55 protein-coding genes, 1 pseudogene and 1 riboswitch (2 of these 57 only partly in view) are annotated in these 55573 nt (G+C 61.4%); of the genes and pseudogenes, 36 read left to right on the plus strand and 20 right to left on the minus strand.

The features are described from left to right. The 13 genes from FHK92_RS11660 to madM all read left to right on the plus strand — a co-directional run. On the plus strand, positions 1 to 434 hold the 3' end of the coding sequence (locus tag FHK92_RS11660; protein ID WP_181288199.1) for an Hpt domain-containing protein. Its footprint begins 5485 nt before the window's first position; the window shows 434 of its 5919 coding nt (coding positions 5486-5919); its start codon lies beyond the left edge, outside the window; it ends in the stop codon at positions 432 to 434. Further along, the gene (locus FHK92_RS11665; RefSeq protein WP_181288200.1) at positions 427 to 894 is read left to right on the plus strand and encodes a chemotaxis protein CheW; all 468 of its coding nucleotides are present in this window, start codon (positions 427 to 429) and stop codon (positions 892 to 894) included. The genes FHK92_RS11660 and FHK92_RS11665 overlap by 8 nt, the downstream gene beginning before the upstream one ends. A gap of 157 nt (positions 895 to 1051) precedes the next feature. Continuing rightward, positions 1052 to 1681, plus strand: a complete 630-nt coding sequence (locus FHK92_RS11670; protein ID WP_181288201.1) for a nucleotidyltransferase domain-containing protein — start codon at positions 1052 to 1054, stop codon at positions 1679 to 1681. Continuing rightward, positions 1644 to 2069 carry a hypothetical protein gene (locus tag FHK92_RS11675; RefSeq protein ID WP_181288202.1) on the plus strand — a complete coding sequence of 142 codons (426 nt, stop codon included), beginning with the start codon at positions 1644 to 1646 and terminating at the stop codon, positions 2067 to 2069. The genes FHK92_RS11670 and FHK92_RS11675 overlap by 38 nt, the downstream gene beginning before the upstream one ends. A 226-nt stretch (positions 2070 to 2295) precedes the next feature. After that, positions 2296 to 3966, plus strand: coding sequence for a malonate decarboxylase subunit alpha (gene mdcA, locus FHK92_RS11680; RefSeq protein WP_181288203.1), 1671 nt, complete (start codon positions 2296 to 2298; stop codon positions 3964 to 3966). Next, entirely contained in the window at positions 3967 to 4842 is an 876-nt protein-coding gene (locus FHK92_RS11685) for a triphosphoribosyl-dephospho-CoA synthase (RefSeq protein WP_181288204.1), read from the plus strand. Then, the gene (locus tag FHK92_RS11690; protein WP_181288205.1) at positions 4842 to 5141 is read left to right on the plus strand and encodes a malonate decarboxylase subunit delta; all 300 of its coding nucleotides are present in this window, start codon (positions 4842 to 4844) and stop codon (positions 5139 to 5141) included. The genes FHK92_RS11685 and FHK92_RS11690 overlap by 1 nt, the downstream gene beginning before the upstream one ends. Next, positions 5134 to 5985, plus strand: coding sequence for a biotin-independent malonate decarboxylase subunit beta (locus FHK92_RS11695; RefSeq protein WP_181288206.1), 852 nt, complete (start codon positions 5134 to 5136; stop codon positions 5983 to 5985). The genes FHK92_RS11690 and FHK92_RS11695 overlap by 8 nt, the downstream gene beginning before the upstream one ends. Beyond that, on the plus strand, positions 5982 to 6785 hold the full coding sequence (gene mdcE / locus FHK92_RS11700; protein ID WP_181288207.1) for a biotin-independent malonate decarboxylase subunit gamma: 804 nt from the start codon (positions 5982 to 5984) through the stop codon (positions 6783 to 6785). Before FHK92_RS11695 ends, mdcE begins: the two co-directional genes overlap by 4 nt. Next, positions 6779 to 7402, plus strand: a complete 624-nt coding sequence (locus FHK92_RS11705) for a malonate decarboxylase holo-ACP synthase (RefSeq protein ID WP_181288208.1) — start codon at positions 6779 to 6781, stop codon at positions 7400 to 7402. Before mdcE ends, FHK92_RS11705 begins: the two co-directional genes overlap by 7 nt. Beyond that, positions 7399 to 8319, plus strand: a complete 921-nt coding sequence (mdcH, locus tag FHK92_RS11710; RefSeq protein ID WP_181288209.1) for a malonate decarboxylase subunit epsilon — start codon at positions 7399 to 7401, stop codon at positions 8317 to 8319. The genes FHK92_RS11705 and mdcH overlap by 4 nt, the downstream gene beginning before the upstream one ends. A gap of 66 nt (positions 8320 to 8385) precedes the next feature. After that, complete coding sequence (gene madL / locus FHK92_RS11715) at positions 8386 to 8778, plus strand: malonate transporter subunit MadL (RefSeq protein ID WP_030137886.1); 393 nt, start codon at positions 8386 to 8388, stop codon at positions 8776 to 8778. Between the two features lie 5 nt (positions 8779 to 8783). Continuing rightward, positions 8784 to 9548, plus strand: coding sequence for a malonate transporter subunit MadM (madM, locus tag FHK92_RS11720; RefSeq protein ID WP_030137885.1), 765 nt, complete (start codon positions 8784 to 8786; stop codon positions 9546 to 9548). 112 nt (positions 9549 to 9660) lie between these two features. On the opposite strand, the gene FHK92_RS11725 is transcribed toward madM, so the two are convergent. Continuing rightward, complete coding sequence (locus FHK92_RS11725) at positions 9661 to 10575, minus strand: LysR family transcriptional regulator (RefSeq protein ID WP_181288210.1); 915 nt, start codon at positions 10573 to 10575, stop codon at positions 9661 to 9663. Between the two features lie 305 nt (positions 10576 to 10880). On the opposite strand from FHK92_RS11725, the gene trhA reads away from it, so the two are divergent. Further along, entirely contained in the window at positions 10881 to 11498 is a 618-nt protein-coding gene (trhA, locus tag FHK92_RS11730; RefSeq protein WP_181288211.1) for a PAQR family membrane homeostasis protein TrhA, read from the plus strand. Here the strand turns inward: trhA and FHK92_RS11735 are convergent. Beyond that, positions 11486 to 12409: a LysR family transcriptional regulator gene (locus FHK92_RS11735; protein ID WP_181288212.1), complete on the minus strand. Its 924-nt coding sequence runs from the start codon at positions 12407 to 12409 to the stop codon at positions 11486 to 11488. The two genes, trhA and FHK92_RS11735, sit on opposite strands and share 13 nt — an antisense overlap. Positions 12410 to 12514: 105 nt before the next feature. Here FHK92_RS11735 and FHK92_RS11740 point away from each other — a divergent pair, with 105 nt between their 5' ends. Both FHK92_RS11740 and FHK92_RS11745 read left to right on the plus strand, forming a co-directional pair. Then, positions 12515 to 13756: a D-amino acid dehydrogenase gene (locus tag FHK92_RS11740; protein WP_181288213.1), complete on the plus strand. Its 1242-nt coding sequence runs from the start codon at positions 12515 to 12517 to the stop codon at positions 13754 to 13756. Between the two features lie 23 nt (positions 13757 to 13779). Then, positions 13780 to 14682, plus strand: coding sequence for a transporter substrate-binding domain-containing protein (locus FHK92_RS11745; RefSeq protein ID WP_181288214.1), 903 nt, complete (start codon positions 13780 to 13782; stop codon positions 14680 to 14682). Between the two features lie 129 nt (positions 14683 to 14811). Here FHK92_RS11745 and FHK92_RS11750 read toward each other — a convergent pair whose 3' ends face one another. Next, positions 14812 to 15531, minus strand: coding sequence for a 16S rRNA (uracil(1498)-N(3))-methyltransferase (locus tag FHK92_RS11750; protein WP_181288215.1), 720 nt, complete (start codon positions 15529 to 15531; stop codon positions 14812 to 14814). Between the two features lie 228 nt (positions 15532 to 15759). Beyond that, a complete protein-coding gene (locus tag FHK92_RS11755; RefSeq protein ID WP_181288216.1) occupies positions 15760 to 17166 on the minus strand; it encodes an adenosylmethionine--8-amino-7-oxononanoate transaminase in 1407 nt (468 codons plus the stop codon). Between the two features lie 247 nt (positions 17167 to 17413). Between FHK92_RS11755 and FHK92_RS11760 the strand changes: the two genes are divergently transcribed. The 3 genes from FHK92_RS11760 (at position 17414) to FHK92_RS11770 (ending at position 20946) form a co-directional block, all read left to right on the plus strand. Then, the gene (locus tag FHK92_RS11760; RefSeq protein WP_181288217.1) at positions 17414 to 19174 is read left to right on the plus strand and encodes a flavin monoamine oxidase family protein; all 1761 of its coding nucleotides are present in this window, start codon (positions 17414 to 17416) and stop codon (positions 19172 to 19174) included. Positions 19175 to 19765: 591 nt separating this feature from the next. Beyond that, positions 19766 to 20317 (plus strand): cytochrome b, encoded by a 552-nt coding sequence (locus FHK92_RS11765; RefSeq protein WP_181288218.1) that lies wholly within the window; start codon positions 19766 to 19768, stop codon positions 20315 to 20317. A gap of 32 nt (positions 20318 to 20349) precedes the next feature. Next, positions 20350 to 20946 carry a YceI family protein gene (locus FHK92_RS11770; RefSeq protein ID WP_181288219.1) on the plus strand — a complete coding sequence of 199 codons (597 nt, stop codon included), beginning with the start codon at positions 20350 to 20352 and terminating at the stop codon, positions 20944 to 20946. Between the two features lie 247 nt (positions 20947 to 21193). Here FHK92_RS11770 and FHK92_RS11775 read toward each other — a convergent pair whose 3' ends face one another. The 5 genes and pseudogenes from FHK92_RS11775 to ahcY all read right to left on the minus strand — a co-directional run bounded on the left by FHK92_RS11775 (position 21194) and on the right by ahcY (position 27751). Beyond that, positions 21194 to 23053, minus strand: coding sequence for a DEAD/DEAH box helicase (locus FHK92_RS11775; protein WP_181288220.1), 1860 nt, complete (start codon positions 23051 to 23053; stop codon positions 21194 to 21196). Positions 23054 to 23282: 229 nt separating this feature from the next. Beyond that, positions 23283 to 24091: pseudogene (locus FHK92_RS11780) on the minus strand (substrate-binding periplasmic protein); the annotation flags it as partial. 55 nt (positions 24092 to 24146) lie between these two features. Next, positions 24147 to 25229 (minus strand): hypothetical protein, encoded by a 1083-nt coding sequence (locus FHK92_RS11785; RefSeq protein WP_181288222.1) that lies wholly within the window; start codon positions 25227 to 25229, stop codon positions 24147 to 24149. A 75-nt stretch (positions 25230 to 25304) separates the two neighbouring features. Next, complete coding sequence (metF, locus tag FHK92_RS11790) at positions 25305 to 26150, minus strand: methylenetetrahydrofolate reductase [NAD(P)H] (RefSeq protein WP_181288223.1); 846 nt, start codon at positions 26148 to 26150, stop codon at positions 25305 to 25307. A gap of 191 nt (positions 26151 to 26341) precedes the next feature. Then, complete coding sequence (gene ahcY, locus FHK92_RS11795; RefSeq protein WP_181288224.1) at positions 26342 to 27751, minus strand: adenosylhomocysteinase; 1410 nt, start codon at positions 27749 to 27751, stop codon at positions 26342 to 26344. A 23-nt stretch (positions 27752 to 27774) separates the two neighbouring features. Further along, positions 27775 to 27881: riboswitch (S-adenosyl-L-homocysteine riboswitch) on the minus strand. A gap of 189 nt (positions 27882 to 28070) precedes the next feature. On the opposite strand from ahcY, the gene FHK92_RS11800 reads away from it, so the two are divergent. Together FHK92_RS11800 and FHK92_RS11805 are read left to right on the plus strand one after the other, a co-directional pair. Further along, the gene (locus tag FHK92_RS11800; RefSeq protein WP_030137870.1) at positions 28071 to 28472 is read left to right on the plus strand and encodes an acyl-CoA thioesterase; all 402 of its coding nucleotides are present in this window, start codon (positions 28071 to 28073) and stop codon (positions 28470 to 28472) included. A gap of 179 nt (positions 28473 to 28651) precedes the next feature. Beyond that, positions 28652 to 29536: a formate/nitrite transporter family protein gene (locus FHK92_RS11805; protein ID WP_181288225.1), complete on the plus strand. Its 885-nt coding sequence runs from the start codon at positions 28652 to 28654 to the stop codon at positions 29534 to 29536. On the opposite strand, the gene FHK92_RS11810 is transcribed toward FHK92_RS11805, so the two are convergent. After that, entirely contained in the window at positions 29487 to 30656 is a 1170-nt protein-coding gene (locus FHK92_RS11810; protein WP_181288226.1) for an MFS transporter, read from the minus strand. The two genes, FHK92_RS11805 and FHK92_RS11810, sit on opposite strands and share 50 nt — an antisense overlap. Positions 30657 to 30853: 197 nt before the next feature. Between FHK92_RS11810 and FHK92_RS11815 the strand changes: the two genes are divergently transcribed. Next, positions 30854 to 31687, plus strand: coding sequence for an EamA family transporter (locus FHK92_RS11815; RefSeq protein ID WP_181288227.1), 834 nt, complete (start codon positions 30854 to 30856; stop codon positions 31685 to 31687). A gap of 49 nt (positions 31688 to 31736) precedes the next feature. Then, complete coding sequence (locus FHK92_RS11820; protein WP_181288228.1) at positions 31737 to 32120, plus strand: MAPEG family protein; 384 nt, start codon at positions 31737 to 31739, stop codon at positions 32118 to 32120. A gap of 154 nt (positions 32121 to 32274) precedes the next feature. On the opposite strand, the gene mltA is transcribed toward FHK92_RS11820, so the two are convergent. Continuing rightward, a complete protein-coding gene (mltA, locus tag FHK92_RS11825) occupies positions 32275 to 33462 on the minus strand; it encodes a murein transglycosylase A (protein ID WP_181288229.1) in 1188 nt (395 codons plus the stop codon). A gap of 123 nt (positions 33463 to 33585) precedes the next feature. Between mltA and FHK92_RS11830 the strand changes: the two genes are divergently transcribed. Continuing rightward, complete coding sequence (locus FHK92_RS11830; RefSeq protein ID WP_181288230.1) at positions 33586 to 34035, plus strand: c-type cytochrome; 450 nt, start codon at positions 33586 to 33588, stop codon at positions 34033 to 34035. A gap of 74 nt (positions 34036 to 34109) precedes the next feature. Here FHK92_RS11830 and FHK92_RS11835 read toward each other — a convergent pair whose 3' ends face one another. Beyond that, the gene (locus tag FHK92_RS11835; protein ID WP_181288231.1) at positions 34110 to 34505 is read right to left on the minus strand and encodes a DUF1090 domain-containing protein; all 396 of its coding nucleotides are present in this window, start codon (positions 34503 to 34505) and stop codon (positions 34110 to 34112) included. Positions 34506 to 34595: 90 nt separating this feature from the next. Further along, the gene (ligB, locus tag FHK92_RS11840; protein ID WP_181288232.1) at positions 34596 to 36269 is read right to left on the minus strand and encodes an NAD-dependent DNA ligase LigB; all 1674 of its coding nucleotides are present in this window, start codon (positions 36267 to 36269) and stop codon (positions 34596 to 34598) included. A 205-nt stretch (positions 36270 to 36474) separates the two neighbouring features. Between ligB and FHK92_RS11845 the strand changes: the two genes are divergently transcribed. Further along, the gene (locus tag FHK92_RS11845) at positions 36475 to 37095 is read left to right on the plus strand and encodes a LysE family translocator (protein ID WP_181288233.1); all 621 of its coding nucleotides are present in this window, start codon (positions 36475 to 36477) and stop codon (positions 37093 to 37095) included. A 222-nt stretch (positions 37096 to 37317) separates the two neighbouring features. On the opposite strand, the gene metK is transcribed toward FHK92_RS11845, so the two are convergent. Continuing rightward, positions 37318 to 38508, minus strand: coding sequence for a methionine adenosyltransferase (metK, locus tag FHK92_RS11850; protein ID WP_181288234.1), 1191 nt, complete (start codon positions 38506 to 38508; stop codon positions 37318 to 37320). A 19-nt stretch (positions 38509 to 38527) separates the two neighbouring features. Beyond that, entirely contained in the window at positions 38528 to 39523 is a 996-nt protein-coding gene (locus FHK92_RS11855; RefSeq protein WP_181288235.1) for an ArsR/SmtB family transcription factor, read from the minus strand. A gap of 256 nt (positions 39524 to 39779) precedes the next feature. On the opposite strand from FHK92_RS11855, the gene tkt reads away from it, so the two are divergent. From tkt to FHK92_RS11890, 7 genes are all read left to right on the plus strand, one after another. Then, the gene (gene tkt / locus FHK92_RS11860) at positions 39780 to 41777 is read left to right on the plus strand and encodes a transketolase (protein ID WP_181288236.1); all 1998 of its coding nucleotides are present in this window, start codon (positions 39780 to 39782) and stop codon (positions 41775 to 41777) included. 149 nt (positions 41778 to 41926) lie between these two features. Beyond that, positions 41927 to 42982, plus strand: coding sequence for an erythrose-4-phosphate dehydrogenase (gene epd, locus FHK92_RS11865; RefSeq protein WP_030137857.1), 1056 nt, complete (start codon positions 41927 to 41929; stop codon positions 42980 to 42982). A gap of 24 nt (positions 42983 to 43006) precedes the next feature. After that, positions 43007 to 44170 (plus strand): phosphoglycerate kinase, encoded by a 1164-nt coding sequence (locus tag FHK92_RS11870; protein WP_181288237.1) that lies wholly within the window; start codon positions 43007 to 43009, stop codon positions 44168 to 44170. A gap of 31 nt (positions 44171 to 44201) precedes the next feature. Beyond that, positions 44202 to 44429: a hypothetical protein gene (locus tag FHK92_RS11875; protein WP_181288238.1), complete on the plus strand. Its 228-nt coding sequence runs from the start codon at positions 44202 to 44204 to the stop codon at positions 44427 to 44429. 57 nt (positions 44430 to 44486) lie between these two features. Further along, a complete protein-coding gene (locus tag FHK92_RS11880) occupies positions 44487 to 44822 on the plus strand; it encodes an MliC family protein (protein WP_181288239.1) in 336 nt (111 codons plus the stop codon). 275 nt (positions 44823 to 45097) lie between these two features. Then, positions 45098 to 46162, plus strand: coding sequence for a class II fructose-bisphosphate aldolase (gene fba, locus FHK92_RS11885; RefSeq protein ID WP_003177554.1), 1065 nt, complete (start codon positions 45098 to 45100; stop codon positions 46160 to 46162). 193 nt (positions 46163 to 46355) lie between these two features. After that, positions 46356 to 46520: a hypothetical protein gene (locus FHK92_RS11890; RefSeq protein WP_181288285.1), complete on the plus strand. Its 165-nt coding sequence runs from the start codon at positions 46356 to 46358 to the stop codon at positions 46518 to 46520. A gap of 479 nt (positions 46521 to 46999) precedes the next feature. Here the strand turns inward: FHK92_RS11890 and FHK92_RS11895 are convergent, their stop codons facing one another. From FHK92_RS11895 to FHK92_RS11905, 3 genes are all read right to left on the minus strand, one after another. Then, complete coding sequence (locus FHK92_RS11895) at positions 47000 to 47284, minus strand: fructose-bisphosphate aldolase (protein ID WP_181288240.1); 285 nt, start codon at positions 47282 to 47284, stop codon at positions 47000 to 47002. Positions 47285 to 47741: 457 nt separating this feature from the next. Beyond that, entirely contained in the window at positions 47742 to 48410 is a 669-nt protein-coding gene (locus FHK92_RS11900; protein WP_181288241.1) for a polysaccharide lyase family 7 protein, read from the minus strand. 341 nt (positions 48411 to 48751) lie between these two features. Further along, positions 48752 to 49423 carry a polysaccharide lyase family 7 protein gene (locus FHK92_RS11905; protein WP_181288242.1) on the minus strand — a complete coding sequence of 224 codons (672 nt, stop codon included), beginning with the start codon at positions 49421 to 49423 and terminating at the stop codon, positions 48752 to 48754. 325 nt (positions 49424 to 49748) lie between these two features. Between FHK92_RS11905 and FHK92_RS11910 the strand changes: the two genes are divergently transcribed. The 3 genes from FHK92_RS11910 to FHK92_RS11920 are packed head-to-tail and all read left to right on the plus strand — an operon-like array spanning position 49749 to position 52718. After that, positions 49749 to 51872 carry a putative bifunctional diguanylate cyclase/phosphodiesterase gene (locus FHK92_RS11910; protein ID WP_181288243.1) on the plus strand — a complete coding sequence of 708 codons (2124 nt, stop codon included), beginning with the start codon at positions 49749 to 49751 and terminating at the stop codon, positions 51870 to 51872. Positions 51873 to 51914: 42 nt separating this feature from the next. Further along, on the plus strand, positions 51915 to 52418 hold the full coding sequence (locus tag FHK92_RS11915) for a M48 metallopeptidase family protein (protein WP_181288244.1): 504 nt from the start codon (positions 51915 to 51917) through the stop codon (positions 52416 to 52418). Positions 52419 to 52421: 3 nt separating this feature from the next. Continuing rightward, positions 52422 to 52718, plus strand: a complete 297-nt coding sequence (locus tag FHK92_RS11920) for a winged helix-turn-helix domain-containing protein (RefSeq protein ID WP_181288245.1) — start codon at positions 52422 to 52424, stop codon at positions 52716 to 52718. Positions 52719 to 52821: 103 nt separating this feature from the next. Here the strand turns inward: FHK92_RS11920 and FHK92_RS11925 are convergent, their stop codons facing one another. After that, entirely contained in the window at positions 52822 to 53274 is a 453-nt protein-coding gene (locus tag FHK92_RS11925; protein WP_181288246.1) for a GNAT family N-acetyltransferase, read from the minus strand. A gap of 260 nt (positions 53275 to 53534) precedes the next feature. On the opposite strand from FHK92_RS11925, the gene FHK92_RS11930 reads away from it, so the two are divergent. Next, positions 53535 to 54272: a substrate-binding periplasmic protein gene (locus FHK92_RS11930; protein ID WP_181288247.1), complete on the plus strand. Its 738-nt coding sequence runs from the start codon at positions 53535 to 53537 to the stop codon at positions 54270 to 54272. A gap of 114 nt (positions 54273 to 54386) precedes the next feature. Here FHK92_RS11930 and yccS read toward each other — a convergent pair whose 3' ends face one another. Continuing rightward, positions 54387 to 55573: the 3' portion of a YccS family putative transporter gene (gene yccS / locus FHK92_RS11935; protein ID WP_181288248.1), read on the minus strand. The gene runs 997 nt beyond the window's last position; only the last 1187 of its 2184 coding nucleotides appear in the window; the start codon falls outside the window, past its right edge; it ends in the stop codon at positions 54387 to 54389.

Here is a 55573-nt window from a genome sequence, read left to right on the forward strand (position 1 = left end):
CCTTGCCTCACCAGGTACCGCGTCGCGACGTGCCGACTGAAGGCGAGGACGAACCGCAACGGCCGCTGCTGGTGCTGGTGGTGGACGACTCCGTGACGGTGCGCAAGGTCACCAGCCGGCTGCTGGAGCGCCATGGCATGCACGTTCTCACCGCCAAGGACGGCGTGGATGCCATGGCGCTGTTGGCCGAACACTCACCGGACCTGATGCTGCTCGACATCGAGATGCCGCGCATGGACGGCTTCGAAGTCGCCACGCAAGTGCGCAACGACCCACGCCTGGCGCACCTGCCGATCATCATGATCACCTCCCGCACCGGCCAGAAACACCGCGACCGCGCCATGGCCATCGGCGTCAATGACTACCTGGGCAAGCCGTACCAGGAATCGGTGCTGCTCGACAGCATCGCGTACTGGAGCAAGACCCATGCATGACTTCCACCCTCGTACCAGCCACCTTACCGGGCTGTTGCTGCCATTGGCCGATCGTCATCTGATCTTGCCCAACGTAGCGGTGGCCGAGCTGATCGACTATCAGCGCAGCGCCTTCGATATGGACACGCCACCGTGGTTCCTGGGATGGGTGAGCTGGCGCGAACGACAAATCCCGTTGCTGAGCTTCGAGTCGGCCTGCGGCCAGAAAACCGTCATCGGCGAGCGCGCCCGCATCGTCGTGCTCAACGCCCTGGGCGGGCGCCCGGAACTACGCTTCATCGCCTTGCTGGTCCAAGGTATTCCACGTTCCTGCAAGCTCGACAGCCAGTTGAGCTACGTCGACGTGCCGCTGTGCGGGCTGGAGCAGGCGGCGGTGCAGGTTGGGGAGCACGTGGCGAAGGTGCCGGATCTGCTGGCGATGGAAGAGTTGGTGATTGCTGCGGGGCTGGTCAGTCAGTGAGTCCGGCTATGAGAGCGAGCTTGATCCCGCCTAAATAACCGTAACACGGTCCCAAAAAGGGACTTATGGGTCCCTTTATGGGACCTGTGAAAAGCAAGGCTTGCAAGGTCCCAATAAGGGACCTATCGTTCCTTTTTTGGGACTTTTGGCTGTTTCCATGAACCCTCTCTCTCTTGGTGATGCTTTGTTCACCACCACTCAGCAGCGTGTCTTGGGCTTGTTATTCAGCAAGCCCGACCAAAGTTTCTACACCAATGAAATTGCTCGCTGGGCTCAAATAGGCAAAGGCAGCCTCATGCGTGAGCTCGAGCGCCTGCAACGCTCAGGCGTGCTGATAATGACTCGCCTGGGCAATCAAACCCATTATCAAGCCAACCCCGATTGTCCGATTTACGCTGAGTTGTTGGGCATCGTGCAAAAAACCATCGGCATCGCCGAACCGTTGCGCCAGGCATTGGAGCCTTTTTCAGAGCGACTGCGCTGGGCATTCGTCTATGGTTCCATTGCCAAGGGCCAGGCGAACACATCCAGTGACATAGACCTCATGCTGATCGGCGAAGGGCTGCACTACAGTGAAGTCATGGAACAGCTCATACCTCTGGAAGAACGATTGGGCCGCCCCCTCAACCCTACGCTCTACACGCCCCAGGACTGGGCCGCTAAATTCGCCGCAGGTAATAGTTTTGTGGTGCGGGTAGTGCAACAGGACAAAATCAATTTGCTGGGTGAAAACCCTTTGGGAGCCAAGGATGGGCAAGCAAGAGAACCTGGAGAATCTGTTACGTAGCGGCGGCTTGAAAGCCGAGCCACCAGATCGCCGGGAGTGTGAGGGCCTGATGCGTTCAGCCGTGGACCGCTTGAGGGATGCTCAAACCACTTCCCTGTCTTTCGCCAGCCGGTTCGACCTGGCCTACAACGCGGCCCATGCGTTAGCGCTCACGGCGCTGCGCTTGAAGGGGTATCGGTCGGACAAGCGTTATCTGGTCTTCCAATGCCTCATTCACACGGCGGACGTCAGCAAAGTACAGGTCCGGTTATTCGCGTTGTGCCATGAGCGGCGCAACCTTGCCGAGTACGAAGGCTATATGGATGAAGACGATGCGCTCCTTACCCAGCTGGTTGAAAGTGCTGAGGAATTGCTCGGACGGGTCCGGCAATTGATGGTCCAGAGCTGACATCCGTGGCGAGGGAGCTTGCTCCCGCTGGGTCGCGAAGCGGCCCCAAAAGCGACGACTGCTGCGCAGCCGAGCGGGAGCAAGCTCCCTCGCCACAAAAGCACTGCCCATTGCTACCGCACCCAACCATTACTCCCACCGTAACGATCCGCCATCGGGCTTGATTGATGCCCTCGCCACAACACTCCTAAGGTAAGCCCCACGACAGCGAACCCGTGGAGTGGTCATGACAACAACAATATCCCCCGACTCGCGATGGACGCGGCGGCGCAGCGAAAAGCAGCGGCGCCTGGCGTTGGTCAAGGGCCTTGCCGATGGTGTGGTGTTGCCCACCGATAACATCGTTGCGGCGCTGGAGGCCTTGATCCTGCCCGGCGACCGTGTGGTGCTGGAGGGCAATAACCAGAAGCAGGCGGATTTCCTTTCCCGCTCCCTGGCCAAGGCCGATCCTTCAAAGCTGCACGACCTACACATGATCATGCCCAGCGTCGGCCGTTCCGAGCACCTGGACCTGTTTGAACGCGGCATTGCCCGCAAGCTGGATTTTTCCTTTGCCGGCACCCAGAGCCTGCGCATCAGCCAGTTGCTGGAAGACGGCCTGCTGGAAATCGGCGCGATCCACACCTACATCGAACTCTACGCCCGACTGGTAGTGGATTTGATCCCCAATGTCGTGCTCTCGGCCGGTTTCATGGCCGACCGCGCCGGCAATATCTACACCGGCCCGAGTACCGAGGACACGCCCGCACTGATCGAACCGGCGGCGTTCAGCGATGGCATCGTCATCGTCCAGGTCAATCAGCTGGTGGACGACGTCAGCGACCTGCCTCGTGTGGACATCCCGGCGTCCTGGGTGGATTTCGTAGTGGTGGCGGACAAGCCGTTCTACATCGAGCCGCTGTTCACCCGCGATCCGCGCCACATCAAGCCTGTGCACGTGCTGATGGCGATGATGGCGATCCGCGGGATTTACGAGAAACACAACGTCCAGTCACTCAATCACGGCATCGGTTTCAACACCGCCGCCATCGAATTGATCCTGCCGACCTACGGCGAATCCCTCGGCCTGAAGGGCAAGATCTGCCGCAACTGGACCCTCAACCCGCACCCGACGCTCATACCCGCCATCGAAAGCGGCTGGGTCGAAAGCGTGCATTGCTTCGGTACTGAGCTGGGCATGGAAAATTACATCGCCGCTCGGCCTGATGTATTTTTCACCGGCCACGACGGCTCGCTGCGCTCCAATCGCATGGTCTGCCAACTGGCCGGGCAGTACGCGGTGGACCTGTTCATCGGCGCCACCCTGCAAGTGGACGGCGACGGTCATTCCTCCACCGTGACCCGTGGCCGACTCGCCGGTTTTGGCGGTGCGCCGAACATGGGCCACGACCCGCGCGGCCGCCGCCACGGCACTCCGGCCTGGCTCGACATGCGCCACGGCGACGGTGAGGTGCCGTTGCTCGAACGCGGCAAGAAGCTGGTGGTGCAGATGGTCGAGACGTTCCAGGAAGGCGGCAAACCGACCTTCGTCGACACACTCGATGCGGTGGACGTGGCGAAGAAAGCCGGCATGCCCCTGGCGCCGATCATGATCTACGGCGACGACGTCACTCATTTGCTCACCGAAGAAGGCATCGCCTACCTGTACAAGGCCCGCTCTCTCGAAGAGCGCCAGGCAATGATCGCCGCTGTGGCCGGGGTGACGGCTATCGGCTTGCGCCATGACCCGAAAGACACCGCGCGCATGCGCCGCGAAGGGCTGATCGCCTTGCCCGAAGACCTCGGTATCCGCCGCACCGACGCCACCCGCGAACTGCTCGCGGCCAAGAGCGTGGCTGACCTGGTGGAATGGTCCGGTGGCCTCTACAACCCGCCCGCCAAGTTCAGGAGCTGGTAAATGCACGCCTTCAACCTGCAACCGAAAAAACTCTCCTTGGCCGAGCGCCTGGCGGATATTGCCGTGGACGCGCTGATCGACGAAGCCGACCTCTCGCCCAAGCCGGCCCTGGTGGACCGTCGTGGCAGCGGCGCCCATACCGATTTGTACCTGGGCCTGATGCACGCTTCGGCGTTGTCATTGTGGCCGGCCTTCAAGGAAATGGCCGAGGCGGCCCTCGACTGTGGCGAAATCGGCCTTCCGCTTCGCGAAGCCCTCGGCCGCATCGGTCGTGACGGTGAAACCTCGATGCTTACCACCACCGGCGGTGTGAATACGCATCGTGGCGCGATCTGGGCCTTGGGCCTGTTGGTCGCGGCGGCGGCGCTGGAACCTGAATCCAACGTCCCGGGCGCCGTCACTCTGCGTGCCGCCCGACTGGCCTTGCTCAACGACCGTTATGCGCCCCAACCCTTGAGCCACGGCGTCCAGGTCGCCCAACGCTACGGCGTGCGCGGAGCCCGGGAGGAAGCGCAACTGGCATTCCCGGCAGTGACCGGCCTGGGCCTGCCGCAACTCAAGCGCAGTCGCGCGGCGGGTGCGGGCGAACAGAACGCCCGGCTCGATGCCTTGCTGGCAATCATGACCACCCTGGCCGACACCTGCGTGCTCTACCGCGCTGGCGAAGCCGGTTTGCAGGCCATGCAGCACGGCGCCAAAGCGGTGCTCGACGCCGGTGGTAGCGCCAGCCTCGGCGGGCGCCGCCAGTTGCATGCGCTGGACCAACAATTGATTGCCTTGAACGCCTCGCCCGGCGGCGCTGCCGACTTGCTCGCCGCCTGCCTGTTTCTCGACCGTATCGAACGCGGCGATGGCCTCTTCCCAGGAGCTTGCTGATGGAAACCTTATCCTTTGAATTCCCCGCCGGGCAGCCGCCACGGGGCCGTGCGCTGGTGGGCTGCGTCGGCTCGGGGGACCTGGAAGTGCTGATCGAACCGGGGTTGGCTGGCAAATTGACCATCCAGGTACAGACCTCGGTCAACGGCAGCGAGCAACGCTGGGAGCATTTGTTCACCCGTATGTTCGACGGCCAGACGCCCCCGGCGATGAGTATCGACATCCATGATTTCGGCGCCACGCCCGGCGTGGTGCGCCTGCGCCTGGAGCAAGGTTTCGAGGAGATCGGCCATGACTGACAGCGCAGCGCTGCTCAACAAGCACAGCTTCGTCGAGCTCGGCGCCCGGCAACGGGCCCAGGCTTTGCTCGATGACGGGACGTTCCGCGAATTGCTCGACCCCTTTCAGCGCATCATGTCGCCGTGGCTGCTGCGCCAGGGTGTGGTGCCGCAGAGCGACGACGGTGTGGTGATCGCCAAGGGCAACCTCGACGGTTTGCCGGTTGTCGTGGCTGCCATCGAAGGCGCGTTCCAGGGAGGCAGCCTCGGTGAAGTCGGCGGGGCAAAAATCGCCGGAGCATTGGAGCTGGCCGCCGAAGACAACCGCAAAGGCATTCCGACCCGTGCCGTGCTGCTGCTGGAAACCGGTGGCGTACGGTTGCAGGAGGCCAACCTCGGGCTCGCAGCGATTGCCGAGATTCACTCGGCGATTGTCGACCTGCGCCAGTTCCAGCCGGTGGTCGGCGTGGTGGCCGGCAGCGTCGGCTGTTTTGGCGGTATGTCTATCGCCGCCGGGTTGTGCAGTTATCTGCTGGTGACCCAGGAGGCGCGATTGGGGCTGAATGGCCCGCAGGTGATCGAGCAGGAAGCCGGGATCGACGAATACGACTCCCGCGACCGGCCGTTCATCTGGAGCCTGACCGGCGGCGAGCAGCGTTACGCCACCGGGCTGGTGGACCGATACGCTGCCGACGACGTCGCGCAGATTCGCCGGCAGGTCAGTGAGCTGTTGCACCTGGGTGTGCCCAACGAACACCGCAGCGGTCAGGCCGAGTTTTTCCTCCAGCGCCTGGCGCGCTTGAACACCGACGTGCAAATCGAACCGGCAGCGGTTCGCCAGCTGTATCAGGGAGAACGCCCATGAGTGCCTATTCGTTGAGAGGCTTGCGCTGGTTCGAGGCCTTGAGTGGCGGTGCCGAGCCGTTGGCTGGTTTGCCGGCTTCGCTGAAAGTCGCCGATGTCCAGCTGGGCGAACAAGCCGCGCGCCTGCTCGCCGTGGTGGCCGATCCCGACAACCGTTTCCCTCGGGCGCGCAACGGCGAGGTGGGTTTGCTCGAAGGTTGGGGGCTAGCCAAAGCGGTGGACGATGCCATCGAAGCCGACCGCAATGCGCCGCGTAAACGTGCGCTGATCGCCATCGTCGATGTGCCGAGCCAGGCTTATGGCCGTCGCGAAGAAGCCCTCGGGATTCATCAGGCGCTGGCCGGCGCGGCGGACAGTTATGCTCGCGCCCGATTGGCCGGGCATCCAGTGATTGGCTTGCTGGTGGGCAAGGCGATGTCCGGCGCGTTCCTGGCCCACGGCTACCAGGCCAACCGGTTGATCGCCCTGCGCGACCCGGGCGTGATGGTCCACGCCATGGGCAAGGCCTCGGCGGCGCGAGTGACCCTGCGCAGTGTCGAAGAACTCGAAGCCCTGGCCGCCAGCGTGCCGCCGATGGCGTATGACATCGACAGCTACGCCAGCCTGGGGCTGCTCTGGGAAATCTTGTCGGTGGAACAGATCGAGCAGCCGACGGCGGCGGATCTGGCCCGGGTCATTGATTGCCTGCAACAAGCAATCAACGATGTGGCCGATGCACCTCGGGATCTCGGCGGACGTCTGGGGGCGACCCATCGCGCCGCTTCCAGCCACGTGCGTCAATTGTTGAGGGCGCAGTGGTGAGCACGTTCCTGGCCCATGACCTGCTCTGGGGGATGACTGCCATGCAGTTACCTGCGGATGCGCCGGGCTGGGCGATCGAGTCGCTCGACCTCGGGCAACCGGTGGTGGTGCGCCGCGCGTTGTCCTCGCCAGGGCACGTCGCGGTGGGCCTGCGTGGCCGCGCCCGGGAGCAGCGCTACGCCGCGTCGATGCCAGTGGCGACGATCCAGCGCCGAGTGCGTCCGGAAGACCTTTGTCATGTCGAATCCCATCGTGACCTGCCGGCATTGATAGCCTTGGCGCAGCTTCGACCCTTGCTCGATGCCTATGGCTGGACCTGGGGCGTGAGCGGCAGCGCCGGGTTCGAACTGGCCACGGGCGTCGAGGCACTGCATGAGCGCAGCGACTTGGATCTGATCCTGCGCACACCCCATCGGTTGAATCGTCTCCAGGCCAAGGAATTGCTCGCGCTGCTGGATGCTTCGGCCTGTGCCGTGGACATGCAATTGCAAACGCCTTGCGGCGCTATCGCCCTGCGCGAATGGGCGGGTTCGTCGCGGCGGGTCTTGCTCAAGGATGATACCCAGGCACGCCTGGTGAACGACCCTTGGCAATCCTCACTGGAGCAGGTCGCGTGAGCAGCCTCTTCGTCTTTCCCGGCCAGGGTGCGCAGCGCATGGGCATGCTCCATGGGTTGGCGCCGCTGATCCTCGATGAGGCGGGGGATGTGCTGGGCGAAGATGTCTTGCGATTGGACAGCGCCGAGGCGTTGCAATCGACCCGCGCCGTGCAGCTATGCCTGCTGATCGCCGGCGTGGCGGCGGCTCGTCGGCTGCTGGAGCAGGCCCCCGCACCGGATTACGTGGCGGGACTGTCCATCGGCGCGTATCCGGCGGCGGTCGTGGCCGGTGCGCTGGACTTTGCCGATGCGCTGCGATTGGTCAGCCTGCGCGGCGAACTGATGCAGCAGGCCTACCCGCAAGGCTACGGCATGACGGCGATCATCGGCCTGGACCTCGCCGCCGTGGAAACCTTGCTGGCCCAGGTGCACAGTGGAACAACGCCGGTGTACCTGGCCAATATCAATGGCGATAACCAAGTGGTTATTGCCGGCAGCGACGAAGCCATGGGCCTCGTCGCCGAGAAGGCCCGGCGGCAAGGCGCTGGCAAGGCCTGCCGGTTGGCGGTCAGCGTGCCGTCCCATTGCCCGTTGCTGGAGGCACCGGCGCGGACATTGTCCGAGGCATTCGCCAACGTATCGTTGAAGGCGCCGACCCTGGGCTATCTCAGCGGTAGCCGCGCCCGCCCGGTGATCAAGGCCGATGCGTTGCGCGACGATCTCGCGTTCAACATGTGCCGGGTCGTCGATTGGCGCGGCACGGTGCAGAGCGCCTATGAGCGTGGCGTGCGCCTGCAAATCGAATTGCCGCCCGGCGCGGTGTTGACCGGGCTGGCGCGCCGGGTGTTCGAGCAAGGCACCGTCATGGCGTTTGACGGCGCGCGGCTCGACACGCTGCAAGCGCTGCTGCATGAGGAGGGACACCGCCAACCCTAGACACCGACTCAAGCTGGCGAAGCACAAAAACAACAACTTCGACGATGCATTTTGAGGACTACGACAATGATTATCTACGGTGTGGCGTTTCTGGCCTTTTGTACCCTGGCGGGTATTTTCATCGGCGAGCTACTGGGCAAACTGATTGGCGTGCCGGCCAACGTCGGCGGCGTCGGCATTGCGATGCTGCTGTTGATCGGCCTGGGCAGCTACCTGAGCAAGCGCGGCCTGTTCAAGGGTAAATCCGAAGCCGGCGTGGAATTCTGGAGCGCCATCTATATCCCGATCGTGGTGGCGATGGCGGCGCAGCAAAACGTTTATGGCGCATTGAAGGGCGGGCCGATGGCGATCCTGGCCGGAACGCTGGCGGTGGTGATTGCCTTTGCGTTGGTGCCGGTGCTGGTGCGCATCGGCAACAAGGACCCTCAATCCAACGTGTCCGTGAAAACGGTAGGGTGACCGCCATGTACGAATCCATGATGAAAGTCATCACCGGCTACGGCCTGATCAGCGGTTTCGCCATCGTCGGCATCACGATGTGGGTGTCCTACTGGATCAGCAATACGTTCACCAAAGGTCGCCTGCACGGTTCGGCCATCGCGATTCTGCTGGGGCTTGTGCTCTCGTACATCGGCGGGGCCATGACCGGTGGGCAGAAGGGCGTGGTGGACATTCCGTTGCTGTCCGGTATTGGCTTGCTGGGTGGTGCGATGCTGCGGGACTTCGCCATCGTCGCCACGGCGTTCGGCGTCAGTATCGAAGAACTCAAGCGCGCCGGTTTCGTGGGCGTGCTGGCCTTGTTCGTCGGAGTCGGGACTTCATTCATTGCCGGCGTCGGCGTGGCGATGGCTTTCGGTTATACCGATTCGGTGAGCCTGACCACCATCGGCGCCGGGGCGGTGACTTATATCGTCGGGCCGGTGACCGGGGCGGCGATTGGCGCCAGCTCCGAGGTGATGGCGCTGTCCATTGCCGCGGGGCTGATCAAGGCGATCCTGGTGATGGTGGCGACGCCGTTCGTGGCGCCATTCATCGGTCTCAACAACCCGCGCAGCGCGGTGATCTTCGGCGGGTTGATGGGCACCTCCAGCGGCGTGGCCGGTGGGTTGGCGGCGACCGATCCGAAGCTGGTGCCTTATGGTTGCCTGACGGCGGCGTTCTATACGGCGCTTGGGTGCCTGCTCGGGCCTTCGTTGTTGTTTTTGATCATGCGAGGGTTGATGGGGTAGGGCTTAGGCTCTTCATTGAGTGAACTGGCGCCATCGCGAGCAAGCTCGCTCCCACAGTTGACCGCATGTCCCCTGTGGGAGCGAGCCTGCTCGCGAAGGGCGCGACTCGGTTTCAAACCTGGCGATTGGCATACATCCGGCACTCCGCCAACAACGCCAGCAGGTTCGGATCACGCTCCTTGGCCTTCAGGAACACCACGCCGATGTGCTGCTGCAACCGGTACTTTTCCTGCAACGGGATCAGTTTCACCCGGTTTTCATACACCGCCGCAATCCTGCCCGGCAGCAGGGCATAACCCACCCCGGAGCTGACCATGCTCAGCAGGGTAAAGATATCGTTCACCTGCATCGCCACCTTCGGCTCGAACCCCGCCTGCCTGAACACCCGATTGCCGTCCTGGTGCGTGGCGAAGCCCTGGGTCAGGGTGATGAAGGTTTCGTCGCGCACTTCGGCCAGGTCCACTTCGCTGCGTTGGGCGAAGGGTGAGTCGGCCGGCGTGGCAAGAAAGATGTCATCGGAAAACAGCTGGATCTGTTCGCAGTCCGGGTCGTTGACGCTGTCGTCCAGCGACACCAGGATCGCGTCGACTTCCATGTTCTTGAGCTTGTACAACAGGTCGATGTTCGAACCCATGATCAAGTCGATATTGAGTTCGCTGCGGCGGATCTTAAGGCCCATGATCAGCTGCGGCACGGTCTTGACCGTCAGCGAGTACAGCGAGCCAAGCTTGAAGCGCTCGGCAGAAAAACCAGCCGCCTCGCGGGTCAGGCGCACGCTTTCGATCACGTCCTGGATCAGTTTCTGCGCGCGCTCTTCCAACACATAGGCGCTTTCCAAGGGCGTGAGGTTGCGGCCCTCATGCTTGAACAACGGGCAGCGCAGGGCGCTCTCCAGGGAATGAATGGCTCGGTGTACGCTGACGTTGCTGGTTTGCAACTCGGCCGCCGCCCGCGCGAGGTTGCCGGTGCGCATGAAAGCCTGGAACACCTCGAGTTTCTTCAGGGTCAATTCTTCGTCGATCAGCATGGGGGCGGGCTCTTGTTCGTATGGGCTGATTGTGCCCCAATCGACCCTTTTTAGAGGGTTAATCTGTGGCGAGGGGATTTAGCGACACGTCGCACCGCCCCGCTGGGCTGCGCAGCAGCCCCAAGCCCTGTCTCCTCGGGGTGTCAGGCTGATCGCATTCAGGTGTATTGGGGCCGCTTCGCAGCCCAGCGGGGATAAATCCCCTCGCCACAAGGTATGTCTGCAGGTTTAAAAGGCAATTCATTGCACTTTGAAGCGCCAGGCCTGAGCCTTGGCGCCAGTTTCGGAATATGGGGTGGGATTGGATGTATCACGGGGAACGACTCAACGCCTGGACGCACCTGGTGGGGGCAGTCGCGGCGTTTATCGGCGCGGTGTGGTTGCTGGTGATTGCCGGGATGGCCGGCGATCCATGGAAGATCGTCAGCGTGGCGATCTACGGGTTCACCTTGCTGGTGTTGTACAGCGCCTCGACGGTTTACCACAGCGTGCGCGGGCGCAAGAAAGAGATCATGCAGAAGGTCGATCATTTTTCGATCTATCTGCTGATCGCCGGCAGCTACACGCCGTTCTGCCTGGTGACCCTGCGCGGGCCGTGGGGCTGGACCTTGTTCGGAATTGTCTGGGGGCTGGCCGTGATCGGCATCCTCCAGGAAATCAAGCCACGCTCCGAAGCACGGATCCTGTCGATCGTTATTTATGCGGTGATGGGCTGGATCGTGCTGGTGGCGGTCAAGCCGTTGCTGGCGGCGTTGGGCAGCGCCGGGTTTGCCTGGCTGGCCTCGGGCGGCGTGTTGTACACCGTTGGCATTATCTTTTTCGCCCTCGACCACCGGTTGCGCCATTCCCATGGTATCTGGCACTTGTTCGTCATTGCCGGCAGCCTGCTGCATTTCGTGGCGATTCTGTTCTACGTGCTTTGAGCACTCGCAAACAGACGATCCAATTGCGCCTGGGCCTGGCTGGCAAAAATCTCCAGCAGGGCAGCCATTGTATGGGCCGGGGCCTCGTTGGCCCGGGTCACGGCGTAAAGGGAAATCGGTAGCGGTGGCGACAAGGGCCGGATGGCCGTGCGGCTGCTCGAAGCACCCAGCGCCGTGAACGGGTCGATCACCGCCAGCCCGGCGCCGGATTCGACCATGGCCCGGGCCAGTGAATACGTCTGCACGGAAATGCTGACCCGTGGCGGCGGTTCCACCGACTTGAGGTAACCGTCCAGCCTGGCCGATAGCGGGTCGGTGCTGGACAGGCCGATCAACGGCGCGTCGGCCAGGGCCTGCAACGGCATGGGCGTGCCGATCGCTGCCTCGGGCCAATGGCCGCTGGGTGCCAGGGCCACCAACACGCCGCTGGCCAGGGGCTGGGCCTTGAGGCCGGGGTGATCGGGCGGTTGCAAGGTCAGGGCGACGTCGATTTCGCGCATCAGCAGGTTTTGCATCAGTTCGCGGCTGTGGGCGCTGGATAACTCGCAGACGATGTCCGGGTAGCGCCGGGTCCATTGATGGATCGCCGCTGGCATCAACGACAAGGCCAAGGCTGGCGTGGCGCCGATCCGCAGGCTGTGCCCCGGCTCGCGGCGCAGGCTCTGGGCCAGGCGCCGCACGCCCTGCAGGCTTTCGCTGACCTTGTCGACTTCACGCTCCAGCTCCAGCGCCTCGGGCGTGGCCTGCAGCTTGCCACGTACCCGCAGGAACAGTGCAAAGCCCAATTGCTGCTCGGCATGCTGCAACACCTTGGTCACGGCCGGCTGGGAGACATGCAACAACTGCGCGGCGCCGCTGATGGAGCCGGTCTGGCGGATGGCCTGGAAAATCTCGATATGACGAAGGCGCATGGCGAGCCCATAACCTTTGTTTATAGGAGGCCCATCTTTATTCATTGTTCGAACGCTGTCATCCGATCCTAACCTTGGGCCATTCGAAACAGGTGTGAGACGGACATGGCTCAGCGGGTTTGCATCATCGGTGGCGGCGTGATCGGGTTGGCGACGGCTTATGCGCTGGTCCGCGAAGGCATCGACGTCACGCTCGTCGAAGCGCGAGAGGCGTTGGGCAGCGAAACCAGCTTCGCCAATGGCGGCCAATTGTCCTATCGCTACGTCGCGCCGCTGGCGGATGCCGGGGTGCCCTGGCAGGCCTTGGGTTGGATGTTGCGCGCGGATTCGCCTCTGAAGTTGCGCCCGCGCCTCGACCCGGCCCAGTGGCGCTGGATGGCGTCGTTTGTCGCCGCGTGCCGGACCTCGGTCAACCGCCGCAACGGTGAGCACCTGTTGCGCCTGGCGCTGTTGAGCCAGGCGACATTGCAGACTTGGCGCGAAGACGATCATCTCGACGGCTTCGACTGGCGGCGCAACGGAAAATTGGTGACGTTTCGAAATGCCAGCCACTTCGAGCATGCACGCCGGCGAGTGACTGACCTGGGTCATCAACAAGTACTTGGCCCTGCGGAATGCGCGAGCCTGGAACCTGCGTTGGCCGACGTGCCGTTCGTGGGCGGGATCTATACGCCGGACGAGGAGGCCGCCGACTGCCATGCTTTCTGCCTGCAATTGGCGGCGCGGCTGCGGGCTTCGGGGCGCTGTGAGTTTTTGCTAGGTCGTGCGGTGACCGCGATCCATCATGTCAACGGCACGGTGCAGGCAATCGACCTGGGCGCAGATCGTCTGGACGTGGACGCCTTGGTGATCGCCGCCGGCCATCGCAGCGCGGCGCTCGCATTGCCCGGGGTGCGATTGCCCCTGTATCCCCTCAAGGGCTACAGCCTGACGGTACCGATCGAGGCGCGACATCGCGCGCCGGAGCTGAGCATCACCGACTATGACCGCAAGGTCGTCTACGCTCGCATCGGCGAACAACTGCGAGTGGCGGCGATGGTGGACATCGTCGGTTTTGATCCGGCACCGGACCCCAGGCGCCTGGCCCTGATCCGTCGCCAGGCTATGGAAACCTTCCCGCTGGCCGGGGATTACCAGAACGCCGTCGAGTGGGCGGGCATGCGTCCGGCCACGCCCAGCGGCGTGCCGTTGATTGGCGCCACCGGCTATCGCAACCTGTGGCTCAACCTGGGCCATGGCGCCTTGGGCTTTACCCTGGCATGCGGCAGCGGCCGCCTGCTCAGCGAACTGATTTGCCAGCGACCCACTTCCATCGACATGCGAGGCCTCGCGCCCCGCGCCGCCTGACCCACCCGCAACGGAGAATAACAATGCAAAAAATCACGTTGATCGGCTGCACCCTGAGCCTGCTGCTGAGCGCCCAGGCATTCGCCAATGAAGCGCCGCCGGCCGGCACGCTGGACAAAATCGCCAGCAGCAAGAGCATCACCCTGGGCTATCGCGACGCCTCGGTGCCGTTTTCCTATATTGCGGACAACAGCGGCAAGCCGATGGGCTACTCCGTTGAGTTGGCAAGCAAGATTGTCGCGCGCATCCAGCAACAACTGGCATTGCCGGAGCTGAACGTGAAGTACAACCTGGTGACGTCCCAGACCCGCATCCCGCTGGTACAGAACGGCACTGTGGACCTGGAATGCGGGTCCACCGGCGTGACCGCCGAGCGGCAAAAGCAAGTGGCGTTTTCCTACGGTTTCATCTACGTGAAGGGCCAACTGTTGACGGCCAAGGACAGCGGCATCCACAGCTTCGCCGACCTGCGCGGCAAAAACGTGGTGACCACTGCCGGCACCACCAATGAGCGGTTCCTGAAAAGCTACAACCAGGACAACAAAGTCGACATGTTCGTCATCAGCGCCAAGGACCACGGCGAAGCCTTCCAGATGCTGGAAACAGGGCGCGCGGCGGCGTTCTATATGGACGACGCACTGCTCTACGGCGAACGGGCCAAGGCTCGCGACCCGCACAAATGGGTGGTGGTCGGGGAAGAACAGTCGCGGGAAATCTACAGCTGCATGGTGCGCAAGGATGATCCGCAATTCCTCGCACTGGTCAACGCGACCTTGGCGGACCTTTACAAATCAGGAGAAATCAACGCGATCTATGAGCGCTGGTTCCAACAACCGATCCCGCCCAAGGGCCTGAACCTGGAATTCCCGATGACCAGCGAGTTGAAGGCGATCATTGCCAAGCCGACGAGTGAGCCGGTGCAGTAGCTGTCATGTGCCGGTGAGCCCTTGTGGGAGCGAGCTTGCTCGCGATAGCGCCGGATCAGTCAGCATCGATGTTGACTGGCCCACCGCCATCGCGAGCAAGCTCGCTCCCACAGGGATCTACATTCGGCTTCAGAAATCCCCCCACAACTGCTGCGCCACCGCCAACGCCACCACTGGCGCGGTTTCGGTGCGCAGCACGCGGGGGCCGAGGCGGGCGGCGTGGTAGCCGGCGGTCTTGGCCTGCTCGACTTCGGCATCCGACAATCCGCCCTCGGGGCCGATCAGGAACGCCAGGGACGACGGCTTGGCATGGCTGACCAGTGGATCGGCCACCGGGTGGAGCACCAGTTTCAATTCGGCCTCGGCCTGCTTCAACCAGTCGGCCAGCAACAGTGGCGGATGGATCACCGGCACGGTGGAGCGCCCACATTGCTCACAGGCGCTGATCGCCACCTGGCGCCAATGCAGTAAGCGTTTGTCGGCGCGCTCGTCCTTGAGACGTACTTCGCAGCGCTCGGTGAAGATCGGCGTGATCTCGCTGACCCCAAGCTCAGTGGCCTTCTGGATCGCCCAATCCATGCGCTCGCCCCGGGACAGGCCCTGGCCGAGGTGGATGCGCAACGGTGATTCAGGCTGTCCGCCAAATTGCTCGTCGAGCTGCACGCGCACGCGTTTCTTGCCGACCTCGGCCAGGGTGCCGCGAAACTCTTGGCCAGAGCCGTCGAACACCTGCACCGCATCGCCCTCGGCCATGCGCAGCACCCGGCCGATGTAGTGGGCCTGGGCTTCGGGCAATTCGTGATCGCCGAGGCTCAGGGGGGTGTCGATGAAGAAGCGGGACAGTCTCATGCCAAAATCTCTGGAAAAGTTAAAAATGTAGGAGCTGTATAGGAGCTGTAGGAGCTGCCGAGTGAAACGAGGCTGCGATCTTTCCCCTGGCGCCTGAGTCCCAAGTAAAAGATCAAAAGATCGCAGGCTTCGCCAGCTCCTACAGAGTCCAGCCCGGGTGGCCCCATTGTTTGCGATTGCTGCGCAATCGAGCGGGAGCAAGCTCCCTCGCCACAGAGAAATTTGTCGTCAGCCCGGATCGCGATAGCCCGGGTGGAAGTCCTTCGGCACCGCCACGCTGACCTTGTCCCGGGTGGCGATGTCGATGCCTTCGCTGGCCACCTCAGCCAGGAAATCGATCTGCTCTGGAGTGATGACATACGGCGGCAGGAAATACACCACGCTGCCCAGCGGCCGCAACAACGCGCCACGCTCCAGGGCATGCTGGAACACCGCCAAGCCACGGCGTTCCTGCCACGGATACGCGGTTTTGCTGGCTTTGTCCCTGACCATCTCGATGGCCAGCACCATGCCGGTCTGGCGCACTTCGGCCACGTTCGGGTGATCGACCAGGTGCGCGGTGGCGCTCGCCATGCGTTGGGCCAGGGCCTTGTTGGTTTCGATGACGTTGTCTTCTTCGAAGATGTCCAGCGTCGCCAAGGCCGCCGCGCAGGCCAGCGGGTTGCCGGTGTAGCTGTGGGAATGGAGGAAGGCGCGCAGGGTCGGGTAGTCATCGTAGAACGCGCTGTACACCTCATCGGTGGTCATGCACGCCGCCAGCGGCAGGTAGCCACCGGTCAACGCCTTGGACAGGCAAAGGAAATCCGGTGTGATACCGGCCTGTTCACAGGCGAACATCGTCCCGGTGCGGCCGAAGCCGACGGCGATTTCATCGTGGATCAGGTGCACGCCATAGCGGTCGCAAGCCTCGCGCAGCAGCTTCAGGTAAACCGGGTGATACATGCGCATGCCGCCGGCGCCCTGGATCAGTGGCTCGACGATCACGGCGGCGACGCTGTCGTGATGTTCGGCGAGGGTCTGCTCCATGGCCATGAACATGTTTCGCGAATGCTCTTCCCAGCCCATGCCTTCGGGGCGGTGATAGCAGTCGGGGCTCGGCACCTTGATCGTATCCAGCAACAACGCCTTGTAGGTTTCGGTGAACAACGGCACGTCGCCCACCGACATCGCCGCAATGGTTTCGCCGTGGTAGCTGTTGCTCAGGGTGACGAAGCGCTTCTTATTGGGCTGGCCGCGATTGATCCAGTAATGAAAGCTCATCTTCATCGCTACTTCGATGCAGGACGAGCCGTTATCGGCGTAGAAGCACCGGGTCAGGCCATCCGGCGTCATCTTCACCAGGCGCTCGGACAGCTCGATCACCGGCTGATGGCTGAAGCCGGCGAGGATCACATGCTCCAGCTGATCGACCTGATCCTTGATGCGCTGGTTGATGCGCGGGTTGGCGTGGCCGAACACGTTGACCCACCAGGAGCTCACCGCGTCGAGGTAGCGCTTGCCTTCGAAGTCTTCCAGCCACACGCCTTCGCCGCGCTTGATAGGAATCAGCGGTAGCTGTTCGTGATCTTTCATCTGGGTGCAGGGGTGCCACAGCACCGCGAGATCGCGTTGCATCCACTGGTTATTCAGGCCCATGTACAGTCTCCTCGAGGCGGCTCGCGGCGGGCGCGGGCAAAACAATCGCGCAAGCCTATGCAATGGCGGCCCGGCGGACAACCCATTGTGTCGCTGTTGCTACTTTGAGCCAGGCGATAGACGTCGCTGGCGGCGTTTTGATGGCTGACGTATTCTTCGCCGTTCCTGAGCCGACTGGCTCGAAAGACCGAGAGCCGCCTGGCTCGAAAAATCGAAAATTCTTACGCTTTATTCCGGAGTTCGCTGAATGTCTGCTGGTTGGCTGCGCGCCTGTGCGCTGGTGATGATAGGGCTGTTCAGCGTTTCGGCGCTGGCCAAGGACAAGCAACCGACGGCCATCGTCATCGGCGGTGGGTTGGCCGGGCTGACGGCCGCCTATGAGCTGCAGAACAAGGGCTGGGCCGTGACCCTGTTGGAAGCCAAGCCGAGCCTGGGCGGCCGTTCGGGCATGGCCACCAGTGAGTGGATCGGCAATGAAAAGACCCAGCCAGTGCTGAATAAATACGTTTCGACGTTCAAGCTGAGTACCACCCCTGCACCGGAATTCGTGCGTACCCCGAGTTACCTGATCGACGGTACTTATTTCACCGCCGCCGACCTGGCGACCAAGCAGCCCGCCACCGCCGAAGCGCTCAAGCGCTACGAGACCACCCTGGATGAGTTGGCGTGCTCCATCGACGATCCGCTGAATCCGGCGGCCACCAGCACGTTGCATGCGCTCGACCAGATCACCGTGTCCAACTGGCTCGACCGTCTGCAACTGCCCGCCACCGCGCGGCAATTGGTCAACCAGGAGATTCGTACGCGCTATGACGAACCATCGCGCCTCTCGCTGCTGTATTTCGCCCAGCAGAACCGCGTCTATCGCGGCGTGTCCGACCGTGACCTGCGCGCCTCGCGCCTGCTCGGTGGCAGCCCGGTGTTGGCCCAGGCATTCGTCAAGCAGCTGAAAACCATCAAGACCGGCTCCCCGGTCTCGGCCATTTCCCAGGACAAGGACGGCGTGACCGTCAAGGTTGGCAGCGTCGGCTACCAGGCTGACTACGTCGTACTCGCGGTGCCACTGCGGGCGTTGAACAAGATCCAGCTGACCCCGGCCCTGGATGCCCAGCACCAAGGCGCGATCAAAGGCACCAACTACGGCTGGCGCGACCAGATCATGCTCAAGTTCAAGACCCCGGTCTGGGACAGCAAGGCGCGCATGTCGGGCGAGATCTATAGCAACACCGGCCTGGGCATGATGTGGATCGAGCCGGCCATGAAGGGCGGCGCCAACGTGGTCATCAACCTGTCCGGCGACAATGCCCGGGTGATGCAGGCCTTCGGCGACAAACAAATGGTCGATCAGGTGTTGATCCGCCTGCACGCGTTTTATCCACAGGCGCGCGGTGCATTCACCGGTTATGAAATCCGTCGCTACAGCACCGACCCGTCCATGGGCGGCGCGTACCTGGCGTTCGGCCCGGGTCAGATCAGCAAGTACTGGCGCCTGTGGGAAAAGCCCTTGCAGCGCGTAGCCTTTGCCGGTGAACACACCGACGCCATGTACCCAGGCACGCTGGAAGGCGCGCTGCGCAGTGGTCAACGTGCCGCCAGCCAGGTTGAAGACCTGGCCGCAGGCAAATCCTTCGAACCGCCGAAGGTCGCCCCGGCCGCAGCGGCTGCCGCTGGAGCAGTGGCCGCGAAGAAGGGCAACTTCTTCAGCAACCTGTTCGGTGGCTCGGATGACGACAAGAAACCGGAGCCGGTCAAGGCCCCTGAACCGGTAGCTCCGCCTCCTGCCCCTGCGCCGGCACCTGCTCCAGCGCCGGCCCCGGTAGAACCACCCGCGCCAGCCCCGGCGAAAGTCGAGCCGGCCAAGAAAGCGGCGGCCAAGCCTGCGGCGAAAAAACCGGCCGCCAAGGCACCGGCAAAAAAAGCCCCGGCCAAGGCTCCAGTGAAAAAAGCTGAGCCGGCGAAGAAACCGGTGGCCAAACCAGCGACGGCGACTGAAACCAAGGCTCAGTAACGTTCAGGTGTAAAAAAACGCGGCCCACGGGCCGCGTTTTTTATTCAGGCTCATCCAGAACCCTGCGTTGCGATATAAGCACTGACGTCCTACACGCTTAGCCGATATTTCGGAAACTTCCCACCGTTTAACCGGACGCGGACGATAGAACGCCCCACGTCATCAGTCTAGGCTCCTCGAAAAACAGGAGCGCTTATGAACATGAGATCGATAACGGCTTTTATTGTATTAATAGTGTTTGGTGTCGGTGGCTGTACCAATGGTCGTTTTACGCTTAAAAAACACGATCCCCAATTAGCTTATAGGTGCGACATAGATCCTTACAGGTCTGAATGCGTCAATAATTAACGCCCAGATGCTGTAGGCCTCACGCGGGTTTGGTGCGGTAACGAGCCTGCTCGCGATGAGCCCCCCTGCGGGATTTATACCCGCTTCCCCTCGCCCCCCCGCAACGCATCCGCTTTAATCTTTCCTTAACGCACCCCTCCCAGACTGATGATCGTATTTCTCGATATTTCAAAGCGAAATTTTCCGCTTTAAATCGATAGATAACTCGCTAGTCTTGGTCACAGTTTTTACAGGATATGAGCAATGCAGCTACGCAACTCTTCTTCTCGCTATGGCTGGGTCAGCATCGTTTCGCACTGGGCCGTTGCCCTGGCGGTGTACGGGTTGTTTGCGCTGGGCCTGTGGATGGTCGGGCTGGATTACTACAGCGCCTGGCGCAAAGACGCGCCGGAACTGCACAAGAGCATCGGCCTGGTGCTGTTGGCCGTGATGGTGCTGCGAGTGCTCTGGCGTTTCGTCAGTCCGCCGCCACCGACCCTGGAAACCTACGGGCGATTGACTCGCGTAGGCGCCAAGCTTGGCCATGGCGCGCTGTATCTCGGGCTGTTCGCCGTGATGATCGCCGGTTACCTGATTTCCACCGCAGACGGTGTCGGGATCTCGGTGTTTGGTCTGTTTGAAGTACCCGCGCTGGTGTCCGGACTGCCCGATCAGGCAGACGTCGCCGGGCAGATCCACCTGTACCTGGCATGGGCGCTGGTAATTTTTTCCGGCCTCCATGCGTTGGCAGCATTGAAACACCACTTTATCGACCGTGACGCGACCCTCAAGCGAATGCTGGGGCGCCAAGCCTGATGTTCAACCTCGACTCCAAAGGAATAGAAAGCATGTTGAAAAAGACGCTCGCCGCCCTGGCAATCGGTTCTGCCCTGCTGTCCGCCGGCCAGGCCATGGCTGCCGACTACGTAGTCGACAAGGAAGGCCAGCACGCCTTCGTTGATTTCAAGATCAGCCACCTGGGCTATAGCTACATCACCGGTACCTTCAAGGACATCGACGGCAAGTTCAGCTTCGACGCCGCCAAGCCTGAAGCCAGCAAGATCGAGTTCAACGTTCGCACCGCCAGTGTCTTCACTAACCACGCCGAGCGCGACAAGCACATCGCCAGCAAAGACTTCCTGGAAGTGGCCAAATACGCTGACGCCAAATTCGTGTCCACCAGCGTCAAGCCCACCGGCAAAAACGCTGACGGCAAGGACACTGCCGACGTGACGGGTGATCTGACCTTGCACGGTGTCACCAAGCCAATCGTGGTCAAGGCCACATTCCTGGGCGAGGGCAAGGATCCTTGGGGCGGCTACCGTGCTGGCTTCGAGGGCACCACCACCATCAAGCGGTCCGACTTCGGAAAAATGATGGACCTGGGTCCGCAATCCGACGCCGTGGAGCTGTACATCTCGTTTGAAGGTGTCAAAGCGAAGTAACATTCGTTCTGACAAAAAAACGCCCCTGGTCTTGCGGCCAGGGGCGTTTTTTATTGCACCGGGTTCCGGGTGATACAAAGGACCCTGTGGGAGCGAGCTTGCTCGCGGTAGCGGTGCATCAGCCAACATTAATGTGACAGGACTGCCGCCATCGCGAGCAAGCTCGCTCCCACATTTGGAATTGTGTCGGGCCAAAAAAAATGCCCCGGGTCGCGAGACCAGGGGCTTTTTCAAGGCTTGGAAAAACTCAGCGATTGCGTGTCAGCAAGGCCGGTTTTTCGCCGCGCGGACGGCTTGGCAATTGATCCAGCTGTTCAGGCGTCGGGAAACGATCGGTTTTCGACTCCTTGTGGATGATTTTCGGCTGGTTGCCACGCGGGTTCTGCACGGCGGGTTCCTGGCGAGGCTGGTCATCGCCACGGGCGGGACGTTTTGGACGAGAGTCTTCGCGGCGGGCCTGGCCGTCACGAGGTGCACCGCTGCGCGGGCCGTTGCGCTTGGCCGGTGGGGTGCCGGTGGACGAGCCGTTGCTGTTGCGCGGTCCGTTCTGGCGGCCTTGGGGTTGGCCACTGCGCGGCGCGCCTGAACCTGCGCCTTGTGCTGGGGCGCCTGGGCGGCGACCGCGGCCTGCGGCTGGTTTCTGCTGGGGCACGTAATCAACGCGGTTGCCAAAGTTGTCGATATCGTCGTCCAGGAATTCATCCGGGGCGCGATCGGCAGCGGCGCGAGGAGCCGGGCGCTGCTGCTCACGGGCTGGGGATCCTTCGCGGGGTTTCTGCTCACGGGCCGGGCGTTCGCCGCGACCGTTGCTGGCCGGCTTCTCCTTGCCCTTGTCTTTGCCTTTGTCCTTGCGACCACCACCGCTGCCATTCGGGCCATCGCCACGCGGGCCTCGTGGGTTACGCGGGTTGCGCACGTCCGGACGCTCGCGCACTTCAGGCTTCTCGGCCTCGATCGTGCTGGCATCGAAGCCCATCAGGTCGCCGTCGGGAATCTTCTGCTTGGTCATGCGCTCAATGCTCTTGAGCAGCTTTTCCTCGTCCGGCGCGACCAGGGAAATAGCTTCGCCCGAACGACCGGCCCGGCCGGTACGACCGATGCGGTGCACATAGTCCTCATCGACGTTCGGCAACTCGAAGTTGACGACGTGAGGCAACTGGTCGATGTCCAGGCCGCGGGCGGCGATGTCGGTGGCGACCAGGATACGCACTTCGCCAGCCTTGAAGTCGGCCAGGGCCTTGGTGCGAGCGTTCTGGCTCTTGTTACCGTGGATCGCCACGGCAGGCAGGCCATGTTTGTCCAGGTACTCGGCCAGGCGGTTGGCGCCATGCTTGGTGCGGGTGAACACCAGGACCTGTTCCCAGGCGCCAGTGGTGATCAAATGCGCCAGCAGGGCACGCTTGTGGCTGGCTGGGAGACGGAACACGCGCTGTTCGATGCGCTCGACCGTGGTGTTCGGCGGCGTGACTTCGATGCGTTCCGGGTTGTGCAACAGCTTGCCGGCCAGGTCGGTGATGTCTTTGGAGAAGGTCGCCGAAAACAGCAGGTTCTGGCGCTTGGCTGGAAGGCGCGCCAGGACTTTCTTCACATCATGGACGAAACCCATGTCGAGCATACGGTCGGCTTCGTCCAGCACGAGGATTTCCACGTGGGACAGATCGACGCTGCCCTGGCCAGCCAGGTCCAGCAGGCGGCCGGGGCAGGCCACCAGCACATCGACGCCGCGCGCCATGGCCTGGACCTGCGGGTTCATGCCGACACCGCCAAAAATGCAGGCACTGACGAATTTCAGGTCGCGAGCGTAGACCTTGAAGCTCTCGTGCACCTGGGCCGCCAGTTCGCGGGTAGGCGTCAGGACCAGTACGCGCGGTTGGCGCGGGCCATGACGCTGGGATTTGTCGGGGTGACCGTTCGGGAACAGCCGTTCCAGGATGGGAAGGGCGAAACCGCCGGTCTTGCCCGTACCTGTCTGTGCGGCGACCATCAGGTCGCGACCTTGCAACACGGCGGGGATGGCCCGCTGTTGCACCGGGGTAGGCTGGGTGTAGCCGGCGGCTTCGATGGCGCCGACTAAAGCCTCGGAGAGACCGAGGGAAGCAAAGGACATGAGTAATCCTGTTTTTAGTGAGGGCCTGGCCCAATGGGATAGTCTTGCCTGGCGCGAATGGGTCGATCAGAGACCTCATCCCGTCCGGTCCTGCCGGGTCTGGAAGACAGGTCCGGACAGGGCTCGCGCGGGCTGGAAGCTGCGCTGTAGCGGTGTCGGGATGCCTTTTGCAAGACCGGGCGTCCGGGCGTGAGCCTGGCGGGAAGGCCGGAGTATAACAGAGCAATCGCCTTGCGCCGCTTTCCTGCTGCTCAACGGCGTATTTCAGCGAGGGACTGCGTCGCGTGGCCCAGCGCTGGCAGTGGGCCCCGCGCCATATCGGGCACTCAGCTCGGCGTAGGCCGGCTCATGCTTGAAACGCTTGAGTTCAGCGCCGAAGCGTTGCACCAGCAAATCCATGCCGGCCTTGCGTCGTACCGCCAGGTATTGGCTTTGACGGCTGACGACCACAGGATTTTCTGTGAGCTGGTCGCCTAGCTGCAGCGCCTTGAGCACATGCCGGCCCACCCGGCGGTCGGTAATGAGCAGGTCGATCCGACCCAATTGCAATTTGCCGAAGTTGGCTTCATGAGTCGGCGCGGTCTCCCGCTTGAACCGGGACGATTCCCTGAAAGCCTGGCTATACAGATAACCGGGGGAGGTTCCCACGGTCAGTCCATCGAGTTCATCGAGCGAACGAAATGGATGAGGCCGGGCGTTGGCATAGAACATCACAAACTCGACGTCCGACAGCGGTTCGCTGGGGTAAAGCAACAGGGCGTCGCGCTCGTCGCTGTGAAAGATGTCCAGCGCACCGTCCGCCAAGCCTTGTTCCAGCATCGCCAGACAGCGCTTCCAGGGCAGTAGTTGCCATTCGACGTCGATGCCCAGGCGTTTGAAGACGATCGCTGTTGTTTCATAATCCAAACCGAGGATCTTACCGTTTTCCTCGTAGACATAGGGTGCCCAGGGTTCGGTGACAATGCGCAACTTCTCGGCGTGGGCAGCGAAGCTCAGGCACAAGAGAAGAAGTGTCGTTAAACGGGCGATTACAGGCATGACCGGAGGTTACGACGAGAGCCTGTCAAATAGCTAGAGCGCTCTGGCTCAAGGCTTAGTTGCCTTTGGCCTGCATCAAGTGACGATAAATGGCCTCGCGGCGCTTGCCTAGCACCAGGCGAATCAGCGGATGGCTGAGCCAGCGTTTGAGCTCGTGGCCTTCCAAGGGTTTTTCCAGCCGATGTTCGACGTTCTCCAGCGCCTTTTCCCACCAGACCGGGGCGCAGGCCTGATCAAAGGGATTGGCGTGGCGATAGCAGCCGTAAAGGATTTCGCGCATGAACTGGCGTTTATGGCCGGGCAACGCCACAGTGATCAGTTTATAAGCCAGGCGCTGCAATGCGGGTGGACGAGGCAAGACGGCGGTGACCTTCCGTGTTTCGTCCAAGGCGTATTGGCAAATGGGGGCGGCATGGTGCTTTTCCAGCCAGGCTCTGGTTTTGGCGCGAAAGAGCTGTTTGCGGCTCCAGTAATGATGGATCAGGTCCGGACATTCACGCACTTGCACCCTGCGGTAGGCTGCCACCGACAAACAGAACTCTTCCAAGGTATAGGCTCCCTCGGCCAGCGGATAAAGCTCGTCCATCAGACTGATCGATTGGTCGAGGATCGCCGCGTCGGCCGCATAAAGACCAATTACGCCCGAGTTCAGCGACGGCATTTCATCATCCGCCAGGCCTCGCTGTGTCAGGAGCTGCCCCAACAGCACGTAAAGCACGGCGTCCTTGTTAGCGCCGTAATTCAAGCCGATGGCGTTGCACAACAGTGTTCCTGGCTGGATCCGTCGAAAGAGTTCCAGAGGTGAGCAGTGGAAGAAGGTATCGGTGTCGATCAGCAGTGCCCGTTCATTCTCTTCAAGTACCTTGCGCATCACGACATGCTTGGCCCGGAAGTGATAGCCATGAGGGGCTGTCCAGTCCTGGCGAGTTTCGTTGTCCAGCGCGCGTAGCCGAACCGGCAGCCCGTCGTAAGGCGCGGGGTTGTCGGTGAATACTTGGATGTCCAGCGATTCGTCGGGAGTTTCACGCATGCCTGCCAGGGCGCTGGCAATGCTGAACACGGCTTCCTGGTGATAGGTTTCGGCCCCGTAGACCAGATAGACAAGTTGTGGGGTCGTAGACCTGCTGCCATTGGGCATCTGTCGCATTCCTCTGTGATATCCCTATAAAAAAGCCCTGGTTTCCAGGGCTTTTTTAACACTGCATCAAGCCATTCAGCGCGGTAACTTTAAGTTGTTCCATACCGCGAGGCTGGGCTCAGCCTGGTTCAGGGTATAGAAATGCAGGCCCGGCGCACCACCTTGTAACAAGCGCTCACACATTTCTGTGATCACCTGCTCCCCGAAGCGTTGGATGCTGGCGGTGTCGTCGCCATAGGCTTCCAGTTGTTTGCGGATCCAGCGGGGGATCTCCGCGCCGCAGGCGTCAGAGAAGCGCGCGAGTCTGCTGTAGTTGGTGATTGGCATGATTCCCGGCACTACCGGAATCTCGACGCCCATCTGGCGAACGCGTTCGACAAAATAGAAATAGCTGTCGGCGTTGAAGAAGTACTGAGTGATTGCGCTGCTGGCACCGGCGTTGGCCTTGCGCACAAAGTTGCGCAAATCGTCTTCGAAATTGCGCGCCTGGGGATGCATCTCCGGATAGGCGGCGATTTCAATGTGGAAGTGCTCGCCGGTTTCTTCGCGAATGAACTCAACCAGTTCATTGGCGTGGCGCAGCTCGCCGCTGGCCATGCCCATGCCCGAGGGCAGGTCGCCGCGCAGGGCTACGATGCGCTTGATCCCTGCGGCCTTGTATTGGGTCAGCAGGCTGCGCAGGTCGTCCTTGCTGTCACCCACGCAGGACAGGTGCGGTGCGGCCGGGACTTTGACTTCGCTTTCGAGCTGCAACACGGTATTGAGCGTACGGTCACGGGTCGAACCGCCGGCGCCATAGGTGCAGGAGAAAAAATCAGGGTTGTAGCTTGCCAACTGACGGGCAGTGGCGATCAGCTTTTCATGCCCAGCATCGGTCTTCGTCGGGAAGAACTCGAAGCTGTAGCGACGGTCTTGGGACATGGTCATATCCTTGGAAACTCATGGGCCGGAGAGGCCTGCGCAGCCCCTGGAAGGCGGACTCGTGTGGGAGCGAGCTTGCTCGCGATTGGTGTCGCCTCGGTCTGATAGCTGGATCGAGGTGTCTGCATCGCGAGCAAGCTCGCTCCCACAAAAAAGCCCACTCCCACAGGGAGAGCAGGCAATAGCGCCGATCAGTAGCGGTAAGCGTGCGGCTTGAACGGGCCTTCGACGGTGACGCCGATGTAGTCAGCCTGTTGCTTGGTCAGCTTGGTGACCACGCCGCCGAAACCGCGGACCATTTCCAGGGCCACTTCTTCGTCGAGTTTCTTCGGCAGTACTTCCACGGTCAGGCGCTCGGCTTTCTGGGCTGGCGACAGGTCGGCGTATTTCTGGCCGAACAGGAAGATCTGGGCCAGGACCTGGTTGGCGAACGAACCGTCCATGATGCGGCTTGGGTGACCGGTGGCGTTGCCCAGGTTAACCAGGCGGCCTTCGGCCAGCAGGATCAGGTAGTCGTCATTCTGCGGGTCGAAGCTGCCAGCGCCGGTGCGGTGAACCTTGTGGACCTGCGGCTTCACTTCTTCCCATGCCCAGTTCTTGCGCATGAAAGCAGTGTCGATTTCATTGTCGAAGTGGCCGATGTTGCAGACCACGGCGCGCTTTTTCAGGGCCTTGAGCATGTTGGCGTCGCAGACATTGACGTTGCCGGTGGTGGTCACGATCAGGTCGATCTTGCCCAGCAGGGCCTTGTCGATGCTGGCCTCGGTGCCGTCGTTGATCCCGTCGACGAACGGCGAAACCAGCTCGAAGCCGTCCATGCAGGCTTGCATGGCGCAGATCGGGTCGACTTCGGAGACCTTGACGATCATGCCTTCCTGACGCAGCGACTGGGCCGAACCCTTGCCCACGTCACCGTAGCCGATCACCAGCGCCTGCTTGCCCGACAACAGGTGGTCGGTGCCGCGCTTGATGGCGTCGTTGAGGCTGTGACGGCAACCGTACTTGTTGTCGTTCTTGCTCTTGGTCACCGAGTCGTTGACGTTGATGGCCGGGATCTTCAGCTCGCCCTTGGCCAGCATGTCCAGCAGGCGGTGAACGCCAGTGGTGGTCTCTTCGGTCACGCCGTGGACCTTGTCCAGTACGGCCGGGTATTTCTTGTGCAGCAGCTCGGTCAGGTCGCCGCCGTCGTCGAGGATCATGTTGGTGTCCCATGGCTGGCCATCCTTGAGGATGGTCTGCTCCAGGCACCACTCGTACTCTTGCTCGGTCTCGCCTTTCCAGGCGAACACCGGGACGCCGGCGGCGGCGATGGCGGCAGCGGCCTGGTCCTGGGTCGAGAAGATGTTGCAGGACGACCAGCGCACTTCGGCACCCAGGGCAACCAGGGTTTCGATCAGCACGGCGGTCTGGATGGTCATGTGGATGCAGCCGAGGATTTTTGCGCCTTTCAATGGCTGTTCGCCAGAGTACTTGCGACGCAGGCCCATCAGGGCTGGCATTTCGGATTCGGCGATGATGATTTCGCGACGGCCCCAGGCAGCCAGGGACATGTCGGCGACTTTGTAGTCGGTAAAAGCGGCAGGCGTGATTACAGCGCTCATGAAGAGCCTCCATTCGTAATGTATGCGAATGGGCGCCGTTGTGCGTTTAGTGCCTGTACGAGGAGCCCCGTACGGGCAACGCCCCATCCGAGCCTGACAGGTCGAGCCTGCTGCAGCGCCCCTCGGACAGGTGGCGGGAGCGACCCAAAGCGTGGGCCGATGAAACGGGGGCGATTATAACGGGCTAATCGGATCTTCCAAAGGGTTTCTGTCGGCAAATCGAAATTGCCGATGATCGTTATAGGGGCAGCGGCGTAGAGCCCGCGCGCCCGGTCTGCCATGATGCGGGCATTCATCGGCCAGACGTCCAGGAGTGATCATGAATTTCCACACCCGCAAATGGGTCAAGCCCGAAGACCTCAACCCCAATGGCACGCTGTTCGGCGGCAGCCTGCTGCGCTGGATCGACGAAGAGGCGGCCATCTATGCCATCGTCCAGCTGGGTAACCAGCGCGTGGTCACCAAGTACATTTCCGAAATCAATTTCGTCAGTGCTTCGCGCCAGGGCGACATCATCGAACTGGGCATCACCGCCACCGAGTTCGGTCGCACGTCCATCACCCTGACGTGCGAAGTGCGTAACAAGATCACCCGCAAGAGCATCCTGACGGTGGAGAAAATGGTCTTCGTGAATCTCGGCGAAGACGGCCTGCCGGCCCCTCACGGCCGGACCGAGATCAAGTACGTCAAGGATCAGTTCAAGGACGATACCGTCGAGTGAGGTCGGCGGCGCTGCTATCGCGAGCAAGCTCGCTCCCACATTGAACGCCACTGGATACTCTGTGGGAGCGAGCCTGCTCGCGAAGGCGGCATTACCGGCGCCGGTCATTTCCCGGCATCACTGAACAGCTCCGGATGCCGTGTGTCGTAGGTACATCACGCCACCGGTTCAGGAGCTGTATGGACACTCACGAAGACGGCAAGACCCCTGACCTCTCGGCAGAGGAACAGCATGAAGTCGACCGCAACCAGCCGCCGCGGGCAGCGGTTTTGCACGAAATCATTCGCACCCAGGGCAACCAGGAATTGGAACGCAGTGTCGCGGCGCTGTGGTGGTCGGCCCTGGCAGCGGGATTGACCATGGGGTTATCGCTGATGGCGATGGGGTTGCTCAATTCCCGGTTGCCGGACCACGATGGCTTCAAGGTGATCGCCAGTTTTGGCTACTGCGCGGGCTTCCTGGCGGTAATCCTGGCGCGTCAGCAACTGTTTACCGAAAACACCCTGACCGCTGTGCTGCCGATCATGAGCAAGCCGACCTTGAGCAATTTCGGTCGATTGTTCCGGTTATGGAGCGTGGTCCTGGTGGGCAACCTGTGCGGCACGCTGCTGGTGGCCTACGTGATGCTGCACCTGCCGATTTTCGACCAGCGTACCGACTTGGCTTTCCTGGATATCGGTCGCAAGGTCATGGAAAACGACACCGGCCAGATGTTCGCCAAGGGCATCATTTCCGGTTGGATGATCGCCACCATGGTGTGGATGATCCCGTCCATGGAAAGCGCCAAGATGCTGATCATCGTGTTGATCACTTATCTCATGGCGCTTGGGGATTTCACTCACATCGTGGTCGGTTCGGCCGAGGTGTCGTACCTGGTATTCGCCGGCCAGTTGTCCTGGGAGGACTTCTGGATGGTGTTTGCCGGGCCAACCCTGGCGGGGAACATCATTGGTGGCAGTTTTATCTTCGCGCTGATCAGCCATGCGCAAGTGCGCAGCGAGACCAACACGCCCCTCAGTCGGCAAAGCCTGCCACGGCGCCCAGACGACGCTGGCGATAAATAAAGAAGAGCGCGGCCAATACCGTCAGCCCGCCCACCAGCGCGCCGGTCCACGGCAGATCGGCGAGGTCGGCACCGCTGGCGACGACCAGCCCGCCGATCCAGGCGCCGGCGGCGTTGCCGAGGTTGAAGGCACTCTGGTTGAGCGTCGAGCCGAGATTCGGCGCCTCGTGGGCCTGGTCGATGATCAGCAATTGCAGGATCGGGCACAGGGCAAAAGCAAAGATGCCCCACAACACCAGGGTAATCGCTGCCGGGATCACCGATTGACTGGTCTGGCTGAACGCCGCGAGCACCAGCACCACGGCCAGCGCCATGCCTACGAGGGACGGCAGCAGGCGCCGATCGGCCAAGCGTCCGCCGAGGAAACTGCCCGCCGTCAGGCCAACGCCGAACAACAGCAGCATGACGGTAACGCCGTGGGGGCTGACGCCGGTAATGTCCTGCAGGATCGGCGCGATGTAGGTGAACACGCTGAACAGACTGGTGGAAGCCAGCACGCTCATGCCCAGCGCCAGCAGCACATTGACCTTGCCGAGTACCTTGAATTCGCTGGCGAGGTTCGCCTTGTCCATGGGGATTTCCTTGGGCAGCCAGACCCATTGGGCAACGGCGGCAATGATGCCGATCACCGATACCGCCCAGAACGTTGCGCGCCAACCCGCGTATTGGCCCAGCGCCGTACCCAACGGCACGCCCAAGACATTCGCCAAGGTCAGGCCGGTAAACATCATCGCGATGGCCTGGGCCCGTTTGTTCGGCGCGACCAAACCGGCCGCCACCACCGAGCCGATACCAAAAAAAGCTCCGTGGCACAGGGCGGTAATCACCCGGGCGGCCATCAGCGTGGTGTAGTTCGGGGCCAGGGCACACAGCACATTGCCGAGGATGAACATCAGCGTCATGCCCAGCAACGTGGCCTTGCGCGGCATATTCGCGGTGCCGATCGCCAGGATTGGCGCGCCAAATACCACGCCCAAGGCATAACCGGTGATCAGCAGCCCGGCCTGGGGAATGCTCACGGCCAGGTCACGGGCGACATCGGGCAGCAGCCCCATGATGACGAATTCAGTCGTGCCGATGCCGAAAGCGGCGACGGCCAAAGCAAGCAAAGCAAGTGGCATGCGCAAGGTCTCTGTCTGTAGTCTTGACGCTCGGATCAGGCATACGCATGCCGGCGCCTGGGTTCGACTGAACGGGCGGCAGGCAGAATTATTGGTATTGATCTATGCGCAACTGAAGTGCGGCGTGGTTGCGTGCAGTATAAACAGCTGTTGAAGGATCGCGAATCAATTCTACGGGCGGACTCAAGGAGCGTGCCGTGTTGGCAACGGTGTTGGTGTTGGTCGCGGCGCTGTTGCATGCGGCATGGAATACGCTGATCAAGTTCAGTGGCGAACGGTTGCTGGTGGTGGCCTGCATGGACACTGTCGCGTTGCTGTTCGTGGCACTGGCGGTGGGCTTCGTGGAATGGCCGCCGCTGGAAATCTGGCCATGGATACTGGCGTCGGCTGCATTCGAGCTGTTGTACCGCTATTTGCTGATCCAGGCTTATCGGGTCGGCGACCTGGGCCTGGTCTATCCCTTGATGCGCGGCCTCTCTCCGCTGGTGGTGCTGGCCTTGACGCTGATGTTTGCCGGCGAAGTCCTGACGACGCAACAGATCATCGGCATCCTGCTGATACCGTTTGGCATGCTGTGCCTGTTGTGGCAGGGCGGTGGCGGTGACCGGCTGCCCTGGTCGATGCTGCCGGTGGTCGCGCTGATTGGCCTGTGCATTGGCGGCTATACATTCATCGATGGCCAGGCCCTGCGCCGCTGGTCCCATCCGCTGGATTACCTGGTCTGGATCACGCTGCTCAGCGCCTGGCCGTTTCCGCTGCTGGCGCTGGTCGGCAAACGACCGGCGTTCATGCTGTTCTGGCGTGAACAATGGCGCTTGGGGCTGGCGGTCGGATTCTGCGTGTTGTTCAGCTACGCTCTGGTGCTGTGGGCGATGCAACTGGGCTCGATCGCCGAAGCCGCGGCGCTGCGGGAGATCAGCGTGATCCTGGTGGTGCTCTTCGGCATGCGCTACCTGAAAGAACCTTTCGGCCGGCCACGACTCTTAGCCTGCGGGCTGGTGCTGGTTGGCATGTTGGTGATGAAATTCTGACGGTGCCTGGCCCTCGATTCTCTATAAAACTCAAAAAGGAAAATGCGGTATGACGGTTGCCCTGTGGTGTGTTTTGATCGCTTTCATCCTGCCTTACCTGTGTATCGGCATCGCCAAGGCTGGTGGAAGGTACAGGCTGCAGGATAACCACGACCCCCGGGACTTTCTCGACTCACTTGAAGGCGCTCCCCGGCGTGCCTATGCCGCGCAATTGAACAGTTTCGAGATCGCCCCGTTCTTTGCCGCAGCGGTGATCGTCGCGCATCTGGCCGGTAACGCCGAACTGGTGACGATCAACGTGCTGGCGGTGCTGTTCATTACCAGCCGCCTGCTCTACATCATTTGCTACCTGGCCGACTGGGCGATCCTGCGTTCACTGGTGTGGTTCGTGGGGGCGGGGCTGGTGCTGAGTTTCTTCTTTGTTTCGGTCTGAGCCTGGCTTCGGATTTTCGGTGTTTTTGCTGGCCTCATCGCGAGCAAGCTCGCTCCCACATTGGGTCGGGTGTGTACACAAGATATGTGTTCACTGAGATCAACTGTGGGAGCGAGCTTGCTCGCGATGGGGCCGGGACGATCAACACATCCCTTCAGGGATTGACGGTCACCGCATTCGCCACCTGCGGCACGGACGGCAGCGCCATGCCCTTGGGCCAGAGCATCCAGATCTGGCCCTGTTGCTTCATGTCCCCCGCCAGTTGCCCGGCCGTTTCGCCCGTGCCCCAGAACAAGTCGGCCCGCACTTCGCCGGCGATGGCGCCGCCCGTATCCTGGGCGGCGACGGGGCGGTTCAAGGCGCTGCCGTCGGGGCGTGTGGTGGACAGCCACAACAGACTGCCCAGCGGGATGACCTTGCGGTCCACCGCCACGCTGTAGCCGGCGGTGAGCGGTACGTTCAACGAGCCTCGCGGGCCTTCGTTGCTGTCGGGGTTGCGATTGAAGAAGACATAGCTGGGGTTGCTGCCCAGCAATTCAGGGATGCGGTGTGGGTTGGCCTTGGCCCAGGCGCTGATGGTGCCCATGGTCACGTCTTCCTTCTTCAGCTCACCTTGTTCAACCAGCCAGCGGCCAATGGGCCGATACGGATGGCCGTTCTGGTCGGCATAGCCGATGCGTACCTGGCGGCCGTCATCAAGCCGAATGCGTCCCGAACCCTGGATCTGCAGGAACTGCAGGTTCATCGGGTCCGTCAGCCAGGCGATAACCGGCGCCTTCACGCCCTTGGTTTCGATGGTGGCGGCGTCGTCATAAGGCTTGAGCACCCGGCCTTCGAGGCGACCACGCAGGCGTTTGCCCTTTAGCTCCGGATAAATGCTGTCCAGGGACACAATGATCATGTCGTCCGGTACGCCATAGACCGGAATATTCGCCTTCGCGGTTTGGGTGAGACTGCCTGGGTAGACCGGCTCGTAGTAGCCGGTAATCAACCCGTTGGGGCTGTTGTCGCCCGAGCGCAGGCCATAGACGTCCAGGTTCTGCTTCAGGAAGTTGCGTACAGCCGTTGCGGTCTGCGGCACATTGGCGGCCGCCGCGCAGGTTGGGCCCCAGGTTGTGTCCGCCTTGAGTCGGGTACAAGCGCTGCGCCAGGCGCCGAAGCCGGCCAGCAGGTCTGCATCGGAAACCGCTGGCAGTGCGTCCCAAGGTGCACTGGCATAGGTCGCGACGGCATGCGTCTGGGGCTCTTCGACTTTCTCGCCACGATTGCAGCCAGCCAGTAGCGCAATCAGTGGCAGGGTCAACGCCAGGCCTTTATGCCAGGGCTTGATGCGGCTGTTCATGAAGATTTCCTTTGCGGTCATCCAGCGTTTTCAGGCGCTCGACAACCCCTATTATTGATAGGGCCATTGGCCTTTGCCGGTGACCCGAGGATACTGACGGCCGTTTCCTGTCCCGAGGCCGAGATGTTTGTAAAACGATTTTCCATGACCGTACTGGCCTGCCTGCTGCTGTCCGCTTGCGGCGGTGTCGATCCCAATTCTCCCCTGGGCCAGCGCAAGGCGATCTTCAAGCAGATGCTCAAGACCAACGAAGAGTTGGGCGGCATGCTGCGCGGCCGCGTCCCGTTCGATGGCGTGCGTTTCGCCGAGGGTGCGGTAAAGCTGGATCAACTGTCCCACGAGCCCTGGAAGCACTTTCCGCCAGTACGTGAAGCAGACCATACCAGCGCCACGGATGAGGTTTGGAAAAAACAGGCGCGCTTCCAGGAGCTGGCCCGTAACCTTGAGGCGGCGACCGGTGAATTGGTCACCGCGAGCCAAGTCCAGCCCTACAAAGCCAGCTATCTGGGGCCCGTGGTGCAAAAGGTCGAAGATGCGTGCAGTGCGTGTCATAAAGAGTTTCGGGATCATTGATTGTGAAGCAGTTGCAAGCTTCAAGCTGAAAGCTGCAAGTGTGGCGCTTTGAACTTGCAGCTTGCAGCTAGAACCTACTTATCCAACTCATCCACCGCTTCCTGCAATTCCTTGCGGGACGCTGCCAGTTTGTCCTTGCGCTTGTTGATCCTTTCCGCGTCGCCTTTTTTCATGGCCTTGTCCAGATCGGCCTGGCGGCGACTGACTTCATGCTTGGCTTCGAGCACTTTGTTCTCGCGCTCCTTGCGCAGGGAGGCATCCGTGCAATGGGTCGTGACTTCGTCCAGCGCCGTTTCGAGGCCCGCCTGCTGGTCCTGGTTGCCCCGGGACTTGGCCAGTTCGATCTGATTGATGATGCCTTGGCGTTTGGCTGCGCAACCGGTGAGCTCCGGGGTTTGCTCGTCCGCCGATGAAAAGGTGGCCATGGCACTGCATAGCACCAGCAGGGCGACAGAAGGCAGGAAATTCATAACAACTCCAAAAAAACTCGCGGGCGGTCGGTACAGATGCGCAGTTGGAACGCGTAGTCGCCCCTTGGGTTCAACCGTGGGGGGCTCGGATTAAAAACCATCGACCCCGGCGGTGCGTAATATTTCACTCAAGGCCAGCACCTGTGGGTCGCGAAAAAAAGCGCTCAGTTGCGCGGCGCGTCCCGGCCCGATGCCGGCTTCGGCTTGCCATTGTTCAGTGCTGCGTTCGGCCAGCGCTTGCCACGGCCCGTCCAGCTGGGCATTTGCAGTGGGCGGCAGGCCAAGAGCCTTGAGCCATTGGCGAAAGGGCCGCTGCCGGGCGCTGTGGAGACTGGCAAGCAGGCGGGCGCTGTTGCGCTCGCCGAAGCCGGCCATGTTAGCAAGCTCGGCGGCATCGAGGGTCAACCAATCCAGCAATCCGTCGAGTCGACCTGCGGCCAGGAGCTTTTCCCAAGTGCCGGGGCCGACATGGTGCAGGGCGAGGCCATTCTTGCCGCTGAGCCAGTCCAGGCGCGCGAGGAATTGGCTTTCGCAGCCGGGCGTGGGTTGCCAGCAGCTCAGGAAGTGATAATCGGCTGCGGCAGGCGCGTTGACTTCCTGGCGTTCGAGACTGCGAAGCACGACCTCATCGAGACGTGGAATGGTTAACCCAGCCAGGCTGATGGCGACCCGATCGCCGGGGCGAATATCCATCTCTTCCCAACGCTTGAGGGAGCTGACACTCACCCGGCGAATCCATCGGTCGTCGAGTCGGATGCGTTCAAGTTCCAGTACGGGTGTGATGCGTCCCGTGCGACCGATCTTGAAGTTCACCTTGCGGACTTCGGCCATGGCTTGGGCATACGGATATTTCCAGGCCACGCTCCAGAAGGGAGCCCGGGCCTGCCAGCGTTCGGCCGGAGGGCGGCGGCTCTGGCGCAGGACGATTCCATCGCTGGCGAATGGCAGCGGGGTGCGATACCAATGGTCACGCCACCGTTCGGCATCGGCCAGGTCCCGGACAGGTTGGTTGTAATCGAGGGTGCCAGCGAAGCCCAGCTCATCCAGCGCGACCATCCGCTCGGTCAGGGTGTCTGGCCCTTCAGGCCAGTCCCAGACAAACAGGCCTGCATCAATCCCGTCCTGCGTCGTCAGGTTGTTGCGTGCCATCAGGCCCGCCATGGTCCCGCGGGCGTTTACACTGCCGCGGTCGGCTTGGACGTGGGCCTCCTGGCGCCAGTACAACTCGCCCTGGACGACCAGGTCCACGGGCTGGTGCAGCCGCTGGGGAATGGCGCGGATCTTTTGCGCGTTGACGGTCCAGTCGTGCCCCAGGACGCCGTCACCGCGACTGATTGCCTGATACAGCTGGCCCTTTCGATACACCAGCGTCACCGCCACGCCGTCGACTTTCGGTTGGGCCCAGACGTCTTCTCGACCGTGCAGCCAGGCACCGACGGCATCGGCATCCTTGAGTTTCTCCAGGCCGGTATGGACGACCGGGTGCCGCACCGTTCCGCCCGCTGAGCGCAAGGGATTATCGATTGCCGGGAGACTGAAGCAATTGCGCCAATGGCTCAACTGCGTGCGGGACTGATCGTAGAGTTCGTCGGCCACCTTGGATTGGCCGAGGCGGTGATAGCTGTCGTCCCACGTGTCGATTTGCTGTTGCAGCGCAGCGACCTCGGCGTGGGCACGCTCCGTGGGCCAGTCAGGACAAGGCGCGGCCATTGCGGAAGTAGCGATGAGTAAAAAACAGGCGATTGCATACAAGAACGATGGCATCGAAGCATCCTTGCTGGGTTGAGTCCCTGAAGGCTAGCCACTGCGCGAAAAGTTGTGAGACCCATAGCGTTACCGGGTTTTGCGAAACTGAAGGCGAAGCGCCGGCGGTACAGTCCCGGTCTATTTGGCTGCGCAACTGTCCCTTGAACCCATCGATGAGCGGTGCAGAATGGGCGTTCGATCCGCTCTGCCAGGAGTGCAACCGATGGACCTGACGACCCTCGCTGTCTTCATCCCGGCCTGCTTTGCGCTGAACATGGCGCCGGGCCCCAACAACCTGCTATCGATCAGCAATGCCTCGCGTTATGGCTTCGTCCGAGCGTGCAGCGGCGGTATCGGTCGACTGGTGGCTTTTGCCATCATGATGGCCCTGGCGGCGGTGGGGCTGACGGCGGTGCTGCATACCTCGGAATTGTTGTTCCTGGGCATCAAGCTGGTTGGCGCCGGCTATCTTTTCTATCTCGCCGTGCAGTTGTGGCGCGCGCAGCCTGAAACCAGCGGCGAGGCGACGACCGTTTCCATGAGCATGGCCAACCTGGCGCGCCAGGAATTCCTGGTGGCGATCGGCAATCCCAAGGCGATTCTGTTGTTTACCGCTTTTCTCCCGCAGTTCGTTGACCGTACTGGCACTGTCACTCAGCAGTTCGCTGTATTGGGCGGGCTGTTCCTGGCGCTGGAATGCGTGGCGATCGGCTTGTACTGCTACATGGGTATTTACGCGCGGCGACTGTTTGCGCGGCCGAGTGGAAAGCGGCTGTTCAATCGGATGTGCGCAGGGTTGTTGGCGAGCGCGGCTTCGTTCCTGCTGGTGGCACGAAGGACCTGAACATTGCGCTAAGCCTTTGTGGCGAGGGAGCTTGCTCCCGCTGGGGTGCGAAGCGCCCCCTCTAACCATCAGACGCACTGGATTCACTGGACGACTGATTGGGGTTGCTGCGCAACCCAGCGGGAGCAAGCTCCCTCGCCACAGGGTTTGGTGGTGATCTTCAGGGCATGAAAAAGCCCCTGGCGACTCAGTCGCCAAGGGCTTTTTCATTGCAGCGGGGTATTACAGGCCGGCAGCGGCGCGCAGGGCGTCGGCGCGGTCGGTTTTTTCCCAGGTGAACGTGGTGAAGGTATCGTCGCCCACGGTCTTGGTCTGCGGCGTGCGGCCGAAGTGGCCGTAGGCTGCGGTGTCCTGGTACATCGGGTGCAGCAGGTCGAGCATGGTGGTGATCGCGTATGGACGCAGGTCGAACACGTCACGCACCAGCTGGATGATCTTGTCGTCGCCGATCTTGCCGGTGCCGAAAGTGTTCAGCGAAATCGACGTAGGCTGGGCGACGCCGATGGCGTAGGACACCTGGATCTCGCAGCGCTCGGCCAGGCCGGCGGCAACGATGTTCTTGGCGACATAACGACCGGCGTATGCTGCCGAGCGGTCAACCTTGGATGGATCCTTGCCGGAGAACGCGCCGCCGCCGTGACGGGCCATGCCGCCGTAGCTGTCGACGATGATCTTGCGGCCGGTGAGGCCGCAGTCGCCCACTGGGCCACCGATGATGAACTGGCCGGTCGGGTTGATGTGGAACTGGGTGTCCTTGGACAGCAGTTCGGCAGGCAGCACGTGCTTGACGATCAGCTCCATCACGCCTTCGCGCAGGTCCTTGTAGGACACTTCCGGGTTGTGCTGGGTCGACAGCACGACGGCATCGATACCGACGACCTTGCCGCCTTCGTAACGGCAAGTCACTTGCGATTTGGCGTCCGGGCGCAGCCAAGGCAGCAGGCCGGATTTGCGGGCTTCTGCCTGGCGCTGGACCAACTGGTGCGAGAAGGTGATCGGTGCCGGCATCAACACGTCGGTTTCGTTGCTGGCGTAGCCGAACATCAGGCCCTGGTCGCCAGCACCTTGATCTTCCGGCTTGGCGCGGTCAACGCCCTGGTTGATGTCCGGGGACTGCTTGCCGATGATGTTCATCACGCCGCAGGTCGCGCCGTCGAAGCCGACGTCGGAGCTGTTGTAGCCGATGCCCAGGATCACGTCGCGAACGATCTGTTCCAGGTCGACCCAGGCAGAGGTGGTGACTTCGCCGGCGATGATCGCCACGCCCGTTTTCACCAGAGTCTCGCACGCCACGCGGGCGAACTTGTCTTCAGCAATGATGGCGTCCAGCACCGCATCAGAAATCTGGTCGGCGATTTTGTCCGGATGCCCTTCAGACACGGACTCGGAGGTGAAAAGGGAGTATTCGCTCATCTCGATGTTTTCCTACAAGTTACCGATGGTGAGTGTCGCCAGCCGGCCGCTGAAAATGGCGGACCTGAATCTGGAAACCATTACGTAAGCCCACATAGAGGCTTTCCCCGGGCACGAGGCCCGCAGCGGTGGCCCAACGGGCCAGATCGTCCTGTTCAAACCCCAGCCAGAGATCTCCGCAGGCCTCCTTGGCCCAACTCTGGTTGTGGCTGCATAACTCTGTCACCAACAGGCTACCGCCCGGTTGCAGCAGGTTGGCCATGTGCTTGAGCGCATCGGCCGGTGCGGCAAAATGGTGAAGCACCATATTCAATACAACGCAATCGGCCCGCAGGCTGACGCCGTTCAGGGCATCGGCCAGTTGCAGGCTGACATTAGCCAGGGATTCGCGTTCGCACACCTGGCGGGCCAGTTCGAGCATCGCCGGGCTGTTGTCCAGCGCAGTCACCTGGCTGAAGCGCCGCGCCAGTTCCGGCAGGAAAGCGCCGTCGCCGGGGCCGACTTCTATCGCCGTGGCTGCCTGTCCGAAACTCAATTTATCGAGCAATGCCACCACGCTGTCACGGTATTGCGGCAGCCCGGCGATCAAGTCCTGCTGGGCGCGAAATTTCTCCGCCACCCGTGCGAAAAAATCCTGGCTGGCGGCGGCGCGTTGCCCGTGGACCTGGGCAATGCGGTCCTGCACATCCATCGGCAGGTCCAGCTCGTCCACTTCTTCCAACAGCGCGGCGTGCAGCTTGCCACCCAGTAGCTCGGTGTGGGGCAGGGCGCGCCGATAGAAAATCGCATTGCCCTCGCGGCGTGTCGCCACCAGGTCGGCCTGGGCCAATACCTTGAGGTGATGACTCATGCCGGATTGGCCGATGCCGAAGATCTGCGCCAGCTCCAGTACGCCGAACGAATCGTTGGCCAGGGCGCGCAATACATTCAGCCGCAACGGATCGCCGCCGGCCTTGCAAAGGGCCGCCAGCTCATCGCTGTCATCATGGCGAATGGAAGGCACGCGTAAATTCATAGGTCGGCAGTCTAGTGACGGGCCTGGCGCATCGCAAGGTCAATATCAAAAAGTTTTGATATTGCTCGATAAATGGCACTTCCAAGGACGTGCCTGACTCTACCCACCATCAGCGGAAAGGTTTCACCTGGCCAATGCGACTTTATCCACCGCAAATATCGCCTTTGGACGAGTATCTGATTGCCCCGGGGCGGGTGGGTGAGGGAAAATGCTCGCCTTTTTTCAGTTTCGTTATTCAAAACCCAGGAGATCAGCGATGCCCAGCCGTCGTGAGCGTGCCAATGCCATTCGTGCCCTCAGCATGGATGCCGTGCAAAAAGCCAACAGCGGCCATCCCGGCGCCCCCATGGGTATGGCGGATATCGCCGAGGTGCTTTGGCGCGACTACCTCAAGCACAACCCGAGCAACCCTTCGTTCGCCGACCGTGACCGCTTCGTCCTGTCCAATGGCCACGGCTCGATGTTGATCTATTCGCTGCTGCACCTGACCGGCTATGACCTGTCGATCGATGACCTGAAGAACTTCCGCCAACTGCACAGCCGCACCCCGGGCCATCCGGAATACGGCTACACCCCAGGCGTTGAAACCACCACCGGTCCGCTGGGCCAAGGCCTGGCCAACGCCGTGGGCTTTGCCCTGGCGGAAAAAGTCCTGGCGGCGCAGTTCAACCGTCCTGGCCACAATGTCGTCGACCATCACACCTACGTGTTCCTGGGTGATGGCTGCATGATGGAAGGCATTTCCCACGAAGTTGCGTCCCTGGCCGGCACCCTCGGCCTGGACAAGCTGATCGCTTTCTACGACGACAACGGCATCTCCATCGACGGCGAAGTCGAAGGCTGGTTCACCGACGACACCCCCAAGCGCTTCGAAGCCTACAACTGGCTGGTGATCCGCAACGTCGACGGCCACGATCCGGAAGAAATCAAGACCGCCATCGAGACCGCCCGCAAGAGCGCGCAGCCGACCCTGATCTGCTGCAAGACCACCATCGGCTTCGGTTCGCCGAACAAGCAAGGCAAGGAAGACTGCCACGGCGCGCCATTGGGTGCCGAGGAAATCGCCCTGACCCGTGCCGCGCTGAAATGGAATCATGGCCCATTCGAAATCCCGGCCGACATCTACGCCGAATGGGACGCCAAGGAAAAAGGCCGCGCAGCCGAGGCCGAGTGGGACCAGCGCTTTGCCGCCTATTCCGCCGAATTCCCTGAGCTGGCCAACGAGCTGGTACGTCGCCTCAGCGGCGAGCTGCCGGCCGATTTCGCCGAGAAAGCCTCGGCGTACATCGCCGAAGTCGCCGCCAAGGGCGAAACCATCGCCAGCCGCAAAGCCAGCCAGAACACCCTGAATGCTTTCGGCCCGTTGTTGCCAGAGCTGCTGGGCGGTTCGGCCGACCTGGCCGGCTCCAACCTGACCCTGTGGAAAGGCTGCAAAGGCGTGACGGCTGAAGACGCCAGCGGCAACTACATGTACTACGGCGTTCGCGAGTTTGGCATGAGCGCGATCATGAACGGCGTAGCCCTGCATGGCGGCCTGGTGCCGTACGGCGCGACTTTCCTGATGTTCATGGAATACGCCCGCAACGCCGTGCGCATGTCGGCACTGATGAAAAAGCGCATCCTGTATGTGTTCACCCACGACTCCATCGGCCTGGGCGAAGACGGCCCGACTCACCAGCCGATCGAGCAGCTGGCGAGCCTGCGCTGCACGCCGAACCTGGACACCTGGCGCCCATGTGACGCCGTGGAGTCGGCAGTGGCCTGGAAGTACGCCATCGAGCGCAACGACGGTCCATCGGCGCTGATCTTCTCCCGCCAGAACCTGCAACACCAATCCCGCGATGCCGGCCAGATCGGCGACATCAGCCGTGGCGGCTATGTGCTCAAGGACTGCATCGGCGAGCCGGAACTGATCCTGATCGCCACCGGTTCGGAAGTCGGCCTGGCCGTCCAGGCCTACGACAAGCTGACCGAGCAGGGCCGCAACGTGCGCGTGGTGTCCATGCCGTGCACCAGCGTGTTCGACGCCCAGGACGCCGGCTACAAGCAAGCGGTGTTGCCGCTGCAGGTCAGCGCCCGTATCGCCATCGAGGCCGCTCACGCCGATTACTGGTACAAGTACGTGGGCCTGGAAGGCCGCGTGATCGGCATGACCACCTACGGCGAATCGGCTCCTGCGCCAGCGTTGTTCGAGGAGTTTGGCTTCACCCTGGAAAACATCCTGGGGCAGGCTGAAGAGCTGCTGGAAGACTGATCTGTACTAGGTTGTCTGTGCTGACGCCATCGCGAGCAAGCTCGCTCCCACAAGGATCTCCACCGATCCTGTGGGAGCGAGCTTGCTCGCGATAGCGATGGTGCAGGCAATGCTGGTCTTAACGGATTCACCCCGATCAGAGAACCCCCATGCCCCAACCGCGTCCCTACAAAGTTGCACTCAACGGCTACGGCCGCATTGGTCGTTGCGTCTTGCGTGCGTTGTTCGAGCGAGGGGCGAAGGCCGGGTTCGAGATCGTGGCCATCAACGATCTGGCCGACATGGCCAGCATCGAATACCTGACACGCTTTGACTCCACCCATGGCCGGTTCCCCGGCGAAGTGCGGGTCGAGGGCGATTGTCTGCATATCAATGGCGACTGCGTGAAAGTCCTGCGCAGTGCCACTCCCGAAGGCATCGATTGGGCGTCCCTGGGCGTCGATCTGGTGCTTGAATGCTCCGGCGCCTACAACACCCGCGACGATGGCCAGCGTTTCATCGCTGCGGGCGCGCCACGGGTGCTGTTTTCCCAGCCGATGGCGAGCGAGGCGGATGTCGACGCTACCATCGTCTACGGCGTGAACCAGGATTGCCTGACCGGCGAAGAGCTGCTGGTGTCCAACGCTTCCTGCACCACCAACTGCGGCGTGCCGCTGTTGCGTCTGCTGGACCAGGCCATCGGCCTGGAATACGTGTCGATCACCACCATCCACTCGGCGATGAACGACCAGCCGGTGATCGACGCCTATCACCATGAGGACTTGCGTCGTACCCGTTCGGCGTTTCAATCGGTGATTCCGGTGTCCACTGGTCTGGCGCGTGGCATTGAACGGCTGCTGCCGGAACTTGCCGGGCGAATTCAGGCCAAAGCCGTGCGGGTGCCCACGGTCAACGTGTCCTGCCTCGACATCACGATGCAGACGGTGAGCGATACCGACGCCACCGAGGTCAACCGGATCCTGCGCGAAGCCGCCACCAGCGGCCCGCTCAAAGGCCTCCTGGCCTACACCGAGTTGCCTCATGCCAGTTGTGATTTTAACCACGACCCGCATTCGGCCATCGTCGATGCCAGCCAGACCCGCGTTTCCGGACCGAGGCTTGTGAATATCCTGGCCTGGTTCGACAACGAATGGGGTTTTGCCAATCGAATGCTGGACGTTGCCGAGCACTACCTGCAAACCGCTTCCAATAAACCTGCTCTCTAAACAGTTACCCAGGAATTGCGACCCATGACCGTGTTGAAGATGTCCGACCTCGATCTGCAAGGTAAGCGCGTACTGATCCGCGAAGACCTCAACGTCCCCGTCAAGGACGGTGTTGTCACCAGCGACGCGCGCATCCTGGCCTCGCTGCCGACCATCAAGCTGGCCCTGGAAAAAGGCGCGGCCGTGATGGTCTGCTCGCACCTGGGCCGTCCGACCGAAGGCGAGTTCTCGGCGGAAAACAGCCTCAAGCCTGTGGCCGATTACCTGAGCAAGGCCCTGGGCCGTGACGTTCCCCTGGTGGCCGATTACCTGGGCGGTGTCGACGTCAAGTCTGGCGACGTCGTGCTGTTCGAAAACGTGCGCTTCAACAAAGGCGAGAAAAAAAATGCCGACGAACTGGCCCAGCAATACGCCGCCCTGTGCGACGTGTTCGTGATGGACGCCTTCGGCACCGCCCACCGCGCCGAGGGCTCGACCCATGGCGTGGCGAAGTTTGCCAAGGTCGCCGCTGCTGGCCCGCTGCTGGCCGCCGAACTCGATGCGCTGGGCAAGGCCCTGGGCTCGCCGGCCCAGCCGATGGCCGCTATCGTTGCCGGTTCCAAGGTGTCGACCAAGCTCGACGTACTCAACAGCCTGAGCCAAGTCTGCAACCAGTTGATCGTCGGTGGCGGCATCGCCAACACCTTCCTCGCTGCGGCCGGCCACCCGGTTGGCAAATCACTGTACGAGCCGGATCTGCTGGACACCGCCCGTGAAATCGCCGCCAAGGTCAGCGTTCCGCTGCCGGTGGACGTGGTGGTCGCCAAGGAGTTCGCCGAGAGCGCCGCTGCCACTGTCAAACTGATCGCTGACGTGGCCGAGGACGACATGATCCTCGACATCGGCCCGCAAACCGCGGCCAACTTCGCCGAATTGCTGAAATCCTCCCAGACCATCCTGTGGAACGGCCCGGTTGGCGTATTCGAGTTCGACCAGTTCGGCAACGGCACCAAGGTGCTGGCCCAAGCCATCGCCGAAAGCGCCGCGTTTTCCATCGCCGGCGGTGGCGATACCCTGGCGGCCATCGATAAATATGGCGTGGCCGAGCAGATCTCCTACATTTCTACCGGCGGTGGCGCGTTCCTCGAATTCGTCGAGGGCAAAGTGCTGCCCGCCGTGGAAGTCCTGGAAAGCCGGGCCAAGGCCTGAGGCGGCGTTGACCAGGCAAAGGAGTGTTCAAATGGTCAAGACGTTCATGGCGCTGATGGCTGCGACGTTGCTGGCGGCTTGCTCCAGCAGCCCTAATAAAGCCACGGCGCCGGATAATGCGACGCCAGTGCCCGAAGACGGTTGCTACCAGGCTGACTGGCAGGCCGAGACCAACCCGGTGCTGAACAAGCGTTCCGGGCCGGACGGCCTGGATAAATACGAGACGCAAGCGCCGGTCAAGGAACATGGTTGCCCTTGACGGGTCAGACTCTTTAACTCATGGCTGGCGGCCTGTGCCGCCCGTCGAGGAACACGGATGAAAGGCTTTGTCGCCGTCACGGCGTTGGCATTGTTGGCCGGTTGCTCGCAACTGGGTTTTTTGCAGTCGTCCGAACCCGTTGCAGAGGGCTGGACGAGTTGGACATGTGACAGCGAAGCCAAGGTGCTGTGGCGCTATGCCGATGCTGCGCGCAAGGCAGTCGATGTCCGCCTGGGCGGTGCCGAGAAGGTTTATCGGCTCAAGCTGGAGCCGGGTGCCGAAGGTTCGTTGTACAGCGATGACATGCTGGCGTTTCACATCAAGGGTGAGGAAGGCCTGGTGTATTGGGTCGCCACCAATGATCTGATTGGGCGAGGCTGCAAGGCTGAGTGACAAGATTCATCTGATTTACACAGATCCGAATAGGGAAGCAGATCCAATGTGGGAGCGAGCTTGCTCGCGATAGCGGTCCATCAGACAACAGAGATGTTGAATGTGCCGCCCTTATCGCGAGCAAGCTCGCTCCCACAGGGATCGCGTCAATTTTGGATTTAGCGATACGGAACACGCGGCCCGGGCCAACCCCCGATCCGCAATGACTTGAATAGCCGCCGCCGCTCCGGCAGGCTGGCACGATTAACGACCCTCGACCGGGAGAGAGACACACAATGGCACTTATCAGCATGCGTCAGATGCTGGACCACGCAGCCGAGTTCGGCTACGGCGTCCCAGCCTTTAACGTCAACAACCTTGAGCAGATGCGCGCCATCATGGAAGCCGCTGACAAGACTGACTCCCCGGTGATCGTCCAGGCTTCGGCCGGTGCCCGTAAATATGCCGGCGCGCCGTTCCTGCGCCACCTGATCCTGGCGGCGATCGAAGAATTCCCGCACATCCCTGTGTGCATGCACCAGGACCACGGCACCAGCCCTGACGTCTGCCAGCGCTCCATCCAACTGGGCTTCAGCTCGGTAATGATGGACGGTTCCCTGGGCGAAGACGGCAAGACCCCGACCGACTACGAATACAACGTGCGCGTTACCCAGCAGACCGTCGCCATGGCCCACGCCTGCGGCGTCTCGGTGGAAGGCGAACTGGGTTGCCTGGGCTCGCTGGAAACCGGCATGGCCGGCGAAGAAGACGGCATCGGTGCTGAAGGTGTTCTGGATCACAGCCAGATGCTGACCGACCCGGAAGAAGCCGCGGACTTCGTCAAGAAAACCCAGGTCGACGCCCTGGCCATCGCCATCGGCACCAGCCACGGCGCCTATAAGTTCACCAAGCCGCCCACCGGCGACGTGCTGGCCATCGACCGCATCAAGGAAATCCACAAGCGCATCCCCAACACCCACCTGGTGATGCACGGTTCTTCCTCGGTACCGCAGGAGTGGCTGGCGATCATCAACCAGTACGGCGGCGACATCAAGGAAACCTACGGCGTGCCGGTTGAAGAAATCGTCGAAGGTATCAAGTACGGCGTGCGCAAGGTCAACATCGACACCGACCTGCGCTTGGCTTCTACCGGTGCCATGCGTCGTCTGATGGCGACCAACCCGAGCGAGTTTGATCCGCGTAAGTTCTTTGGCGCGACTGTGACGGCGATGCGGGATGTTTGTATTGCGCGTTATGAGGCGTTTGGTACGGCGGGGAATGCTTCGAAGATCAAGCCGATCTCTTTGGAAGCTATGTATCAGCGGTACTTGAAGGGTGAGTTGAACGCTAAGGTTAATTGATGTTTTAGCGTTGTGAGAAAACCCGCAGAGATGCGGGTTTTTTTATGGGTGGGGTTTCTTGTTTTTGTGTGTATATCCGTTTTTTTTGTAACGGCTACTTATGGTTCCGCTCTTACAGCGGCTCACTTTTGAGAAGCGCAAAAGTAAGCAAAACGCTTTTGCCCCACCACTCGGTGCCTCGCTAGGGCTCGGCATGCCCTCACTCCGGCATTACTCCGTGGGCCGCCGCGAAGGGCCATCCATGGCCCAGCGCGGCTACCTCGGCATCCATGCCGAGGTGCCCACTGCGCAATGCCTGCGTTCGGCCATCGTGGTTAACGGGGCGCCCGAGATCAACGTCCACCACGAGGCGGCCTAACAGCCGACCTGGTTCTTGGTGGGAACCGCGTTTCCCTTGTGGGAGCGAGCTTGCTCGCGATGACGGCAGCAAATCCAGCCGCCACACAACTGAATGACCACCAGCAAACTGCTAGGGCCATATCACTGCCAAGGAAGATGTCGCATGTACCAACCTTATCGCGAGCAGGCTCGCTCCCACAGGGGAAACGCGGTTCCCATCAAGAGCCAGGTCGGCTACTAGGCCGCCTCGGAAAGGACGTTGATCTCGGCACACCGAGCCCAGGCGAGGTGCCGAGTGGTGGGGCAGGAGCGCTTTGGTTACTTTCGCGCTTTTCGAAAGTGACTCGCCGTAAGGGCGAAACCATAAGTGGCCGTTACAAAAAAACGGATATACACACAGATCCTGATAGCGCTGTGTCAGCCGACATCCCTATCACTGACCCTGCGCTATCGCGAGCAAGCTCGCTCCCACAGGGGGGCATCTTCCACCGGGGGGGGTTATTGGTCTTCGAGGCCGCGTTGCTCGATGACGCCGAACACGTCGGTGACGTCCTGGACGAGGATCCGGGCGACGTTGGTGAGGGTGTTGAAGTCGCCAGCAGCCGAATCGCGCAAGGTGGCGCAGGCCATGAGCGTCAGGTAGTCGAGGGTCGCATGCAGGCGTTCGCTGGCGCAGGCGTGAAGCTCTGTTAGCGGGGCGGTTTTGTCAATGAACAGCACAGGTTGTGTGGTGGCGATTGGGGTTAAGGGCGTGAAGCGGTTAATCGATTGATGCGTGGTCATAGATGAAATTCCCTGTAGAAAAAGAATTGCCACCTTTTTGCTGCGAAACAAAGTGGGTGGCAGCTACGCGCGGGTTCGCAGACCGAGAATGACCAAACCCGGCAGACCCAGAGGTCTCCCACGCGCAACCGCCATAAAATGAACGCCGGCAATTTTGCCTGAGTTTTCATTTCGCGGTGCAAAGTCATTGTTCTCTGTCGGGCTGCGAAACCCCTGCCCACCGGCCAAAGCCAGCAGACCCACCGAACTATAGAGCAGATTCCCGAGGCCAAAATCGACCCTGTAGGACGCACCGGCCCCCTGTGGCGAGGGAGCTTGCTCCCGCTCGGGGGCGCAGCCGCCGTAAAACCGGCAAATGCGGTAGGTCTGGAGGAAAGAGGGCCGCTTCGCAGCCCAGCGGGAGCAAGCTCCCTCGCCACGGGGCGTAAATTCCTACGAGATTTTCAGAAGCAGAAAATCAGGTGTTGTGATCGATATCCAGCACGCTGAACGTCACCTTCCCACCTTCGCTGGTATAGCCCGTGTTGTCCTGCACGTACACCCCGGCTTTGAAGTACAACGGCTTGTCGCGCCAGGCGGCGCCAACCGTGGTGTACCAACTGTTGCCCGCGGCGGTAATGCCCAGGTCGCCGGTCCGATCGAGATGGATCCGGTACGAAAACGACCGATTGAGCTTCACCCCCGTGGCAACGGTGATGACCCTGCCTTCGCTGTCATCGGGACGCATGCGGACCTTGGCGACAATGTTGCCGGTGGCGCTGGAGTCGCTGTATTGGTATTCCAGCTTGACCATGGGCTTGCTGCTGTCCTTGGCATGGATCTGACCAATCACGATCTTGCCGCTGCTGGGCACCTGGCTGACGACGAGGCTCGCCCGCAGCTGGTTGTCGGCGTCGGGGTAGACCCAGTTGCGCAAGGTGCCGTCCTTGTAGGTCTCGCGCAATTCGCTGCGCGGGTAAATGGCATTCTCTGTCTTGGTGCCGGTAACCGGTGACCAGAAGTACACCGTGCTGCCTGAGGAGTTGAAATACTTGTCCTGGAACCCGTCTACCAAGCGAGGGGTTTCGATGGTTTTCGGCGGGCTGCCTTCGGGAATGCTCAGGTTCCAGGTTGCAAGATCGACCATGTTCGGATCCTTTCTGAGGAGAAGAAATGATTTACGCCACAGCCGGAGGCTCTAAGACGCGCTTTTTCCGACGCCAAGAAGGGTGAGGACGAAGATTTGACACAGTCGTCCGGCGGAGGGTTGGCGTCAGCAGACCGTCAGAGTGGCGTTTGCCGGTTTTGTGCCCGATAAAAACGACCATTGGTCGATTATCTGGTTTTTTCGGGGAACCTTATGGGGTGGCCATTTGGCAGCCTTGCCGGATTCAAGACCAAAAAAAAGCACCCTGAGTCGGGTGCTTTCTAAACGGGACGGTCGATAGCAGCGTTCCGTGCTGCTGTCACAGCGCAGCGGGGCGGGAATCAAAGGGTGGTGTGTTTGATTTCCAACAGGCTGAACGTTACTTTTCCGCCTTCGGTGACATAGCCCGTGTTGTCCTGGACATAAACGCCGGCCTTGAAATACAGCGGCTTTACCTTCCAGCTCGGATCTACGGTGGTGCGCCAGTTATAGCCCGCCGCGCTGATGCCAAGTGCGCCCTTGGGGCTCAGGTGAATCATGTACGAAAAGCTGCGGTTCAGGGTCACGCCGGTTGCAATGGTAATGACCTGCCCCGTCTCGTCATCAGGACGCATGCGCACCTTGGCGACGATATTTCCCGTGGAACTGTAGGTCTTGTATTGGTATTCCAGCTTCACCATCGGGCTGGTGCTGTCCTTGGTGTGAATCTGGCCAATCACGATCTTGCCGGAGCTGGGTACCTGATTGACGGTGATGGTGGCGCGCAAGGTGTTGTCCGCCGACGGGTAAAGCCAGTTGCGCAAGGTGCCGTCGGGATAGGTTTCGCGCAGTTCGCTGCGCGGGTAAATCGCGTTGGCCGTCTTGGTGCCGGTTACCGGGGCCCAGAAGAACACGGTGCCGGTTTCGGCGTTGAAATATTGATCCTTGAACCCTTGCGCCAGGCGAGGGGTTTCGATGGTCATCGCCGGGCTGCCTTCGGGGATGCTCAAGTTCCAGGTGGTGAGATCGATCATGTTCAGGTCCTACGTATCGGGATGCAAAAAAGGGTGCGCCGTGTCGGGAGGCTTTAAACCGCCCTTTTGAAGCGTCTCGAAACGCTGGATAGGGGCTTTTCTTGTTGACCGTTCGGCGGTTGTTTGACGTCAATTGACTGTCGTGGGTGTCATTGCAGCTTTTGTGCCTGACAGGGGTGACCGTTAGTCGGCTATTTCGGGCTTTGTCTGGATGATGGCGCGATGACACCTACTGCTTTTCAAAATCCCGGTCTAGAGTGAGATCACCTGTATGTTGTCCGCCTTGCTTCATAGGCAGACATGGCGCCCCGATAAGAGAAGCAGCATGGAATGCGCGCAACCCCCGTTTGGCGAAGACAGCTCTGTCCTTTTGATTGTTGATGACTACCCCGAAAACCTGCTCAGCATGCGAGCGTTGTTGCAGCGTCAGGATTGGCAGGTGATGACCGCGTCCTCGGGGATCGAGGCGCTGAACCTGCTGCTGGAACATGACATCGACCTGGTGCTGCTGGATGTGCAGATGCCGGACATGGACGGTTTCGAAGTGGCGCGCCTGATGCGCGGCAGCCAGCGCACGCGGCTTACGCCGATCATTTTCCTCACCGCCAACGAGCAGTCCCAGGACGCCGTCATCAAGGGCTACGCCAGTGGCGCGGTGGATTACCTGTTCAAACCCTTCGATCCCCAGATCCTCAAGCCCAAGGTCCAGGCGTTGCTTGAGCATCAGCGCAACCGCCGGGCCTTGCAGCGCCTGAGCCAGGATCTCGAAGCGGCCCGGGCCTTCAATGCCTCGGTGCTGGACAACGCCGCCGAAGGGATCCTGGTGGTGGATGAGGACGGCTGCATCCGTTTCGCCAACCCTTCGACGTGCCGTCTGCTCAATGCCACCGCCGACCAGTTGCAGGGGATGCCTTTACTCGATTTCCTGCAGAAGCCTCATATTCCCGAATGGATGGATTCGGAGATCCATACCGCCTATCGGCGTGGCGAAACCTGGCGCCTGCACGATGCAGTGTTGCGCACCGCACCCGGCCAACAGGTGTCGGTGGCGCTGTCCTGTGCGCCGCTGCCTTCGGAGCAGAAGGCCATGGTGGTGACACTCCAGGACATGTCAGTGGTCCGCCATCTGCACCAGCAGTTGGAATTCCAGGCCGTTACCGATCCGCTGACCGGCTTGCTCAACCGCAGGGGGTTCTATCAGACGGCGGAAAACCTGCTGATGCGCAGCGAACGGCTGGAAAGCAACTGGGTGCTGCTGTACCTGGACCTCGATGGCTTCAAGCGCGTCAACGATTCGCTGGGCCACGATGCCGGCGATCGGGTGCTGCGCTGGGTCTCCGAACAATTGAAGGCGTGCCTGCGACCCTTCGATATTCTTGCGCGGCTCGGCGGTGATGAGTTCACGGCCCTGCTGGACCTTGAAGTGCCCGAACAGGCTGCCAAGATCGCTGAGAAACTCATTGAACGGGTTTCGATCTGCCAGCAGATCGAGGGTATGGACGTGACGCTGGGAGCCAGCATCGGCATCGCGACTTATCCGGATTGCGGCTCCAACCTCGATGGCCTGCTGCGCGCTTCCGACATCGCGATGTACGAGGCCAAGCGCGCCGGCCGCCAGCAATATCGTTTTTATGACCACGAAATGAACGGTCGAGCCCGTTCACGGCTGATGCTGGAAGAAAGCGTGCGCTCGGCCATCGAGAATCGCGACTTCAACATGGTCTACCAGCCGCAGGTCAGCATTGATGACGGACGCATTCGCGGGTTCGAGGCGCTGTTGCGTTGGCAGCACCCAAGCGTCGGCGATGTTCCGCCGGGCTTGTTCCTGCCGCTGTTGGAAGAGGCGCGGCTGATCAGCCGACTGGGCAGTTGGATCTACCACCGCAGCGCGGCCCAGCGCAAAGTCTGGGAGCGCTTGTTCGCCGAGGATCTGGTGTTGGGGGTGAGCCTGAGCAGCACCCAGTTCGGCATGCCGAACCTGGTGACCGAGTTGCGCCAGGTGCTGGAGCGCCACGCCTTGAAGCCTCGACAACTGGAGGTCGAGGTGACCGAGGATGCGCTGATGCGCAACCCGGACGAGACCCATAAGCAGCTGCGATTGCTGCGTCACCTTGGGGTGCGCGTGGCGCTGGATGACTTCGGTTCAGGGCCTTGCTCGCTGGCCCACCTGCGGGATCTGGAGCTCGATACCCTCAAGCTCGACCGGCATTTGATCGCCCGTCTGCCAGGTTCGCCCCGGGATGCCGCATTGGCCGCCTCGGTGATCGACCTGTGCAGGCAACTGGGTTTGCGAGTGATCGCCGAAGGGGTGGAGACCCGCGAGCAATATCAGTGGTTGCAGGCTCATGGTTGCGAGTTCGTGCAAGGTTTCCTCGTGGCGCGCCCCTTGATGGCGGAAGACACCAACGCCTTCGCCAAGCCATTCGACTGGAGCGCGGTCATCGCCTGAATTCGCTACACTGGCGGCCTTTTGTGATGGTGTGGCCGCCCGATGACTGCGCTCAAATACCTCCAGGCGTACCCCGCCGCCTTGCAAGCCCAGGTGCAGCAATTGATCGCCGAGGATCGGCTGGGCGATTACCTGCGCCAGCGCTATCCCGACCGGCATCCGATCCAGAGCGACAAGGCCTTGTACGCCTATGCGCTGGAACTCAAGCAGCAATACCTGCGTAACGCACCGGCCATCGACAAAGTGCTGTTCGACAATCGCCTGGACCTGACGCATCGTGCACTGGGCCTGCATACGGCCGTGTCGCGCGTGCAGGGTGGCAAGCTCAAGGCCAAGAAGGAAATCCGCATCGCATCGTTGTTCAGGGAGGCGGCGCCTGAATTTCTGAAGATGATCGTGGTTCACGAGTTGGCCCACTTCAAGGAGTCGGACCACAACAAGGCGTTCTATCAACTTTGCGAGCATATGCTGCCGGGTTATCACCAGTTGGAATTCGACCTGCGGGTGTACCTGACCTGGCGCGACCTGCAACAAGACAAGGAATGACCGATGGACGTCAGCAAGACCAAGAGCAGTTTTTACCGTCGCTTGTACGTGGCTTATTTGATCGACAGCGGCCTGGCCAGCAACGTGCCGGCCCTCACTGAAGTCACCGGCATGCCCCGGCGTACGGCTCAGGACACTGTGGCGGCGCTGGCGGACCTGGATATCCTGTGTGAGTTCGAACAAGAAGAAGGCGCGCGCAACCATGCCGGGCGATATCGGATTCGCGATTGGGGAGCGATTGATCGGAGATGGATCGAGCAGAACCTGGAGCGGATCAAGACGGTGTTGGAATATCCGTAGGAGCTGACGAGTGCAACGAGGCTGCGATCTTTCCCCAGGCAATTGAGTCTTGAGTGAAAGACCAAAGATCAAAAGATCAAAAGATCGCAGCCTGCGGCAGCTCCTACGGGCGATGCATGCCGATATGCGGAATACCATCTTCCAGATACTCGACACCCACCACTTCAAACCCATACCGTCCGTAATACCCCTGCAGATGCGCCTGGGCCGACAATGAGATCGATGCGCCGGGCCAGTGCTTCTGCGCCTGTTCGAGCGCACGCTCCATCAGCGCATGCCCCAGCCCCTGGCCACGTGCTTCTGGCGCGATGACTACCCGGCCAATCACCACGTCGCTGTTGCGCGAGTGGGGATCGAGCAAACGAAGGTAGGCGATCAGGTGATTGTCCCGCCAAGCCATCAGATGGCATGTGTCGCCTTCCAGATCGAGTCCGTCCACGTCCGGGTAGGCGCAGTTCTGCTCGACCACGAACACGTCGGCGCGCAATTTGAGGATGGCGTACAGCTGCTCCTTGCTCAGGTCGCTGTGATGTTTGCAGACCCAGTCGATGTCCATTTTTTGAATTTCCTTGAATGCCTGATGCCGATATTAGGCGTCCTCACGTCGGAAGTCTCTTTTCGATTGGTCGGAAAATCTGCGATAAAGACCAAAATGCCATCATGGATGTGTCGCGGTCTTGTCTTCTTTGTGTAATCTTCGATTCAGCCCTGCGCAGCGGTTTCGATGAGCTAACGTTAGGACCGGGACATCTCGGGATGTCCCTTGGGTTTCGGCAAAAAAACAAACCGGGCTTGAACCCGTCAAGGATGTTTGGCATGCCGCGATTGCATCGAACTCTTGCTTTGGTCGGACTGCTGTTGCTGAGCCACAGCGTCTGCGCGCAGAAGTTGCGCCTGGTGGCCGATGCCTGGCCCCCCTTCACCGATTCGACCTTGGTCAACGGCGGGCTGGCGACCGATATCGTCACGACGGCCCTGGCGCGGGCGGGCTATGCCAGCGACTTCGAGCAGGTGCCCTGGGCACGGGCGATGCTGGGCATCAGCGAAGGACGCTATGACGTGCTGATCAACGCCTGGTACGCCGAGGAGCGCACCCATGTGGGTCAGTTCTCGGCCGAGTACTTGCTCAACCGCGTGCGCTTCATCAAGCGCAAGGACGCGGACATCGAGTTCGATAATCTGCAACAGCTCTATGCCTACCCCGTCGCCGTGGTGCGTGGCTACGCCTATGCCAAGGCGTTCGACGAGGATGCGCAAATGCAGAAGGTCCCTGTGCACAACTTTGCGATGGCCGTGCGCATGCTGGCTGCCGACCGGGTGAAACTGACCCTGGAAGATGAATACGTCGCCCGTTACTACCTGGCTCGGGAATCACCGAAGGTACGCAGCGCCGTGGAGTTCCTGCCCAAGCCCTTGAGCGAAAACAGCCTGCACATATTGGTCAGCCTGAAGAATCCCGAACACGAGCAGATCGTGGCCGGGTTCGATCGCGAGATTGCGGCGATGAAGGCCGATGGGAGTTATGAGCGACTATTGAAGGCGCATGGGATGTGAAATTGCTGCGTAGCTGATGGCCCCTTCGCGAGCAGGCTCGCTCCCACAGGCAAGCGTACATTTATTGTGGGAGCGAGCCTGCTCGCGAAGGGGCCGGTGAGGCCACCGCCACACTCAGGCCTCGCTGGTGTCTTTGATCAAATGCGCCGCCAACGTGCGCAACGGCCCCAACTGACGGCAGATCAATGCCAGTTGCGTCTGCACCAACCGCTGGCCTTCGTCGATTTCATCGGGCATTTGCTCAAGCTCGCTGGCCAGGGCTTCTTCTTCGTCGCTCTGGATTGCGATGGGCTGTTTGCTCGCCAGGCCCTGGGCAATTTCATCGAGGCTGGCTGCCAGCTTCACACCCGCGCCGTCGATCAAATGCTCGCGAACGTCCGTCGGCAGTTCGGTGCCCCGGTGGGCGCCCAGGCCTGACAGGTAGCTGAGCAGCGTGTGCGACAACACCAGGAAGCGGAATCCGACGTCGGCTTCCTTCCGGAAATGCCCGGGCTCCATCAGCATGTTCGCCAGGGTGGTGGACAGCGCCGCATCGGCGTTGTGGGCGTTGCGGCGGGCCAGGCGATAGGCCAGGTCGTCACTTTTGCCGGCCGCGTATTGCTGCATGATCTGGCGCAGATAAATGCTGTTGCAGGTGAGGGTGTTGGCGAGCACTTTGTTCAGCCGTCGGCCCTGCCAGTCGGGCAGGAACAGGAACACTGCCAGGCCGGCGATCAGGCTGCCGAGCAAGGTATCGAACAGGCGTGGCAGCAGCAGGCCGTAGCCGTCGCCCACCTGGTTGAAGCAGAACAGCACCATGATGGTGATTGCCGCCGTCGCCAGGGTGTAGCGGGTGGTGCGGTTGGTAAAGAAGATGACCCCGGCGACGATGGCGAAGCACGACTGCACCAGCGGGTTGGGGAACAGATCGAACAATGCCCAGGCCACCGTCAGGCCGATCGCGGTGCCGATGATCCGCTGGCCGAGCTTGCGCCGGGTGGCGCCGTAGTTGGGTTGGCAGACGAACAGCGTGGTAAGGACGATCCAGTAGCCTTGGGACGGGTGGATCAGGTGCACCATGGCGTAGCCCACGCTCAGGGCCAACGGTAATCGCAGCGCGTGACGAAACAGCAACGAGGTGGGGGTGAGTTGGGTACGCAGGCGGAGCCAGACGTCCTTGAGGTTGCGTGGTGAGCGATCCAGGAGGCTGCTGTCGGTGGCGTCGGCCAACGCGTCGGGATTGCTCGCATCGCTGAGCAGCCGGTCCATCGTGCCAAGGTTCACCGATAATGCGCGCAGCGAACGCAGCAAGCCACGCCAGG

The organism is Pseudomonas brassicacearum subsp. neoaurantiaca, from assembly GCF_013608025.1.
Classification (GTDB): domain Bacteria; phylum Pseudomonadota; class Gammaproteobacteria; order Pseudomonadales; family Pseudomonadaceae; genus Aquipseudomonas.

Excerpts from the sequence above, each read along its gene's own strand:
- FHK92_RS11665 (WP_181288200.1), top strand. The coding sequence starts at position 427 with ATGCATGACTTCCACCCTCGTACCAGCCACCTTACCGGGCTGTTGCTG.
- FHK92_RS11670 (WP_181288201.1), top strand. The coding sequence starts at position 1,052 with ATGAACCCTCTCTCTCTTGGTGATGCTTTGTTCACCACCACTCAGCAG.
- FHK92_RS11675 (WP_181288202.1), top strand. The coding sequence starts at position 1,644 with ATGGGCAAGCAAGAGAACCTGGAGAATCTGTTACGTAGCGGCGGCTTG.
- mdcA (WP_181288203.1), top strand. The coding sequence starts at position 2,296 with ATGACAACAACAATATCCCCCGACTCGCGATGGACGCGGCGGCGCAGC.
- FHK92_RS11685 (WP_181288204.1), top strand. The coding sequence starts at position 3,967 with ATGCACGCCTTCAACCTGCAACCGAAAAAACTCTCCTTGGCCGAGCGC.
- FHK92_RS11690 (WP_181288205.1), top strand. The coding sequence starts at position 4,842 with ATGGAAACCTTATCCTTTGAATTCCCCGCCGGGCAGCCGCCACGGGGC.
- FHK92_RS11695 (WP_181288206.1), top strand. The coding sequence starts at position 5,134 with ATGACTGACAGCGCAGCGCTGCTCAACAAGCACAGCTTCGTCGAGCTC.
- mdcE (WP_181288207.1), top strand. The coding sequence starts at position 5,982 with ATGAGTGCCTATTCGTTGAGAGGCTTGCGCTGGTTCGAGGCCTTGAGT.
- madL (WP_030137886.1), top strand. The coding sequence starts at position 8,386 with ATGATTATCTACGGTGTGGCGTTTCTGGCCTTTTGTACCCTGGCGGGT.
- madM (WP_030137885.1), top strand. The coding sequence starts at position 8,784 with ATGTACGAATCCATGATGAAAGTCATCACCGGCTACGGCCTGATCAGC.
- FHK92_RS11725 (WP_181288210.1), bottom strand. The coding sequence starts at position 10,575 with ATGCTGATCGACGAAGAATTGACCCTGAAGAAACTCGAGGTGTTCCAG.
- trhA (WP_181288211.1), top strand. The coding sequence starts at position 10,881 with ATGTATCACGGGGAACGACTCAACGCCTGGACGCACCTGGTGGGGGCA.
- FHK92_RS11735 (WP_181288212.1), bottom strand. The coding sequence starts at position 12,409 with ATGCGCCTTCGTCATATCGAGATTTTCCAGGCCATCCGCCAGACCGGC.
- FHK92_RS11740 (WP_181288213.1), top strand. The coding sequence starts at position 12,515 with ATGGCTCAGCGGGTTTGCATCATCGGTGGCGGCGTGATCGGGTTGGCG.
- FHK92_RS11745 (WP_181288214.1), top strand. The coding sequence starts at position 13,780 with ATGCAAAAAATCACGTTGATCGGCTGCACCCTGAGCCTGCTGCTGAGC.
- FHK92_RS11750 (WP_181288215.1), bottom strand. The coding sequence starts at position 15,531 with ATGAGACTGTCCCGCTTCTTCATCGACACCCCCCTGAGCCTCGGCGAT.
- FHK92_RS11755 (WP_181288216.1), bottom strand. The coding sequence starts at position 17,166 with ATGGGCCTGAATAACCAGTGGATGCAACGCGATCTCGCGGTGCTGTGG.
- FHK92_RS11760 (WP_181288217.1), top strand. The coding sequence starts at position 17,414 with ATGTCTGCTGGTTGGCTGCGCGCCTGTGCGCTGGTGATGATAGGGCTG.
- FHK92_RS11765 (WP_181288218.1), top strand. The coding sequence starts at position 19,766 with ATGCAGCTACGCAACTCTTCTTCTCGCTATGGCTGGGTCAGCATCGTT.
- FHK92_RS11770 (WP_181288219.1), top strand. The coding sequence starts at position 20,350 with ATGTTGAAAAAGACGCTCGCCGCCCTGGCAATCGGTTCTGCCCTGCTG.
- FHK92_RS11775 (WP_181288220.1), bottom strand. The coding sequence starts at position 23,053 with ATGTCCTTTGCTTCCCTCGGTCTCTCCGAGGCTTTAGTCGGCGCCATC.
- FHK92_RS11785 (WP_181288222.1), bottom strand. The coding sequence starts at position 25,229 with ATGCCCAATGGCAGCAGGTCTACGACCCCACAACTTGTCTATCTGGTC.
- metF (WP_181288223.1), bottom strand. The coding sequence starts at position 26,150 with ATGTCCCAAGACCGTCGCTACAGCTTCGAGTTCTTCCCGACGAAGACC.
- ahcY (WP_181288224.1), bottom strand. The coding sequence starts at position 27,751 with ATGAGCGCTGTAATCACGCCTGCCGCTTTTACCGACTACAAAGTCGCC.
- FHK92_RS11800 (WP_030137870.1), top strand. The coding sequence starts at position 28,071 with ATGAATTTCCACACCCGCAAATGGGTCAAGCCCGAAGACCTCAACCCC.
- FHK92_RS11805 (WP_181288225.1), top strand. The coding sequence starts at position 28,652 with ATGGACACTCACGAAGACGGCAAGACCCCTGACCTCTCGGCAGAGGAA.
- FHK92_RS11810 (WP_181288226.1), bottom strand. The coding sequence starts at position 30,656 with ATGCCACTTGCTTTGCTTGCTTTGGCCGTCGCCGCTTTCGGCATCGGC.
- FHK92_RS11820 (WP_181288228.1), top strand. The coding sequence starts at position 31,737 with ATGACGGTTGCCCTGTGGTGTGTTTTGATCGCTTTCATCCTGCCTTAC.
- mltA (WP_181288229.1), bottom strand. The coding sequence starts at position 33,462 with ATGAACAGCCGCATCAAGCCCTGGCATAAAGGCCTGGCGTTGACCCTG.
- FHK92_RS11830 (WP_181288230.1), top strand. The coding sequence starts at position 33,586 with ATGTTTGTAAAACGATTTTCCATGACCGTACTGGCCTGCCTGCTGCTG.
- FHK92_RS11835 (WP_181288231.1), bottom strand. The coding sequence starts at position 34,505 with ATGAATTTCCTGCCTTCTGTCGCCCTGCTGGTGCTATGCAGTGCCATG.
- ligB (WP_181288232.1), bottom strand. The coding sequence starts at position 36,269 with ATGCCATCGTTCTTGTATGCAATCGCCTGTTTTTTACTCATCGCTACT.
- FHK92_RS11845 (WP_181288233.1), top strand. The coding sequence starts at position 36,475 with ATGGACCTGACGACCCTCGCTGTCTTCATCCCGGCCTGCTTTGCGCTG.
- metK (WP_181288234.1), bottom strand. The coding sequence starts at position 38,508 with ATGAGCGAATACTCCCTTTTCACCTCCGAGTCCGTGTCTGAAGGGCAT.
- FHK92_RS11855 (WP_181288235.1), bottom strand. The coding sequence starts at position 39,523 with ATGAATTTACGCGTGCCTTCCATTCGCCATGATGACAGCGATGAGCTG.
- tkt (WP_181288236.1), top strand. The coding sequence starts at position 39,780 with ATGCCCAGCCGTCGTGAGCGTGCCAATGCCATTCGTGCCCTCAGCATG.
- epd (WP_030137857.1), top strand. The coding sequence starts at position 41,927 with ATGCCCCAACCGCGTCCCTACAAAGTTGCACTCAACGGCTACGGCCGC.
- FHK92_RS11870 (WP_181288237.1), top strand. The coding sequence starts at position 43,007 with ATGACCGTGTTGAAGATGTCCGACCTCGATCTGCAAGGTAAGCGCGTA.
- FHK92_RS11875 (WP_181288238.1), top strand. The coding sequence starts at position 44,202 with ATGGTCAAGACGTTCATGGCGCTGATGGCTGCGACGTTGCTGGCGGCT.
- FHK92_RS11880 (WP_181288239.1), top strand. The coding sequence starts at position 44,487 with ATGAAAGGCTTTGTCGCCGTCACGGCGTTGGCATTGTTGGCCGGTTGC.
- fba (WP_003177554.1), top strand. The coding sequence starts at position 45,098 with ATGGCACTTATCAGCATGCGTCAGATGCTGGACCACGCAGCCGAGTTC.
- FHK92_RS11890 (WP_181288285.1), top strand. The coding sequence starts at position 46,356 with ATGCCCTCACTCCGGCATTACTCCGTGGGCCGCCGCGAAGGGCCATCC.
- FHK92_RS11895 (WP_181288240.1), bottom strand. The coding sequence starts at position 47,284 with ATGACCACGCATCAATCGATTAACCGCTTCACGCCCTTAACCCCAATC.
- FHK92_RS11900 (WP_181288241.1), bottom strand. The coding sequence starts at position 48,410 with ATGGTCGATCTTGCAACCTGGAACCTGAGCATTCCCGAAGGCAGCCCG.
- FHK92_RS11905 (WP_181288242.1), bottom strand. The coding sequence starts at position 49,423 with ATGATCGATCTCACCACCTGGAACTTGAGCATCCCCGAAGGCAGCCCG.
- FHK92_RS11910 (WP_181288243.1), top strand. The coding sequence starts at position 49,749 with ATGGAATGCGCGCAACCCCCGTTTGGCGAAGACAGCTCTGTCCTTTTG.
- FHK92_RS11915 (WP_181288244.1), top strand. The coding sequence starts at position 51,915 with ATGACTGCGCTCAAATACCTCCAGGCGTACCCCGCCGCCTTGCAAGCC.
- FHK92_RS11920 (WP_181288245.1), top strand. The coding sequence starts at position 52,422 with ATGGACGTCAGCAAGACCAAGAGCAGTTTTTACCGTCGCTTGTACGTG.
- FHK92_RS11925 (WP_181288246.1), bottom strand. The coding sequence starts at position 53,274 with ATGGACATCGACTGGGTCTGCAAACATCACAGCGACCTGAGCAAGGAG.
- FHK92_RS11930 (WP_181288247.1), top strand. The coding sequence starts at position 53,535 with ATGCCGCGATTGCATCGAACTCTTGCTTTGGTCGGACTGCTGTTGCTG.